This window comes from Pseudomonas sp. B23(2017), from assembly GCF_002113725.1.
Taxonomy (GTDB): domain Bacteria; phylum Pseudomonadota; class Gammaproteobacteria; order Pseudomonadales; family Pseudomonadaceae; genus Aquipseudomonas; species Aquipseudomonas putida_Z.
This window is the reverse complement of sequence record NZ_NEJM01000002.1, coordinates 1-57,671: the sequence shown is the minus strand read 5'-3', so window position 1 is coordinate 57,671 and position 57,671 is coordinate 1. Positions and strand designations below refer to the sequence as shown.

Annotated in this window: 45 protein-coding genes (1 of these 45 running past the window's edge); 18 read left to right on the top strand and 27 right to left on the bottom strand. The window is 63.0% G+C overall.

Going from position 1 to position 57,671, the window contains the following annotated elements:
* Positions 1-1,195, bottom strand: partial view of a DEAD/DEAH box helicase gene (locus CAG46_RS03555; RefSeq protein ID WP_039612590.1) — the 5' portion only. It extends 167 nt beyond the left edge of the window; only the first 1,195 of its 1,362 coding nucleotides appear in the window; the start codon lies at positions 1,193-1,195; its stop codon lies beyond the left edge, outside the window.
* A gap of 103 nt (positions 1,196-1,298) precedes the next feature.
* On the opposite strand from CAG46_RS03555, the gene CAG46_RS03550 reads away from it, so the two are divergent.
* Entirely contained in the window at positions 1,299-2,600 is a 1,302-nt protein-coding gene (locus CAG46_RS03550) for a mechanosensitive ion channel family protein (RefSeq protein WP_075045985.1), read from the top strand.
* A 211-nt stretch (positions 2,601-2,811) separates the two neighbouring features.
* Here CAG46_RS03550 and CAG46_RS03545 read toward each other — a convergent pair whose 3' ends face one another.
* Both CAG46_RS03545 and CAG46_RS03540 read right to left on the bottom strand, forming a co-directional pair.
* Positions 2,812-3,081 carry a DUF3077 domain-containing protein gene (locus CAG46_RS03545; protein WP_085600479.1) on the bottom strand — a complete coding sequence of 90 codons (270 nt, stop codon included), beginning with the start codon at positions 3,079-3,081 and terminating at the stop codon, positions 2,812-2,814.
* A 97-nt stretch (positions 3,082-3,178) separates the two neighbouring features.
* A complete protein-coding gene (locus CAG46_RS03540) occupies positions 3,179-3,421 on the bottom strand; it encodes a hypothetical protein (RefSeq protein ID WP_085618607.1) in 243 nt (80 codons plus the stop codon).
* Positions 3,422-4,396: 975 nt separating this feature from the next.
* Here CAG46_RS03540 and CAG46_RS03535 point away from each other — a divergent pair.
* Positions 4,397-5,731: a hypothetical protein gene (locus CAG46_RS03535; RefSeq protein ID WP_085618609.1), complete on the top strand. Its 1,335-nt coding sequence runs from the start codon at positions 4,397-4,399 to the stop codon at positions 5,729-5,731.
* Positions 5,732-6,038: 307 nt separating this feature from the next.
* Here the strand turns inward: CAG46_RS03535 and CAG46_RS03530 are convergent, their stop codons facing one another.
* The 4 genes from CAG46_RS03530 to CAG46_RS03510 form a co-directional block, all read right to left on the bottom strand.
* Positions 6,039-7,415: a cytosine permease gene (locus CAG46_RS03530; protein ID WP_085618612.1), complete on the bottom strand. Its 1,377-nt coding sequence runs from the start codon at positions 7,413-7,415 to the stop codon at positions 6,039-6,041.
* A 72-nt stretch (positions 7,416-7,487) separates the two neighbouring features.
* Positions 7,488-8,369, bottom strand: coding sequence for a carboxylate/amino acid/amine transporter (locus tag CAG46_RS03525; RefSeq protein ID WP_085618614.1), 882 nt, complete (start codon positions 8,367-8,369; stop codon positions 7,488-7,490).
* A 328-nt stretch (positions 8,370-8,697) separates the two neighbouring features.
* Positions 8,698-9,297: an FMN-dependent NADH-azoreductase gene (locus CAG46_RS03515; protein ID WP_025340170.1), complete on the bottom strand. Its 600-nt coding sequence runs from the start codon at positions 9,295-9,297 to the stop codon at positions 8,698-8,700.
* A gap of 109 nt (positions 9,298-9,406) precedes the next feature.
* Positions 9,407-9,721 (bottom strand): hypothetical protein, encoded by a 315-nt coding sequence (locus tag CAG46_RS03510; protein ID WP_012051530.1) that lies wholly within the window; start codon positions 9,719-9,721, stop codon positions 9,407-9,409.
* Positions 9,722-9,769: 48 nt separating this feature from the next.
* On the opposite strand from CAG46_RS03510, the gene CAG46_RS03505 reads away from it, so the two are divergent.
* From CAG46_RS03505 to CAG46_RS03490, 4 genes are all read left to right on the top strand, one after another.
* Positions 9,770-10,693 carry a LysR family transcriptional regulator gene (locus CAG46_RS03505; RefSeq protein WP_012273620.1) on the top strand — a complete coding sequence of 308 codons (924 nt, stop codon included), beginning with the start codon at positions 9,770-9,772 and terminating at the stop codon, positions 10,691-10,693.
* Between the two features lie 13 nt (positions 10,694-10,706).
* On the top strand, positions 10,707-11,519 hold the full coding sequence (locus CAG46_RS03500) for an alpha/beta fold hydrolase (RefSeq protein ID WP_085618618.1): 813 nt from the start codon (positions 10,707-10,709) through the stop codon (positions 11,517-11,519).
* A complete protein-coding gene (locus tag CAG46_RS03495) occupies positions 11,513-12,070 on the top strand; it encodes a peptidylprolyl isomerase (RefSeq protein WP_085618620.1) in 558 nt (185 codons plus the stop codon). Before CAG46_RS03500 ends, CAG46_RS03495 begins: the two co-directional genes overlap by 7 nt.
* Positions 12,071-12,132: 62 nt before the next feature.
* Complete coding sequence (locus CAG46_RS03490) at positions 12,133-13,965, top strand: ABC transporter ATP-binding protein (RefSeq protein WP_025340173.1); 1,833 nt, start codon at positions 12,133-12,135, stop codon at positions 13,963-13,965.
* 126 nt (positions 13,966-14,091) lie between these two features.
* Here the strand turns inward: CAG46_RS03490 and CAG46_RS03485 are convergent, their stop codons facing one another.
* Complete coding sequence (locus tag CAG46_RS03485; RefSeq protein WP_085618652.1) at positions 14,092-15,219, bottom strand: GNAT family N-acetyltransferase; 1,128 nt, start codon at positions 15,217-15,219, stop codon at positions 14,092-14,094.
* A 263-nt stretch (positions 15,220-15,482) separates the two neighbouring features.
* Between CAG46_RS03485 and CAG46_RS03480 the strand changes: the two genes are divergently transcribed.
* Positions 15,483-16,727, top strand: a complete 1,245-nt coding sequence (locus tag CAG46_RS03480; RefSeq protein WP_025340175.1) for a putative porin — start codon at positions 15,483-15,485, stop codon at positions 16,725-16,727.
* A gap of 199 nt (positions 16,728-16,926) precedes the next feature.
* Here the strand turns inward: CAG46_RS03480 and CAG46_RS03475 are convergent, their stop codons facing one another.
* On the bottom strand, positions 16,927-18,048 hold the full coding sequence (locus tag CAG46_RS03475) for a beta-ketoacyl-ACP synthase III (protein ID WP_085618622.1): 1,122 nt from the start codon (positions 18,046-18,048) through the stop codon (positions 16,927-16,929).
* A 237-nt stretch (positions 18,049-18,285) separates the two neighbouring features.
* Positions 18,286-22,191 (bottom strand): ATP-dependent RNA helicase HrpA, encoded by a 3,906-nt coding sequence (gene hrpA / locus CAG46_RS03470; RefSeq protein ID WP_025340176.1) that lies wholly within the window; start codon positions 22,189-22,191, stop codon positions 18,286-18,288.
* A gap of 533 nt (positions 22,192-22,724) precedes the next feature.
* Here hrpA and CAG46_RS03465 point away from each other — a divergent pair.
* Positions 22,725-24,089 (top strand): glutamine synthetase family protein, encoded by a 1,365-nt coding sequence (locus CAG46_RS03465; RefSeq protein ID WP_085618654.1) that lies wholly within the window; start codon positions 22,725-22,727, stop codon positions 24,087-24,089.
* Positions 24,090-24,114: 25 nt separating this feature from the next.
* Positions 24,115-25,422 carry an FAD-binding oxidoreductase gene (locus CAG46_RS03460; protein ID WP_085618624.1) on the top strand — a complete coding sequence of 436 codons (1,308 nt, stop codon included), beginning with the start codon at positions 24,115-24,117 and terminating at the stop codon, positions 25,420-25,422.
* A 149-nt stretch (positions 25,423-25,571) separates the two neighbouring features.
* On the opposite strand, the gene fadD1 is transcribed toward CAG46_RS03460, so the two are convergent.
* On the bottom strand, positions 25,572-27,269 hold the full coding sequence (gene fadD1, locus CAG46_RS03455; RefSeq protein ID WP_025340179.1) for a long-chain-fatty-acid--CoA ligase FadD1: 1,698 nt from the start codon (positions 27,267-27,269) through the stop codon (positions 25,572-25,574).
* Between the two features lie 360 nt (positions 27,270-27,629).
* Entirely contained in the window at positions 27,630-29,318 is a 1,689-nt protein-coding gene (gene fadD2 / locus CAG46_RS03450; protein ID WP_085618626.1) for a long-chain-fatty-acid--CoA ligase FadD2, read from the bottom strand.
* Between the two features lie 219 nt (positions 29,319-29,537).
* On the opposite strand from fadD2, the gene CAG46_RS03445 reads away from it, so the two are divergent.
* On the top strand, positions 29,538-30,482 hold the full coding sequence (locus CAG46_RS03445) for an alpha/beta hydrolase (RefSeq protein ID WP_085618628.1): 945 nt from the start codon (positions 29,538-29,540) through the stop codon (positions 30,480-30,482).
* A 34-nt stretch (positions 30,483-30,516) separates the two neighbouring features.
* Positions 30,517-30,987: a MaoC family dehydratase gene (locus CAG46_RS03440; RefSeq protein WP_012273633.1), complete on the top strand. Its 471-nt coding sequence runs from the start codon at positions 30,517-30,519 to the stop codon at positions 30,985-30,987.
* 126 nt (positions 30,988-31,113) lie between these two features.
* On the opposite strand, the gene CAG46_RS03435 is transcribed toward CAG46_RS03440, so the two are convergent.
* From CAG46_RS03435 to CAG46_RS03405, 7 genes are all read right to left on the bottom strand, one after another.
* Entirely contained in the window at positions 31,114-32,352 is a 1,239-nt protein-coding gene (locus CAG46_RS03435) for an RNA polymerase sigma factor (protein WP_085618630.1), read from the bottom strand.
* On the bottom strand, positions 32,352-32,837 hold the full coding sequence (locus CAG46_RS03430) for an SRPBCC family protein (RefSeq protein WP_085618632.1): 486 nt from the start codon (positions 32,835-32,837) through the stop codon (positions 32,352-32,354). Before CAG46_RS03430 ends, CAG46_RS03435 begins: the two co-directional genes overlap by 1 nt.
* Before the next feature lie 21 nt (positions 32,838-32,858).
* Entirely contained in the window at positions 32,859-33,203 is a 345-nt protein-coding gene (locus tag CAG46_RS03425; protein ID WP_013973721.1) for a YciI family protein, read from the bottom strand.
* Positions 33,204-33,247: 44 nt separating this feature from the next.
* A complete protein-coding gene (locus CAG46_RS03420) occupies positions 33,248-33,673 on the bottom strand; it encodes a nuclear transport factor 2 family protein (RefSeq protein WP_025340184.1) in 426 nt (141 codons plus the stop codon).
* Positions 33,674-33,831: 158 nt separating this feature from the next.
* Positions 33,832-34,164, bottom strand: coding sequence for a type II toxin-antitoxin system HicB family antitoxin (locus tag CAG46_RS03415; protein ID WP_015271315.1), 333 nt, complete (start codon positions 34,162-34,164; stop codon positions 33,832-33,834).
* Positions 34,161-34,415: a type II toxin-antitoxin system HicA family toxin gene (locus tag CAG46_RS03410; protein WP_075045999.1), complete on the bottom strand. Its 255-nt coding sequence runs from the start codon at positions 34,413-34,415 to the stop codon at positions 34,161-34,163. The genes CAG46_RS03415 and CAG46_RS03410 overlap by 4 nt, the downstream gene beginning before the upstream one ends.
* A 141-nt stretch (positions 34,416-34,556) precedes the next feature.
* On the bottom strand, positions 34,557-34,814 hold the full coding sequence (locus CAG46_RS03405; RefSeq protein WP_085618634.1) for a DUF2790 domain-containing protein: 258 nt from the start codon (positions 34,812-34,814) through the stop codon (positions 34,557-34,559).
* A gap of 318 nt (positions 34,815-35,132) precedes the next feature.
* On the opposite strand from CAG46_RS03405, the gene CAG46_RS03400 reads away from it, so the two are divergent.
* Positions 35,133-35,537, top strand: a complete 405-nt coding sequence (locus tag CAG46_RS03400; protein ID WP_085618656.1) for a GNAT family N-acetyltransferase — start codon at positions 35,133-35,135, stop codon at positions 35,535-35,537.
* On the opposite strand, the gene def is transcribed toward CAG46_RS03400, so the two are convergent.
* The 3 genes from def to CAG46_RS03385 form a co-directional block, all read right to left on the bottom strand.
* Complete coding sequence (gene def, locus CAG46_RS03395) at positions 35,492-36,028, bottom strand: peptide deformylase (RefSeq protein ID WP_013973724.1); 537 nt, start codon at positions 36,026-36,028, stop codon at positions 35,492-35,494. The genes CAG46_RS03400 and def overlap by 46 nt on opposite strands.
* Positions 36,025-36,984 carry a YihY/virulence factor BrkB family protein gene (locus tag CAG46_RS03390; protein ID WP_025340186.1) on the bottom strand — a complete coding sequence of 320 codons (960 nt, stop codon included), beginning with the start codon at positions 36,982-36,984 and terminating at the stop codon, positions 36,025-36,027. The genes def and CAG46_RS03390 overlap by 4 nt, the downstream gene beginning before the upstream one ends.
* Before the next feature lie 220 nt (positions 36,985-37,204).
* On the bottom strand, positions 37,205-37,384 hold the full coding sequence (locus tag CAG46_RS03385) for a CsbD family protein (RefSeq protein ID WP_015271319.1): 180 nt from the start codon (positions 37,382-37,384) through the stop codon (positions 37,205-37,207).
* 186 nt (positions 37,385-37,570) lie between these two features.
* On the opposite strand from CAG46_RS03385, the gene CAG46_RS03380 reads away from it, so the two are divergent.
* The gene (locus CAG46_RS03380) at positions 37,571-37,951 is read left to right on the top strand and encodes a hypothetical protein (RefSeq protein ID WP_013973727.1); all 381 of its coding nucleotides are present in this window, start codon (positions 37,571-37,573) and stop codon (positions 37,949-37,951) included.
* Here the strand turns inward: CAG46_RS03380 and CAG46_RS03375 are convergent, their stop codons facing one another.
* Entirely contained in the window at positions 37,952-38,788 is an 837-nt protein-coding gene (locus CAG46_RS03375; RefSeq protein ID WP_085618636.1) for a S1 RNA-binding domain-containing protein, read from the bottom strand.
* 130 nt (positions 38,789-38,918) lie between these two features.
* Here CAG46_RS03375 and CAG46_RS03370 point away from each other — a divergent pair, with 130 nt between their 5' ends.
* Complete coding sequence (locus tag CAG46_RS03370; protein WP_085618638.1) at positions 38,919-39,779, top strand: DUF6279 family lipoprotein; 861 nt, start codon at positions 38,919-38,921, stop codon at positions 39,777-39,779.
* A 129-nt stretch (positions 39,780-39,908) separates the two neighbouring features.
* On the opposite strand, the gene aceK is transcribed toward CAG46_RS03370, so the two are convergent.
* Positions 39,909-41,624 (bottom strand): bifunctional isocitrate dehydrogenase kinase/phosphatase, encoded by a 1,716-nt coding sequence (aceK, locus tag CAG46_RS03365; RefSeq protein WP_085618640.1) that lies wholly within the window; start codon positions 41,622-41,624, stop codon positions 39,909-39,911.
* Positions 41,625-41,872: 248 nt separating this feature from the next.
* On the opposite strand from aceK, the gene CAG46_RS03355 reads away from it, so the two are divergent.
* Positions 41,873-42,748, top strand: coding sequence for a DMT family transporter (locus CAG46_RS03355; protein ID WP_025340189.1), 876 nt, complete (start codon positions 41,873-41,875; stop codon positions 42,746-42,748).
* Positions 42,749-42,762: 14 nt separating this feature from the next.
* Positions 42,763-43,221 (top strand): DUF4265 domain-containing protein, encoded by a 459-nt coding sequence (locus CAG46_RS03350; protein WP_085589177.1) that lies wholly within the window; start codon positions 42,763-42,765, stop codon positions 43,219-43,221.
* A 3-nt stretch (positions 43,222-43,224) separates the two neighbouring features.
* Here the strand turns inward: CAG46_RS03350 and CAG46_RS03345 are convergent, their stop codons facing one another.
* A complete protein-coding gene (locus CAG46_RS03345; RefSeq protein ID WP_041505660.1) occupies positions 43,225-44,106 on the bottom strand; it encodes a DMT family transporter in 882 nt (293 codons plus the stop codon).
* A 669-nt stretch (positions 44,107-44,775) separates the two neighbouring features.
* On the opposite strand from CAG46_RS03345, the gene CAG46_RS03335 reads away from it, so the two are divergent.
* Together CAG46_RS03335 and CAG46_RS03330 are read left to right on the top strand one after the other, a co-directional pair.
* Positions 44,776-45,636, top strand: a complete 861-nt coding sequence (locus tag CAG46_RS03335) for a formylglycine-generating enzyme family protein (protein WP_085618646.1) — start codon at positions 44,776-44,778, stop codon at positions 45,634-45,636.
* Positions 45,637-45,762: 126 nt separating this feature from the next.
* Positions 45,763-48,225 (top strand): TonB-dependent siderophore receptor, encoded by a 2,463-nt coding sequence (locus CAG46_RS03330; RefSeq protein ID WP_085618648.1) that lies wholly within the window; start codon positions 45,763-45,765, stop codon positions 48,223-48,225.
* Positions 48,226-48,381: 156 nt separating this feature from the next.
* Here CAG46_RS03330 and CAG46_RS03325 read toward each other — a convergent pair whose 3' ends face one another.
* The gene (locus CAG46_RS03325) at positions 48,382-56,979 is read right to left on the bottom strand and encodes a non-ribosomal peptide synthetase (protein WP_085618650.1); all 8,598 of its coding nucleotides are present in this window, start codon (positions 56,977-56,979) and stop codon (positions 48,382-48,384) included.
* Between the two features lie 22 nt (positions 56,980-57,001).
* A partial coding sequence (locus CAG46_RS03320) for a phosphopantetheine-binding protein (protein ID WP_256575046.1) occupies positions 57,002-57,671 on the bottom strand: 670 nt, incomplete at its 5' end.

The window sequence follows — 57,671 nt, the reverse complement described above, 5'->3', positions numbered from 1 at the left end:
CCTTGACCTTCTTAGGCCCGTTGTAGGTGCCCTTCACTTCCTTGATCACCCGGCGCTCGAACTGCTGCTTGAGGTAGCGCTCGATGCTCGACATCAGGTTCCAGTCGTTGTGGGTGATCAGCGAGATCGCCAGGCCTTCGCCACCGGCACGGCCGGTACGGCCCACGCGGTGCACGTACTCGTCACCACTGCGCGGCATGTCGAAGTTGATCACCAGGTCCAGGCCGTCGATGTCCAGGCCACGGGCCGCAACGTCGGTAGCCACCAGCACCTTGGAGCTGCCCTGCTTGAAGCGGTCCAGGGCCAGCTTGCGGTCCTTCTGGTCCTTCTCGCCATGCAGCACGAAGGCCTTCACGTCCTTGGCCACCAGGTGGCCGTAGATGCGGTCGGCCAGGGCGCGGGTGTTGGTGAAGATGATCGCCTTGTCGAAGGTTTCGTTGGCCAGCAGCCACTGCACGATCTGCTCTTTGTGCTGGTCGTGGTCAGCGGTGATGATCTGCTGGCGGGTGCCTTCGGCCAGCTGCGAGACGCTGTTGAGCATCAGGTGCTCTGGGTCTTTCAGCACCTTGCCGATGATGTCGCGCAGGGCCGCACCACCGGTGGTGGCGGAGAACAGCAGGGTCTGCTGGCGGTTCTCGCACTCCTTGCACAGGCGCTCCATGTCTTCGGCGAAGCCCATGTCGAGCATGCGGTCGGCTTCGTCGAGGATCAGCACCTGTACGTGGGACAGGTCGAGGTTGCCCGCATTGAGCTGCTCGAGCAGGCGGCCCGGGGTGCCGATCAGCACATCCGGCACCTTGCGCAGCATGGCGGCCTGTTCCTTGAAGTCTTCACCGCCGGTAACCAGGCCCGACTTGATGTAGGTGAACTGCGAGAACAGCTGTACCTGCTTGAGGGTCTGCTGGGCCAGTTCACGGGTCGGCAGCAGGATCAGCGCACGGATCTCGACGCGGCGTTCGCGCAGGTCGACCAGGCGGTTGAGCAGCGGCAGCACGAAGGCCGCGGTCTTGCCGCTGCCGGTCTGCGCGGTCACGCGCAGGTCACGCCCTTGCAGGGCCAGGGGGATGGCCGCGGCCTGCACCGGGGTTGGCTCGACAAAGTTAAGCTCGGCCACGGCTTTAAGCAGGCGTTCGTGCAGGGCGAATTGGGAGAACACGGAGGTAACCTCAGGCAAGTGCGGAAAATTCAGTTGCATAGGGTAACGTTTTCTGCCGCCTTAGCCGAATTTCTTTTGGCAACTTTGTCGCCATCCGCGCTCTAATGGCGCTTCGTTTGGCAACAAGACTGTACGCAAGCCCATGGATATCCAACGAATCTGGCGTGACTCCCTCGACCTGTGGGGCACCCTTGACCAACATCCGATGCTGCACGCGGCCATTGGCCTGGCGGTGCTGCTGCTCATTTCCCTGGTCATCGGCCGCCTGGCACGCTTCCTGGTGCTGCATGGCGCCCGCCTGCTGGCCCGCCAGCCAGCGCTGAAATGGCTGGACGACCTGCGCAACAACAAGGTGTTCCACCGCCTGGCACAGACCACGCCGTCACTGGTGCTGCAGTTCGGCCTGAAACTGGTGCCCGAGCTGTCCGACACCGCCCAGCACTTCCTCGGCAATGTCGCCCTGGCCTTTACCCTGCTGTTCATGACCATGGCGCTGTCGTGCCTGCTGGATGCCCTGCTCGACATCTATGCCCGCACCGAACACGCCCGCACCCGCTCTATCAAGGGTTACGTGCAACTGGCCAAGATGATGCTGTGGATCTTCGCCTCCATCGTCATCGTCGCCACCCTGATCGACCGCTCGCCGCTGTTGCTGCTGTCGGGCCTGGGTGCCATGTCGGCGGTGCTGCTGTTGGTGTACAAGGACACCCTGCTGTCGTTCGTCGCCAGTGTGCAGCTGACCAGCAATGACATGCTGCACGTGGGCGACTGGATCGAAATGCCCCAGGTGGGTGCCGATGGCGATGTGGTGGACATCACCCTGCACACGGTGAAGGTGCAGAATTTCGATAAGACCATCGTCTCCATCCCCACCTGGCGCCTGATGAGCGAGTCGTTCCGCAACTACCGCGGCATGCAGCAGTCCGGTGGCCGACGCATCAAGCGCAGCCTGTTCATCGATGCGGCTGGCGTGCGGTTCCTGACTCGCGAGGAAGAACAGCGGCTCACCCAGGTCAGCCTTCTGCGCGATTACCTGGCGGGCAAGCGCCAGGAACTGCAAAGCTGGAACGAAGCCCTGGGGCCAGTGGCCGAGCTGTCGGCCAACCGCCGCAAGCTGACCAACATCGGCACCTTCCGGGCGTTTGCCCTGGCCTACCTGAAGAATCACCCCAACGTGCACCCGAACATGACCTGCATGGTGCGGCAGATGCAGACCACCGCCGAGGGCGTGCCGCTGGAGATCTACTGCTTTACCACCACCACGGCGTGGGCTGAGTACGAGCGGATTCAGGGGGATATCTTCGATTATCTGCTTGCGGTGTTGCCGGAGTTTGGCTTGAGCCTGTATCAGCAGCCAAGTGGCAACGACATGCGGGCGGGGTTGAGCGGGCGTGTATCGCAGGAGCCTGTGCCGCGTCGGCTGGAAGACATGAGCGAGGCTTGATATTGCCGGGGCTGCTTCGCAGCCCATCGCCGGCAAGCCAGCTCCCACAGGCACCGCGCAAAATTCGAGAGGTGTGCAGTACCTGGGGGAGCAACTGTCTTGCTTATATTCTAAAAGTTGGTGCGATCCCCTGTGGGAGCTGGCTTGCCGGCGATGGGCCGCAAAGCGGCCCCAAATTGCTTGACTGACTGGCATTACGCCTGAGGGTGGTTCAAGGGTTTTTCATCATGCCCAGTTCAGCATCATCCATGAGCGCCTTGGCCAAGGCACAGAGGTAGTGCGAAGCCCAGATTAGCTGGGGTTTGTCTTCCATCAAGCCGTCCAGGGTCATGTCCCGCGCGTAGCCCATCAGCTCCGAAGCTTGTTCGCGGGCGCTCTGGCAAGGGATGCCGGCTTCGATACGGAACAGCGGATGGGTCTGGTTTTCACCTTGGTAGAAAGTGGTTTTGCCGACGGTGAATTTGGTTTCTTCTGTAGACATCGTTCAATCTCCCCCGAAATCTCTAGTGCCTGGGCTGGCCTTATCGCCGGCAAGCCGGGCTCCCACAGAGGCAGCCCCAGGCGAATCATGATGCGGATTAATGCAGCGTCTGCGGATCCGCTGGTTTTTGGACTTGAGCCAGCGCTGATTCAAGCAACTTGCGGAGGGTCTCCAGCTCGTGCATTGACGCCATCATCAATACCGAGACGGGTGATCTGGGTTGCATCAAAACGGCTTGCTGAGCAACGACTTCGGCGCATAGCGCGTAATCCGCGGCCATCAGCAGCGTGTCTTCCAGGGAGTGGAGGTTGCAGGGTGGATCGGGGACTATGTTCAGCATGGTGTAACCCTCAAATTGAGAAACCCGGCGCACCCGAAGGTGCCCCACGCACAGCCGCCATTGAAGGCAAAGCTATAAATTGCAATTTGAGTCGGCCTGTCAAAGCCGGTCGTTGAATCGCAACGACCAGCCGAGACTAGTGGTCAACCCGGAACACCACAATGGCTGGCAGTATCTTTGGGAAATGCCCTACAAGAAAGAAGCAAAATCCGATTTTTTTAGCCGTTAGGTGTACAGCAGGTGACGCTGGCGATGCATACTGAACGACGGCGTTAGACTCTGTACAAAATCCTGAGAAATCCAATCGCCGCCCCTTGACCGCTGAGATTTAGGGGCCCCGCCATCAATGGAAAGTAACTCTATGATGGCAAAGTGTCGCGATCTCTTCCAGCCTGCGCAATTAGCGAATACGGTTTCTCAGGAGGATGTCATCTCGTCATTACAGCCAGGGATTGTAGCGACTGATTGAGCCGTACCAACCATGGGGATCGGTGCCAGCAATCGCGAAGCTATACTCAGGAAATGTCTGAACGTATGCTCTGATGTGCGGCAAGCGAAAGGCTACACCGTCTGTTTAAGATAACCATCGACAGCCCGACGACACACGTTTGCGGCCAGGTTAGCGAGCCTTGCCTGATGACCGATCCTAGGGCACTTGAATTCACTGAGAGTTAGTTTTCGGTGGCAACGTCAAGCACCAAACCGACTTTGGTCTGAAACGATCCGGCGTCAGATACCTGGACATGGTCTACGAAACGACGCTGTCTCTACGACGCAGTGTTAAAAATCCCATGGGCCTGGATAGCACGGTCACACCGCGATGTTCTTGAGATCTGCCAGCGACTTTTTGCTACGCTGCGATCCGGTACAACGACCAGAAAGTCCACGCCCCTGCCTCAACCAAATTTACCTATGGAAAATAGTTGAGTCGCCAGATAATATCAGACTGACATCTCAGGATGGAGGGGGTGAAAGGTGACGGTAAATCTGGTGAATTTTGATGAGCTGGCTGGCAACCTTAGCAGCCTGTCATTCAACGTTGCGAATATCAATAAACTCTTTACTACTACAACGCTTTATGAACAGCTATTAAAAGAAGATACCATTAATGTAAGCGATGTTTCTCTCGACAAACGGGAGCGTTTTTTCACCACTACCAACCCCATATTTTTACGCCGCATTCACTTTACGGGCGCCAACCAAAAAGGGATTGAACTGGTCATTTATACATCAGAAGGCACCACTCGAACTGTCTCAGTCCCACCAGAAACGAGAGGCGCATCTGTAGCTATCATCAACGAGTTCTGCGTAAAGTTTTCAATCAAGACCAGCAACAAACTCTCGAAACCAACACTTAGAAAAATTGACATTTTCGGCTTTAACTTTATCAATATACAGAAAACAAAAGCCGGCATTCAAAACTATATTACCGCAAACAATAACATTGCAGAATTCATCAAGCAGGCTCGATCGGAGGTCAGCGACCTGCAGGCCAGCCATGATGAACTGACCGCCAAGTCAACCTCTTTAGCTGAATCGATCGAAACTTTAACCACTGAGTCAGCTGAACTTTCAGCCAATGTCAATAAAGAAATGGCTACACTAGGTCAGGTCAAGGCATCGATCAAAGAGTCTGAAAGCGATCTGAACAAGTTCAACGCAGAAATTGAGGCAAAACGTAGCAATGCGCAACAACTCGATCGGGAGCGCAAAATTCTTAACGACGAAATCGCCTCCCTAAAACAAGAACTATCAAGTCTGGTGAACGACCGAAGCGTAATCTCGGATGAGTTCACTGACTACGTAAAGGAAGGCAAGGCACAAGCAAGAATCTATCTCGCACTGATGATATTGCCCTGCCTTACCATTGGCCTATGTGCATTTCTGATTCATAACGGCGCGAGCAACCTAGTATTTACCCATTATGCTGCGCGAGAAGACATGATTGCAGCATTGCTGCTTCGAATCCCGCTTGCAGTCGCACTAGGGGCAGCGATCTACTATTCTTGGCTCATCGGCTCGGCATTCTTGAGAAAGATCTTCAGCATCCAAGAAGAACGTTTGACCTTGGCCAAATTGCTCGTGCTAGCGAAAAATACCGTATTCTCTACCGCAGAAGACTTGGGTATCGATCCGAAAGAGAAGTTTTACCTGCGAACCAGGCTAAAAATCGAACTTCTGAAGTCGCACCTTGCAAAGGATATCGGATCTGAAATGAGATTGATGGAGCTTGAGAAAATGACTACACCACTTGGTAAGGCGCAAGATGCTGAGGATGAGGAGCCCGAGACTGAAGCTAAGTCAACATAGCATTCGGATTGAGCTTTAAGTGCTCTACACCGCCGATGAAGAATGGCGTAGCGGTGCTGATGTGCAAGGTTATGGGAGATCTATCTGCGGATTAAACCCAACCAAACCGCTAATGGCCACCTCCGTAACTTGCCTTAAATCTAGATGACCAACTGGGGGTATCGCTTTTCTCTCGCCCTCACTCGGTTTAAAACGCTGTCCGTGTGCTTTGGAGATGCGGCAGTCCGGCCAGACCATGAGCTTACTGCAGAGATGAGATTGAGATTGCCGGGGCTGCTGTACAGCCCCTTCCCGTCTCAAGGCCGCGTCAGCGCAGCGCACTCCTGGTTGTCGAAAGCGGCTTGCTTTCGCGGCTGTGGAGCATGCAATACAACGCACCCGCCAGGATCAACCCCATCGCCCAACTGATGTCCGCCCCCAGCCACTCGGCCACGAACCCCGTGTAGAACGATAGCTTCATGAACGGGATGGTACCGATGATCGACACGGCGTACACCGCCAGGCTTCGACGATTGAAGCAGCCGTAACGCCCCTTGGAGTCATACAGCGCCCCGACATCATAGTGGCCTCGGCATACCCAGTAGTAATCCACCAGGTTGATAGCGCTCCATGGGATCAACAGGTACAGCTGGCCGATCAGGATGTCGGCAAAGAACGTATCGAAATTGTATTGGGTGGCGATGGCGATCACCGTTGCCGCTGCGGTCAGCCCAGCCATCACCAAGGCCTTGGCAGTCGCGGTCACGCGCCGGATGGTCTTGAAGGCGCCAAAGATCGTGACCGACGACATGTAGGCGCTGTACAGGCACAAGACGTTGTACTGGATCACCCCCAGTGCAATCACTGCCAGCGCCAGCGGCGCCCACGGGCCGAACAACGCGGCAATGGCTGTCGCCGGGTCATGCCCCAGTGCCGAGGGCAGTTCCACCGCCACCAGCGCGCCGAGCGCCATCATGGCGAAGGAGCCCAGCGCACAACCACAATAGGTGGCCCAGAAGGTGGCGCGTGGGTTGACGTTGGCCGGGAGGTAGCGCGAGTAATCGGCTACATAGGGGCCATACCCCAGCGTCCAGGAGGCCGACTGGGCCACGATCAGGTTGAAGGCGGTGAACGAGAAGCCGGTACTCACTGCCGTTGTGGTTGCCATGTCGCCGGGGTGCAGAAGGATCAGCACCAGGGCGCCAGCAAAAACCAGTGTGGACAACAGGCTCATCCACGCGCCCAGGCGGTGGATCAGCTCGTAGCCGACAAAGCCGATGACAAAAGTCAGCAAGCCGACCACCACGATCGCCTGGTCATCGCTCATGGGCACCAGCGCCTGCAGGGCATTGCGCATCAGCACGCCGCTGGCGGCGAGGAACAGGACTGCGGCCGTGACCATCACCAGCAGAGGGAGCGCGGCACCATGGACACCGAACTGGGCCCGGCTCTGGATCATCTGTGGCACGCCCAGGTGAGGCCCCTGGGCAGAATGCGCGGCCATGAACACTGTGCCGATCAGGTTGCCGACCAACAGGCCCAGCAAGGTCCAGCCCAGACTCAGCCCCGAGGCAGCGCCCAGGGTGCCGACCATCAGGGCGGTTATCTGGAAATTGGAGCTGAACCAGATGGTGAACAATCGTTTAGGCGTGCCATAACGCTCGGCGTGTGGGACAAATTCGATACTTCGCGTTTCTAGCTTCACGCCGGTCTCCCGATTTTGTTTTCATGATTATCGGGTAGGTACCGGCGGGATTTGGGTTCAGTAACGAACGCGTCATAGCTGGCTGCGCCATGGCTTGCTTGATAACGTCAGGGTACCCAGGCGGCTCATCCACACCGACGCCAGGATCACTGCCCCGCCGATGAACAGCCTGCCCAATGGCTCGTCCTGGTTCCAGATCAGTAGATTGAGCAGCAACCCTACCGGCACATGCAGGTTGTTCATCACCGCCAGCGTCCCGCCCGAAACCATGCAGGCGCCCTTGTTCCACCAGTACAGGCCCAGCGCCGTCGGGCACAGGCCCAGGAACAGCAGCACCAGCCACTGCACATCGGTGGTCGGCAAGTGCTGGGCGTTGCCAAACAGCAGGAAGGCCGGCAACACCACGATCAACGCGCCCAGGTAGAAGTAGCCAAAGCGCTTGTAGTGCGGCAAGTCGCTGGGGTGGCGTGCAACCAGGTGGCGGTACAGCACCTGGCCGGCGGCGTAGGTGAAGTTGGCCAGTTGCAGCAGCAGGAAGCCGATGAAGAACTCGCCGCTGATGGTGTCGAAGCGGATCACCGCCGCGCCGGCCACCGCCACCAGCGCTGCGAGCAGCGCCCAAGGGTTGAAACGCCGGTTCATGGCGTCTTCGATCAGCGTCACGTGCAACGGCGTGAGAATGGTGAACAGCAGCACCTCCGGCACGGTGAGCACGCGAAAGCTCAGGTACAGGCAGACGTAGGTGATGCCGTACTGCAGCGCGCCGATCAGCAGCATCGCGCGCATGAAGCGCGGCTCGACCTGGCGCCAGCGGGTCAGCGGCAGGAACACCAGGCCAGCCAGCACCACGCGCGCGAGAACGGCAAAGTAGCTGTCGACGTGCCCGGCCAGGTACTCGCCGATCAGGCTGAAGGAAAACGCCTGGATCAGCGCGACAATTATCAGGTAGCCCATGGTTGCCTCTCGTGGATCAAGGCCGCGACCTTAGCGGGTTGCGGCAAATGAGTTCAACCATGAGGAAAGTAAGGACGGCAGCGCACGCGGTCTATGTAGGAGCGGCCTTGTGTCGCGAAAGGGGTGCGAAGCGCCCCTGGGATCTCTGCACAGCAGCACATACTGCCGGGGCTGCTTTGCAGCCCTTTCGCGACACAAGGCCGCTCCTACACAGAGCAAAAGCAGACCGCATGTGCACAAATATAAAAAAAAAAGCCCGGCCATGCAGGCCGGGCAGGTACACCCAAAGGAGCAACAACAGGTGTCAGGGTTGGGAATTCGCTAAGCCTCAGGCCACCGCCGCCAGCTTGGCCTTGGCCTGGTTGACGCCCTTCTCGTGGAAGTCAGGGCTCATGTTCAGGCCTTCGGCATGGATGAAGTCGACATCGTGAATGCCGATGAAGGCCATTACCTGGCGCAGGTACGGTTCCTGGTGGTCGCTGGTGGCGCCGGCGTGGATGCCGCCACGGGCAGTCAGGACGATGGCGCGCTTGCCGGTCAGCAAGCCCTGCGGGCCGGTGGGGGTGTACTTGAAGGTGATGCCGGCACGCAGCACGTGGTCCAGCCAGGCCTTGAGGGTGCTGGGGATGGTGAAGTTGTACATCGGCGCAGCCATCACCAGCACGTCGGCGGCGAGCAGCTCATCGGTCAGTTCGTTGGAGCGGGCCAAGGCGTCCAGCTCGGCAGCACTGCGCTGTTCTTCGGGCTTCATCCAGCCACCCAGCAGGTTGGCGTCCAGATGCGGCACCGGGTTCACGGCCAGGTCGCGCACACTGATCTGATCGGCCGGGTGGGCGGCCTGCCACTGCTGGATGAAATCACGGGTCAGCTGACGGGAAACGGAATCCTGCTGGCGGGCGCTGCTTTCGATGATCAGTACGCGGGACATGGGGGGCCTCCATCGGCAAAAAGGGTTGCGATTCGATGGAGGTGAGATTACGGCTTGACCTATCGATAAAAAAGCGTAAAAAGTGGGTTCAATCTATCGATTTATCAGTTTATTCTGCACTGCAGTTCAAGGCGATCCGTAATTTGATGATCTGCCGGTTGAACTTGGCAGTGACATCGACGCTTTTACCGGCCGGTACGTTCACCCGGCGCACCCGTGGTGCCTCGGGGCCATTGCGGAAAGTCACCTTGCACGCGGCCGGTACCTGCCCATAGTTGTTGAGGGTGATGGCGCCAATGTCATAGGCCGTGTCATAGGCGGTGTAGTCGAGCTTTACCCCGGTCAGTTCCTTCTCAACGTCGATGGGATAAGCCATGGCCCCGAGGGGCAGGCACATCAGTATTGCCGCACAACATTTCTTCATGGGCCGCTCTCCTTGAAAGAGCGCAGCTTAGGACAACAGGAGCGAAAGATGAAAGCGCCGCGCGTAACCCTTGACCAGTGGCGAACCCTGCAGGCAGTGGTCGATCACGGTGGGTTTGCCCAGGCCGCCGAGGCACTGCACCGCTCGCAGTCATCGGTCAGCTACACCGTGGCCCGCATGCAGGAGCAACTGGGCGTGCCGCTGCTGCGCATCGACGGCCGCAAGGCGGTGCTCACCGAGGCCGGCAATGTCCTGCTGCGCCGTTCGCGCCACCTGGTCAAGCAGGCCAGCCAGCTCGAGGACCTTGCCCACCACATGGAACAGGGCTGGGAGGCCGAGGTACGCCTGGTGGTCGATGCCGCCTACCCCAGTGCCCGCCTGGTACGCGCCCTGGCCGCGTTCATGCCGCAGAGCCGTGGCTGCCGGGTACGCCTGCGTGAAGAAGTGCTGTCTGGCGTCGAGGAAGTGATGCACGAAGGCATCGCCGACCTGGCCATCAGCAGCTACAGCATCGGCGGCTACCTGGGCGCCGAACTGAGCGCGGTGGAGTTCGTCGCCGTCGCCCACCCCGAACACAGCCTGCACCGCCTGGGCCGCGAACTGACCTTCCAGGACCTGGAAAGCCAGTTGCAGGTGGTAATCCGCGACTCCGGCCGCGCCCAGCCGCGCGATGTCGGCTGGCTGGGTGCCGAGCAACGCTGGACCGTCGGTAGCCTGGGCACCGCCGCTACCTTCGTCAGCAGTGGTCTGGGCTTTGCCTGGCTGCCCCGCCACATGATCGAGCGCGAGCTGCGCGAAGGCGTGCTCAAGCCGTTGCCGCTGGATCAGGGTGGCAGCCGCCACCCACTGTTCTACCTTTATTCGAGCAAAGAGAAGACCTTGGGCCCGGCTACGCAGATTCTCATCGACCTGCTGCGCAATTTCGACACCGCGCCACTGGACGTGCCCTTCGCAGCCCCCCCACAAGCCTGAGAGGACCGCGCCCATGGCCTATTTCGAACACGAAGGATGCGCACTGCATTACGAGGAATATGGCCAGGGCGAACCCCTGGTATTGCTGCATGGCCTGGGCTCCAGCTGCCAGGACTGGGAGCTGCAGGTACCGGTGCTCAGCCACCACTACCGGGTAATCCTCATGGACATCCGCGGCCACGGCCGCTCCGATAAGCCACGCGACGGCTACCAGATCGCCACCTTCAGTGCCGACCTGCTGGCCCTGCTCGAACACCTGCACACCGGCCCGGTGCACTTCGTCGGCCTGTCCATGGGTGGCATGGTCGGCTTCCAGTTCGCCGTCGATCACCCGCAGTGGCTGCGCAGCCTGTGCATCGTCAACAGCGCCCCCGAGGTCAAGCGCCGCACCCGCAGTGACTGGGCATGGTGGCTCAAGCGCTGGGGCCTGGCGCGCCTGCTCAGTGTCGAAACCGTCGGCAAGGGCCTGGCCGAGCGGCTGTTCCCCAAACCGCAGCAGGCCGAACTGCGGCACAAGATGGCCCAGCGCTGGGCACGCAACGACAAGCGCGCCTACCTCAAGAGTTTCGACGCCATCGTCGACTGGGGCGTGCAGGAACGCATCGGCCAGATCCACTGTCCTACCCTGGTGATCGCCGCCGACCACGATTACACCCCGATACAACTGAAAGAACGCTACGTCGCCCTGATGCCCCACGCCAGGCTGGTGGTCATCGACGATTCCCGGCACGCTACACCCCTCGACCAACCCGAGGTCTTCAACCAGACCCTGCTGCAGTTCCTTGCAGCCGCTTCCACCTCTCAAGGATCTTTGAGCCCATGCTGAAAAAACTCCTGCTCACCGCCTGCTCGGTCGCCTTCGCCACCAGCGTCATGGCCTCCGACAAGACCCCGCACGTACTGCTGGACACCAGCTTCGGCCAGGTCGAAATCGAACTGAATGCCGAGAAGGCGCCGGTCAGTACCAAGAACTTCCTCGAGTACGTCGACAGCGGCTTCTACAACAACACCATCTTCCACCGGGTGATCCCGGGCTTCATGGTCCAGGGCGGCGGTTTCACCGACCAGATGGTCCAGAAAGACACCAAGGACCCGATCAAGAACGAGGCCAGCAACGGCCTGCAGAACACCCGTGGCACGCTGTCGATGGCGCGTACCTCCAACCCGAACTCGGCCACCAGCCAGTTCTTCATCAACGTCGCCGACAACGATTTTCTCAATCCGGGCCGCGACGCCGGTTACGCCGTGTTCGGCAAAGTGACCAAGGGCATGGAGGTGGTAGACCAGATCGTCAATTCACCGACCACCGTCAAGAAAGGCATGCGCGATGTGCCGGCCGATCCGGTCTACATCAAGTCCGCCAAACGCATCGACTGACCGCAGGTTTCACAGGGATGTGAAACCTTCCGGGGTCGGGTAGCACAGGAGTCTTGTCACCCATGCTGTACCGCCGTTTCGAGCAACTGATCGACATCTTCCGCGACGCGCCCAGCGAGTCGCCACCCGGCCAGGTGTGGCCGTTCTACCTCTACTACCTGCGCCAGGTGTGGCCGAGCTTTGTCGCCCTGCTGGTGGTGGGCCTGGTCGCCTCGCTGATCGAGGTGGCGATGTTCAGCTACCTCAGCCGCATCATCGACCTGGCCCAGGGTACGCCCAATGCCAATTTCTTCAGCGAACACAGCGGCGAGCTGATCTGGATGCTGGTGGTGATCCTGCTGCTGCGGCCGGTATTCTTCGGCCTGCACGACCTGCTGGTGCACCAGACCATCAACCCCGGCATGACCAGTCTGATCCGCTGGCAGAACCACACCTATGTGCTCAAGCAGAGCCTGAACTTCTTCCAGAGCGACTTCGCCGGGCGCATCGCCCAGCGCATCATGCAGACCGGCAACTCGCTGCGCGACTCTGCGGTGCAGGCGGTGGATGCGCTATGGCATGTGCTGATCTACGCCATCACCTCGCTGGTGCTGTTCGCCGAGGCCGACTGGCGCCTGATGCTGCCGCTGTTGCTGTGGATCGCCGGCTACATCGCCGCGCTGTTCTACTTCGTCCCCCGGGTGAAGGAGCGTTCGGTGATCTCCTCCGACGCCCGCTCCAAGCTGATGGGGCGCATCGTCGACGGCTACACCAACATCGCCACCCTCAAGCTTTTCGCCCACACCGACTTCGAGCAGCAGTACGCCCGCGAAGCGATCCGCGAACAGACAGAGAAAACCCAGCTGGCCGCACGCGTGGTCACCAGCATGGACGTGGTCATCACCACCCTCAATGGCCTGCTGGTGGTCGCCACCACCGGCCTGGCGCTGTGGCTGTGGAGCCAGTCGCTGATCACCGTCGGCGCCATCGCCCTGGCCACCGGCCTGGTGATCCGCATCGTCAACATGTCGGGCTGGATCATGTGGGTGGTCAACGGCATCTTCGAGAACATCGGCATGGTCCAGGACGGCCTGCAGACCATCGCCCAGCCGGTCACCGTCACCGACCGGCCCAACGCACCGGCGCTCAAGGTAAGCCGCGGTGCGGTGCGTTTCGATGACGTGGACTTCCATTACGGCAAGGCCGCCAACGTGATCGAAGGGCTCGACCTGGACATCCGCCCGGGCGAGAAGATCGGCCTGATCGGCCCGTCCGGGGCAGGCAAGTCGACCCTGGTCAACCTGCTGCTACGGCTGTATGACGTGCAGGGCGGGCGCATCCTCATCGACGGCCAGGACATTGCCGAAGTGAGCCAGGCCAGCCTGCGCGCGCAGATCGGCATGATCACCCAGGACACCTCGCTGCTGCACCGCTCGATCCGCGACAACCTGCTGTATGGTCGCCCCGGTGCCAGCGAGGCGGCGCTGCATGAAGCGGTGCGCCGGGCCCGCGCCGACGAGTTCATCCCGCAGTTGTCGGACGCCCAGGGGCGCACCGGTTTCGATGCCCATGTGGGCGAGCGCGGGGTCAAGCTGTCGGGTGGCCAGCGCCAGCGCATCGCGATTGCCCGGGTGTTGTTGAAGAATGCACCGATCCTGATCATGGACGAGGCCACTTCGGCGCTGGATTCGGAGGTGGAGGCAGCGATCCAGGAAAGCCTGGAGACGCTGATGCAGGGCAAGACAGTGATCGCCATTGCCCACCGGCTTTCCACCATTGCGCGGATGGACCGGCTGGTGGTGCTGGACAAGGGGCGGATTGTCGAGAGTGGCAGCCACAGTGAACTGCTGGAGCAGCAAGGCTTGTATGCCCGGTTGTGGCATCACCAGACCGGGGGGTTTGTCGGGGTCGACTGATTTCCTGTGCCGGCCTCTTCGCGGGTAAACCCGCTCCCACAGGATTACCGCAGATATCGAGAACTGTGCGATCCCTGTGGGAGCGGGTTTACCCGCGAAGAGGCCAGTACAGGCACTACGATTGGATCAGTCCCGGCGATAGGGCAGCATCCCCCTGGCCTCCTCGGCATAGGCCCGTACCCCTTCCCGCTCCTGCGCCAGAAAATCCTCCACCGCCCGCCGCAGCCCCGGGTGCAGCAGGTAGTGCCACGACCGCGTCAGCACCGGCTCGAAGCCGCGAATCAGCTTGTGCTCCCCCTGCGCCCCGGCATCGAAACGCTGCAGCCCTTCGGCGATGGCAAAGTCCATGCCCTGGTAGAAACAGGTTTCGAAATGCAGCCGGTCGAATTCGTCCAGGCACCCCCAGTAGCGGCCAAACAGGCTGTCGCCCCCCACCAGGCTCAGGGCCATGGCCACATCACGGCCACCCTGCCGCGCCATCACCACGCGCAAGGCCTCGGGCATGCGCTCGGCCAGCAGGCTGAAGAACTCGCGTGTCAGGTAGGGCGCACGGCGGCGCACCGCGTAGGTATTGGCGTAGCAGCGGTAGACGAAATCCCACTGCGCCTCATCCAGTTCACCCCCACGGTACCAGCGGAATTCAATACCGTGCCCGGCCACCTGTTCACGCTCCTTGCGCATCTGCTTGCGCTTGCGCGAACTCAGGCTGTCGAGAAAATCTTGGAAGTCACGGTAGCCGTGGTTGCGCCAATGAAACTGGCAGCCCAGGCGCTCCATCCAGCCCGGCTGGCCGGCCAGCTGGTCGTCCAGCGCCGGCTCGGTGAAATTGATGTGCGCACCAGACAGCCCGCCCTTGCCCAGGTACTCCGGTAACGCCTGCAGTACCAGCAGGCCATCAGCTGGGTCGGCGGCGAGCAGGCGCGGGCCGCTGACCGGGCTGAACGGCACGGCACCGAGCAGCTTGGGGTAGTAGGCAATGCCGGCCCGCTCACAGGCATCGGCCCAGCCATGGTCGAACACGTACTCGCCAAACGAGTGCCATTTGCGGTACGCCGGCAGCAGCGCCCGTACCTGCCCGTCACGTTCCAGCACCAGGTGCTCGGCGGCCCAGCCGGTGTTGCGCGCGACGCTGCCGCTGTCCTCCATGGCGCTGAGAAACGCATGGCGCAGGAACGGTTGGCCGGCCGGCACCAGGGCATCCCAGGTGGCCGCCGGTAAATCACGCAGATGGGCAAGGCTGTACAGGCTGGTCACGGTTTCGGCTCGCTGTTTCAAGGTACCCAGTATCCCCAAGGAAGGCCCGCCACTCAAATCACGATAGCCGGGACAGATCCTTTTATTCTCAATTACTTAACCGCAGTGCCACTAATTCGACATTAATCTGTCATTCGCCCCCGCAATACTTGCGCCTGTTTTCCGGAACCCCAGAACCTGTCTATTCAGGCCCTTTCCGAAGACATGCCAACACAGGGGCGGGCGCTTGAGCCTCCCCCATCTTATTCAACAGGGAGAACCTTATGCGTCTTGTTTCTACACTTACCGGAGTGAGCCTCACCGGCATGATGCTGGCTCTGAGTACTCCGGCCAGTGCAGCTGTCGACGCCAAGCTGCTCGAAATGCTCCGCGCCAATGGCTCGATCAACCAGGCGCAGTACAACGAACTGCAGGCGGACCTGGCTCAAGAAACCAAGGAAAAGGCCGCTCAGAAAGCTCAGTCCGAACGGATGAGCTCCTTTGAACAGAAAGTGGCATGGGCAGCCAAGACCCAGATCAAGGGTGATGTGCGCCTGCGTTACGAAGACGTCAACGTCGACGACCCGATCGCTCGCAGCGGCAACCAGGACCGTGAACGTGTACGTGCCCGTGTCGGCTTCTACAGCGAGATCAACCCGCAGGTCGACGCCGGCGTGCGTGTGGCCACCGGCAGCAGCGCCGATGCCCGCTCGACCAACCAGAGCCTGGACAACTACTTCGAGAAGAAATCGCTGTGGGTCGACCTGGCCTACCTCGACTGGCACCCGACTGCCGTCCCGAACCTGCACCTGATCGGCGGCAAGATGCTGCAGCCATGGGTGAGCATGGGCGACATCATCTGGGACAGCGACATCAACCCGGAAGGCCTGGCCGCTACCTACAAGACCAACCTCGGCCCGGCCGAAGTGTTCGGCAGCATCGGCCACTACAACCTGAAGGACAACGTCGACGGCGACGGCGTGCAGTTCAAGCACGACGCACAGCTGTACGCGGCCCAGCTGGGTACCAAGTTCAACGCGGCTGACACCGTCAAGGTCACCGTCGGCGGCAGTATCTACGGCTACGACAACGACAAGGAATCTGCTGCCCTGCGTTCGCTGGGCAACACCACCAACGAGTTCCAGCTGGTGGAAGGTTTCGGCCAGGTCGACTTCACCGGCTTCGCCATCCCGCTGTCGGCCTACGGCCAGTTCGTCAAGAACACCGAAAGCACCGATGGCAAGGACAAGGCCTGGCTGGCTGGTTTGAAGAGCAAGATCGGTGCCTGGAGCCTGGACTACAACTACCGCGACGTGCAGCGTAACGGTGTAGTCAGCCTGTTCACCGACTCTGACTTCGGTAACGGCTTCACCGGTTCCCGTGGCCACAAGTTCAAGGTGGGTTACGAAATCGACAAGAACTTCGCCCTCGGCGCGGCCTACATGATGGCCAAGACCGACTTCTCCAACCTGCCGAACAGCGATGCTGACGTAGACACGCTGCAGGTAGACCTGGAAGCCAAGTTCTAAGCGACACCCTGCACTGCTTCACCTGAAGCGGGAAATGCCGACCCCATCCGGCATTTCCCGCTTTTTTTTGCCTGTGAAAAATGCACCGGCCTCTTCGCGGGTAAACCCGCTCCCACAGGGATATCACAGTTTCGAATGCTGTGGTGTCCCTGTGGGAGCGGGTTCACCCGCGAAGAGGCCGGTACTGGCTTGCGCTCAATCAGCGCTTGCGCAGGATCACGCTACCAATCGAATACCCCGCACCAAACGAGCTCAACACGCCCAGCGAGCCCTTGGCCAGGTCGTCCTGGTAAAGGTGGAAGGCAATCACCGACCCCGCCGAACTGGTGTTGGCATAACGGTCGAGAATCACCGGTGCATCTTCCTCGGCCACTTCACGCCCCAGCAGCTTCTTGACGATCAGGTGGTTCATGCTGAGGTTGGCCTGGTGCAGCCAGAAGCGTTTCACATCGCTTGGTTGCAGCCCGTTTTCCTGCAGGTGCTCACCGATCAGCTCGGCCACCTTCGGGCACACCTCGCGGAACACCTTGCGGCCTTCCTGGATGAACAGCTTGTCCGCCGCGCCCTCGCCCTCTTCCGCCGCGCGGTTGAGGAAACCGAAGTTGTTACGGATGTTGTTGGAGAACTCGGTCCACAGCTTGCTGCTGACGATGTCGAACTGGTGCGTCGAGGTGGCCTTGTCGGCACGCTCGAGCAGCACCGCAGTGGCAGCATCACCAAAGATGAAGTGGCTGTCGCGGTCACGGAAGTTCAGGTGGCCGGTGCACACCTCCGGGTTGACCATCAGCACCGCGCGCGCCTGCCCCAGGGCCACGCTGTTGGCGGCGGTCTGGATGCCGAAAGTGGCCGACGAGCAGGCCACGTTCATGTCGAAGGCAAAGCCCTGGATGCCCAGCGCCTGCTGCACTTCGATGGCGATGGCCGGGTACGGGCGCTGCAGGTTGGAGCAGGCGACGATCACCCCGTCGACATCGGCCGCCGTGCGACCGGCGCGCTCCAGGGCCTGGCGGGCAGCGGCCACGGCCATTTCGCAGAGCACCGACGGTTCGTCGTTGGAGCGCTCGGGCAGGCGCGGTTTCATGCGCTGCGGGTCGAGGATGCCGGCCTTGTCCATGACGAAGCGGCTCTTGATGCCCGAGGCCTTTTCGATGAACGCGGCATCGGACAGCGGCGCCGCCTCGACTTCACCGCGCTCGATGGCGGCGGCGTTGTCCTGGTTGAACTGCTGCGACCAGGTGTTGAAGGACGCCACCAGTTCTTCGTTGGAAATGCTCTGGGCCGGGGTGTACAGGCCGGTGCCGCTGATCACGACGTTATGCACGGTCGTTCCTCTGGTCAAAGGCCATCGCCACGGGGCGCTGGCTGGAAACATGACAGGTTAATGGCACTTTAGTACCAATTTATAGGCGAGGGCTGCGCCCTCGTTCGCGGGCTCGCCCGCTCCCACAGGGGTTGCGCCGCTCCCGAGGACACTGCTGTACCTGTGGGAGCGGGTTTACCCGCGAAGGGGCCGCCAGGCGACCCCAAATTGCATCAATATTGCCACAACTGTGGAAGTTTAGCCCTCCACCTGGCTCCATTGCTTGCTCAATCGCTTGTCGGAAATCGGCACCTTGGTCCCCAACTGCTGGGCAAACAGCGAAACCCGATATTCCTCCAGCCACCAGCGGTACACCGTCAGTTGCTCATCACGCTTGCCCTCCTGGGCATGCTTGTCGGCACGGGCCTTGTACTGCGCCCACAGGTTGGCCAGCTCACCGCTCCACACCCGGTCCTTCTGCACCTGCGAACCCAGCTTCTCCAGGCGCAGTTCCACCGCCTTGAGGTAACGCGGCAGCTCCTTGAACCAGCCCCCAGGGGTTTCGCGCACGAAGCCTGGGTACACCAGGTTGCCGAGCTGTTGCTTGATGTCGTTCAGCGCCACCGCCTGGCTCAGGTCGATCTTGCCCTTGAAGCGCTTCTGCAGCCCATGCCACAGCTTCAGCACTTCCAACGTCTGCCGTGCCAGGCGCTCGGCATGCTCGGCCCAGCTGCCGCGCTTGCGCTCGGCCAGGCCAGCCAGGGCCGCACCATCGCGTGGCAGCGGCTGTTCACCTTCGAGGATGCAACTGTCCAGGCTGGCCAGCAGAATGTCCTCGACCAGCGCCTCGACCCGGCCCATTTCACGGTACAGCAGGCCCAACTCGGTCAGCCCCGGCAGCTTGCCGCGCAGGTACTTGGCCGGCTCGGCCAGCTGCTGCAGCAACAGGCGCTGCAACGCGCGGCGGTGCTGGAACTCGGCCTCGGCCTGGGTCGAGAAGCGCCCTTCGCGCACGGTGCCGCCCTCTTCCACCAGCGCCGGGTACACGGTCATCGACAGGCCGGCGATCTTCTGCTGCGCGGTCTGCTTCACCTCGCTGAAAGCCTTGGCCTGCACCGGCTGCTCGCTCTTGGCGTCACGCGGCACGGCCAACGCTGCCTGGCTGGCTGCTGCAAAGCGCGCGGTCAGCTCGGCCAGGTCGCGGCCTTCACCCAGGAACTTGCCCTGGCCATCGACCACTTCGATGTTCATGCGCAGGTGGCCTTCAACCAGGTTGACCGACTCGTCCCATGCCTCGTCGGGCACACGGGCGCCAGTCATGCGCAGCAGCTCCTGGCCCAGGGCCTGCGGCAATGCGCCCTGGCCGAAGGTCATGCGTGCCAGCGAGGCCTTGACGAAGTCCGGCACCGGCACGAAGTTCTTGCGCAGGGCCTTGGGCAGGTTGCGCACCAGCGCCACGCACTTGGCTTCCAGCAGGCCGGGCACCAGCCACTCCAGGCGCTCGCCCGGCAGGCTCGGCAACAGCGGTGCTGGCACCCGCACGGTCACGCCATCGCGGGGGTGGCCGGGCTCGAAGTGGTAACTCAGCGGCAGGCGCAGCTCGCCCACCTGCATGCTGTCGGGGTACTGCGCGGCAGTAACTTCGCTGGCCTCGCGGGCCAGCACGTCTTCCTCGCGCATGATCAGCAGGTTGGCGTCCTTCTGGCTGCCCATGCGGTACCAGCTGTCGAAGGTCGCGGTCTGGTGGATTTCCGCCGGCAGACGCGCTTCGTAGAAGGCGTACAGCGTCTCTTCGTCGGCAAGGATGTCACGGCGGCGGGCCTTGGCCTCCAGCTCGTCGAGCTCTTCCAGCAGGCGCTTGTTGGCCGCCAGGCACTTGGCCCGCGACTGGATTTCGCCACCCACCAGGCCTTCGCGGATGAACAGCTCGCGCGAGGTGACCGGGTCGATCGGGCCGAAATGCACCGGCCGACGGCCGACCAGGATCAGGCCGTACAGGGTGATCTGCTCGTAGGCCACCACCTGCCCGCGCTTCTTCTCCCAGTGCGGCTCGAAGTGGTTCTTCTTGACCAGGTGGCCGGCCAGCGGCTCGATCCAGTCCGGCTCGATCCTGGCCACCATGCGTGCGTACAGCTTGGTGGTTTCGACCAGTTCGGCCGCCATCACCCACTGCGGGCGCTTGCGCCCCAGGCCCGACGACGGGTGCACCCAGAAGCGCCGTTGACGGGCGCCCTGGTAGTCGCCCTCTTCGGTCTTCTGGCCGATCTGGCTGAGCAGGCCACTGAGAATGGCCTTGTGCATTTTCGGGTAGTCGGACGGGTCCTTGTTCACTGTCAGCTGCAGGTCACGGCAGATCAGCGCCAGCTGGCGATGGGCATCGCGCCATTCGCGCAGGCGCAGGTAGTTCAGGAAGTTCTTGCGGCACCAGTTGCGCAGCGGGTTGGCAGTCAACGCCTGGCGCTGTTCCTCGAAGCCACGCCACAGGTTGACCAGCGCGGCGAAGTCGGAATCCACGTCCTTCCATTGCGCGTGCGCCTGGTCGGCGGCCTGCTGGCGCTCCGGCGGGCGTTCGCGCGGGTCTTGCACCGACAGCGCACTGGTGACGATCAGCACTTCCTGCAGGCTGCCCAGGCGGGCGCCTTCGAGCAGCATGCGGCCCAGCCGCGGGTCGATCGGCAGGCGCGCCAGCTGGCGGCCGATCGGCGTCAGCTGGTTTTCGCGGTTGACCGCCGACAGCTCCTGCAGCAGGTTGAAACCATCGCTGATGGCCTTGCCATCCGGCGGCTCGATGAACGGGAAGGCGTCGATTGCGCCCAGGCGCAGGTGCAGCATCTGCAGGATCACTGCCGCCAGGTTGGTGCGCAGGATCTCCGGGTCGGTGAACGCCGGCCGGCTGTTGAAATCCTCTTCGCTGTACAGGCGCACGCAGATGCCCGGCTCGACCCGGCCGCAGCGGCCCTTGCGCTGATTGGCACTGGCCTGCGACACGGCCTCGATGGGCAGGCGCTGGACCTTGGCGCGGTAGCTGTAGCGGCTGATGCGCGCGGTACCGGTGTCGATCACATAGCGGATGCCCGGCACGGTCAGCGAGGTTTCCGCAACGTTGGTGGCCAGCACCACACGGCGTCCGGTGTGTGGCTGGAAGATGCGCTGCTGCTCGGCCGGCGACAGGCGCGCATACAACGGCAGGATCTCGGTGTGGCGCAGTTGCGCCTTGCGCAGGATCTCGGCGGCATCACGGATCTCGCGCTCGCCCGGCAGGAAGATCAGCACATCGCCGGGGCCCTTGCCCTCACTCCGCTCGTGGTGCGCCAACTCATCCAGCGTGGCGAGGATGGCCTGGTCGACGGTGAGGTCGTCCTCGATCTGGTTGCCCTCCTCGTCCTGCTCGCTGGTCAGTGGGCGATACCAGGTTTCCACCGGGAAGGTACGCCCGGACACCTCGATGATCGGCGCGCCGTCGAAGTGTTTGGAGAAGCGCTCCAGGTCAATGGTCGCCGAGGTGATGATCAGCTTCAGGTCCGGGCGGCGGTGCAGCAGGGTCTTCAGGTAGCCGAGCAGGAAGTCGATGTTCAGGCTGCGTTCGTGGGCTTCGTCGACGATGATCGTGTCGTAGCGCTCGAGGAAGCGGTCATGCTGGGTTTCAGCCAGCAGGATACCGTCGGTCATCAGCTTGACCAGGGTGTTGGCGTCGCTCTGGTCCTCGAAGCGCACCTGGTAGCCGACCAGCCCGCCCAGGGGCGTGCCCAGCTCTTCGGCAACCCGCGCGGCAACGCTGCGGGCGGCGATCCGGCGTGGCTGGGTGTGGGCGATCAGGCCATGGCTGCCACGGCCCAGTTCGAGACAGATCTTCGGCAACTGTGTGGTCTTGCCCGAGCCGGTTTCGCCGGCGATCACCAGCACCTGGTGCTCGGCCAGGGCCTTCTTGATTTCGTCACGCTTGGCAGCGATGGGCAGGCTGTCGTCGTAGCGCACGGTCGGCACGCTCTGCTGGCGCGCGGTGACCTGGGCGCAGGACGCCTGGACCTTTTCCACCCACTGCGCCAGCTTCGCCTCGTCGGGGCGCTTGCGCAGTTCGTGCAATTGCCGACGCAGGCGATGGCGGTCGGCGATCATGGCGTGGTCGAGGTTTTGCAGCAGTTTGTCGATGGCGTGGTCAGTCATGGGGCTTTTTAGTGATGCAGGTGAGCCTGCTTTTTCATGATCGGCATTCGAAGGATGCGCGATTGTCGCAGATTTGCCGGTTCTCTGCTGCCTGTGCCGGCCTCTTCGCGGGTAAACCCGCTCCCACAGGGACCGCACAACACCCAGCCTTGATGCAATCCTGTGGGAGCGGGTTTACCCGCGAAGAGGCCAGGTGCAACGGCACAAATGTTTAGCCAGGTGCGATGTAAAGGTTGCCATTCACTGCTTTAATCAACCTTACGCCGCATGTGAGTATCAAAGGCATGACTCCCGTCCAGCCCATCGCCCCACCGTCGTCCCGCCCTTCGCAAGCGAAGGCCCGGCGCCGTGCCGGTGAGAATCCGCTGGTCCATATCATCCTCGCCTTCTGGGCCCTGTGGCACTGCCGTCACGCACGCCCACCGGATTTCTCGTTCACGCCGTTGTGACCAGACCCGGCCGTCTTCCGGCCGTTTGACTCAGCCGGGCCGCCTGCATGCGCGGTGGCCCGTGCGCCCGTGAGCGAATCCATCATGCACTTTGCACCTGTAGAGCAGGCCAGCCGTTTTCTGGCCGACAACCCCGATATCGAACTGTTCGAACTGTTCATCCTCGACGCCAACGGCGTACCGCGCGGCAAGCTGCTGCACCGCGAGGAACTGCTGGCCGTGTACCAGACCGGCCGGCCGCTGCCCAGCACCATTCTCGGCCTGACCCTGAACGGCGACGACGTGGAAAACTCCGGCCTGGTGTGGGACGTGGGCGATATCGACTGCCGCGCCTACCCGCTTGAAGGCAGCCTGGTGCGCCTGCCCTGGCGCCGGGTGCCAACCGCCGCGGTGCAGGTGAGCATGCACCCGAACGAGGGCCTGCCGGCCAGCATCGCCGACCCGCGCCATGTGCTGCTGCGTACCATCGAAGCGTTGAAGGCCGACGGCTACCATCCGGTGATGGCCTGCGAGCTGGAGTTCTACCTGCTCGACCAGCAACGTGATGCCCAGGGCCGCCCGCAACCGGCGCTGGACAACGATGGCGGCCGCCCACGCACCACCCAGGTGTATGGCCTGCGCGAACTGGAGCAGATCGAGCCGTTCCTCGCCGACCTCTACGCCGCCTGCAAGGCCCAGGGCATCCCGGCCCGCACGGCGATTTCGGAATACGCCCCCGGCCAGGTGGAAATCACCCTCGAGCACGGCGACGCCCTGCAGGCGATGGACCAGGCCGTGCGCTACAAGCGCCTGGTCAAAGGCATTGCCCACGCCCATGGCATGCAAGCCTGCTTCATGGCCAAGCCGTTCGCGCAACTGGCCGGTACCGGCATGCACATGCACCTGAGCCTGGCCGACAGCGCCGGCAACAACCTGTTCGCCAGTGAGAACAAGGCCGGCACCCCGCTGCTGCGCCAGGCCGTGGCCGGCATGCTGCGCCACCTGCGCGACTCGCTGTTGCTGTTCTGCCCCAATGCCAACTCGTTCCGCCGCTTCCAGGCCAACAGCTATGCCCCGCTGGCGCCAACCTGGGGCGTCGACAACCGCACCGTGAGCCTGCGCATACCGGGCGGCCCGGCCAACAGCCGGCATGTGGAGCACCGCATCTGCGGCGCCGACGCCAACCCCTACCTGGCCGCTGCGGCGATCCTTGCCGCCAGCCACCGGGGCATCCGCGAACAGCTGGACCCGGGGGCACCGGTGGAAGGCAACGGCTATGCCCAGGCCACCGAACACTTGCCCACCGACTGGCTGACTGCCCTCGACGCCCTGCAGCATTCCAGCTGGGCTCGCGAAGCACTGGGCGAAGACTTCCTTGGCGTGTACCTGAAGGTCAAGCGCGCCGAGTACCGCCAGTTCATGGCCGAAGTCAGCGAACAGGACTGGCGCTGGTACCTGCACCAGGCCTGAGCCCCCCAGATAACAAGGAACCCCCATGAACGCAGCATTGAACAAGGGCCCGGCGCAGCGCGCGCCGTCCTATTACAGCGCCACCCTCAACGACCACACCGAGTACCCGCAGCTCAAGGGCACGGTACAGGTGGATGTGGCGATCATCGGCGGCGGCTTCACCGGTGTGGCCACGGCGGTGGAACTGGCCGAGCGTGGCCTGAAGGTGGCCATCGTCGAAACCAACCGCATCGGCTGGGGTGCCAGCGGGCGCAACGGCGGCCAGGTCACCGGCAGCCTGTCGGGTGACGAAGCCATGCGCACGCAGATGCGCAACCGCCTGGGTGCCGAGGTCGATGACTTCATCTGGCACTTGCGCTGGCGCGGCCACCAGGTGATCGAGCAGCGCGTGGCGCGCTACGGTATCGACTGCGACCTCAAGCGCGGCCACCTGCACGCGGCCATGAAGCCCTCGCACATGGGCGAGCTGCGCGCATTCGAAGCCGAGGCCCGGCGGCGCGGCATGGGCGAGCAGGTGCAATTGCTGGACCGCGAAGCCATGGCCGAGCACCTGCAAAGCCCGCTGTACCTGGGCGCGCTGAAGAACCTGCGCAACCTGCACCTGCACCCGCTCAACCTGTGCCTGGGCGAGGCCCGTGCCGCCCATGGCCTGGGGGCGCTGATTTTCGAAAACTCCGAAGTGCTGGACATCGTCCACGGCCCGCGCCCGGCGGTAGTCACCGCCCACGGGCGGGTCGAGGCGCGCCAGGTGATGCTGGCCGGCGATGTGTACCACAAACTGGAAAAGCGCCAGCTCAAGGGCAAGATCTTCCCGGCCATGGGCGGCATCGTCACCACCGCACCGCTGGGGGAACTGGCCGAACAGATCAACCCGCAGGACCTTGCGGTGTACGACTGCCGCTTCGTCCTCGACTACTACCGCCTGACCGCCGACAAGCGCCTGCTGTTCGGCGGTGGCGCCAACTATTCCGGCCGTGATTCACGGGATATCGAAGGCGAACTGCGCCCGTGCATCGAGCGCACCTTCCCGGCGTTGAAAGGCGTGCCGATCGAGTTCCAGTGGAGCTGCGCCATGGGCATCGTGGTCAACCGCATCCCGCAGCTGGGCAAGCTGTCGGACAACGTGTGGTATTGCCAGGGTTATTCGGGGCACGGCATTGCCACCAGCCACATCATGGGCGAGATCATGGCCGAGGCGTTGACCGGGACGCTGGAGAAGTTCGACACCTTTGCCCAGTGCAGGCATGTGCGGGTGCCGATGGGGGACTTGCTGGGCAACCCGCTGCTGGCGGCGGGGATGTGGTACTACCAGATGCTGGAGAAACTGCGCTGATTACGCGGTCTCTGTGGGAGCGGCCTTGTGTCGCGAAAGGGCCGCAAAGCGGCCCCAGGGTCTCAGCTGTGATGCTGAAATTGCTGGGGCCGCTTCGCGGCCCTTTCGCGACACGAGGCCGCTCCCACACTGAGCGTGCAGGGCTCTGATCAGGCGATCTTCTTCAAACCCTGTTTCTTCAGCTCTTCATCGCGCAGTTCGCGGCGCAGGATCTTGCCCACGTTGGTGGTCGGCAGCGCGTCGCGGAACTCGATCTGGCGCGGGACCTTGTAGCCGGTGACGTTGGCGCGCATGTGCTCCATCACCTGTTCCTTGGTCACGGTCATGCCCGGCTTGACCACGATGAACACCTTGATCACTTCACCGGACTTCTCGTCCGGCACACCGATGGCCGCGCACTGCAGCACGCCCGGCAGGGCCGCCAGCACATCTTCCAGCTCGTTGGGGTACACGTTGAAGCCCGAGACCAGGATCATGTCCTTCTTGCGGTCGACAATGCGCATGTAGCCGTCCGGCTGGATCACGGCGATGTCACCGGTCTTCAGCCAGCCATTGCTGTCGAGGATCTCGGCAGTGGCCTCTTCGCGCTGCCAGTAGCCCTTCATCACCTGCGGGCCCTTGACGCACAACTCGCCCACCTCGCCCAACGGCAGCTCGTTGCCATTGTCGTCGATGACCTTGCACAGGGTGGACGGCACCGGAATACCGATGGTGCCGACCTGGTTGGCCTCCGCCGGGTTCACCGCAGCCACCGGGCTGGTCTCGGTCATGCCATAGCCTTCACAGATGGCGCAGCCGGTCACGGCCTTCCAGCGCTCGGCCACGCTCAGTTGCAGGGCCATGCCGCCGGACAGGGTGATCTTCAGCGCCGAGAAGTCCAGGGCACGGAACGCCTCGTTGTTGCACAAGGCAACGAACAGGGTGTTGAGGCCGACGAAGCCGCTGAACTTCCACTTGCCCAGCTCCTTGACCATGGCCGGCAGGTCACGCGGGTTGCTGATCAGCACGTTGTGGTTGCCGATCAGCATCATTGCCATGCAATGGAAGGTAAAGGCGTAGATGTGATACAGCGGCAGCGGGGTGATGAGGATTTCGCAGCCTTCATGCAGGTTGGAGCCCATCAGCGCCCGGCACTGCAGCATGTTGGCCACCAGGTTGCGGTGGGTCAGCATCGCGCCCTTGGCCACGCCGGTGGTACCACCGGTGTATTGCAGCACCGCCACATCGTTGGCCTGCGGGTTGGCCTCGGTCACCGGCTGGCCCTTGCCCAGCGCCAGTGCGTCGTTGAAGCGTACGGCACGCGGCAGGTTGTAGGCCGGCACCATCTTCTTCACGTACTTGATCACGCTGTTGATCAGCAGGCGCTTGAGCGGCGGCAGCAGGTCGGCCACTTCGGTGACGATGACGTGCCTGACCTGAGTCTTGGGCACCACCTTCTCGGCCAGGTGGGCCATGTTGGCCAGGCACACCAGGGCCTTGGCGCCGGAGTCGTTGAACTGGTGTTCCATTTCCCGTGCGGTGTACAGCGGGTTGGTGTTGACCACGATCAGCCCGGCACGCATGGCACCGAATACCGCTACCGGGTATTGCAGTACGTTAGGCAGCTGCACGGCAATGCGGTCACCCGGCTTGAGGTCGGTATGCTGCTGCAACCAGGCGGCAAACGCCCCCGACAGCGCATACAGCTCGCCATAAGTGATAGTCTTGCCCAGGTTGCTAAAGGCCGGTTTGTCGGCAAAGCGTTGGCAGGATTGCTTGAGTACCGCCTGGATATTGGGGAATTCGTCAGGATTGATTTCCGCCGTAATCCCGGCTGGGTACTTATCCTTCCAAAAATGTTCGATCATGGAAGCCCACTCCTTCAGCAACAGCGAAGTTCGATTCACGCGTCGATGCGCTTATTATTGATATGAGATGACGGCTCGTTGCAAACCGGATCATCTGAAAGCGGGCCGAGAGTAACAGCTTTGCCTGGGGTCGCCTAGAGGCCAAAACAGGCCTCACGGTCACAAAAATGACTCAATGAACAATACAGGTCATTTTTAGAGTAATTATCCAAAATGTCGCAGATCGTGCTGTAAACAGCCTGCTAGAGCGGTTTGAAAGCATTCGCGGGTGAACCCGCTCCCACACAGGTACTGCACAGGCCTTGAGAACTGCAAGACCCCTGTGGGAGCGGGTTCACCCGCGAAGAATCCAACTCGGTCTCAAGCGATATCCCGCAGCTCCCGCCGCAGGATCTTGCCCACCGGCGTCATCGGCAACGACTCGCGCAGCACGATGTGCTTGGGCACCTTGTAGCCGGTGAAATTGGCCTTGCAGTAGGCCTTCAGCTCATCCACGCTCAGCCCACCCTCGCGCGGCACCACGAACAGCTTCACCGCCTCGCCGGAGCGCTCGTCCGGCACGCCGATGGCCGCGCAGTTGGCAACCTTGGGATGGCCCATCACCACATCCTCGATCTCGTTGGGGTACACGTTGAAACCCGAGACGATGATCATGTCCTTCTTGCGGTCGACGATGCGGGTGAAGCCGTCCGGGTCGATCACCGCGATGTCGCCGGTCTTGAACCAGCCTTCCGCGTCCAGGGCCTGGGCCGTGGCCTCGGGCTGCTGCCAGTAGCCTTTCATCACCTGCGGGCCCTTGATGCACAGCTCGCCCCGCTCGCCCAGCGGCAACTCGTTGCCGTCATCGTCGATCACCTTGAAGGCGGTGCCGGCCACCGGGATGCCCACCGTGCCCAGGCGCGCCAGCTGGCCATAGGGGTTGGTGCTGGCCACTGGCGAGGTTTCGGTCAGGCCGTAGCCTTCGACGATGCGGCAACCGGTAAGCGCCTCCCAGCGCTCGGCCGTGGCCTTGACCAGTGCGGTGCCGCCGGAGTTGGTGACCTTCAGCGCCGAAAAGTCGAGCTGGCGGAAGCCCGGGTGGTCCATCAGTGCGACGAACAGCGTGTTCAGGCCCAGCAAGGCGGAGAAACGCCATTTGCCCAGCTCCTTGATGAAGCCGGAAATATCCCGCGGGTTGGTGATCAGCACGTTGTGGTTGCCGGTGACCATCATGCACATGCAGTTCGCGGTAAAGGCATAGATGTGGTACAGCGGCAGCGGCGCGATCATCACCTCCTGGCCGTCCTTGATCAGCTTCTGCCCGTCCGGCCCGTGCTGCGAGAAGCAGGCCAGCACCTGCAGCATGTTGGCCACCAGGTTGCCGTGGGTGAGCATGGCGCCCTTGGCCAGGCCGGTGGTGCCACCGGTGTATTGCAGCACGGCAGTATCGTCCAGGCTGAGCGGCACCGGCTTGTGCGACAGCTCGCGGCCCTGGCGCAGCACCTGCTTGAACGACACCGCCTGGGGCAGCTGATAGGCCGGCACCATCTTCTTCACTTTGTCGACCACGGTGTTGACCAGCCAGCCCTTGGCGGTGGGCAGCATGTCGCCCATCCTGGCCTCGATCAGGTACTCGATGCCGGTATCGGGCAACACCTCCTGCACGCGCCTGCCGAACATGTTCAGGTACACCAGCGCACGCGCGCCGCTGTCCTTGAACTGGTGGCGCATCTCGCGCTCGGTGTACAGCGGGTTGGTGTTGACCACGATCAGGCCTGCGCGCAGGGCACCGAACACAGCGATGGGGTATTGCAGCACGTTGGGCATCTGCACCGCGATGCGGTCGCCCGGCTTGAGGTCGGTGTGCTGCTGCAGCCAGGCGGCGAAGGCCGCCGAGTGGCGCTCCAGCTCCGCGTAGGTCAGGGTCACGCCCAGGTTGCTGAAGGCCGGGCGGTCGGCGAAACGTTTGCAGGAGCGCTCGAACACCTCGACGACCGAGGTGTAGGCATTGATGTCGATGGTGGAAGGCACGCCCGCCGGGCGCTTGTCATTCCAGAAGTCGGCTTGCATTTATTATTGTTCCTCTGTCTGGACCTGCTGTAAGTCCTGTAGTCCTTTCACCTGCCCGCTTGAAAGCGAAAAGGCGTTGATCCGACGTTAGCAGGTAAGCCCAAGGCGGCATATACGCCAAGTGCCGCCATTAACATTGTGAATCTTATTTGTGCCCTTCCTGCAATCCGGTCGGTTGTGCATACACTGTTCGGGTACCTGTGCGCACAAGGACCCGCCATGCCTCACGACGCCTTCTGGCTGCCCGCCAGCGAGCACTGCAGCCTGTACGTGCACCAATGGTTGCCGGCCACACCGGTAAAAGCCGTGGTGTTGCTGGCCCATGGCATGGCCGAGCATGCCGGGCGCTACCAGCACCTGGGCCATGCCTTGAGCGAGGCCGGCTTCGCCCTGTTCGCCGCCGACCAGCGCGGCCATGGGCGCACCGCCGAACTGGGCAGCCTCGGCCTGTTCGCCCGCCATCATGGCTGGAATGCCGTGGTCAACGACATCGGGCTGCTGGCCCAGCACATCGGCCAGCAATACCCGTGCACGCCGCTGTTCCTGTTCGGCCACAGCATGGGCAGCTACATCGCCCAGGCCTACCTGCTGCACCACAGTGGCAGCCTGCATGGGGCGATCCTCAGCGGCTCCAACTACCAGCCGGCGGCGCTGTACCACGTGGCGCGGCTGATTGCCCGGCTGGAAGCCTGGCGCCAGGGGCCGCTGGGCAAGAGTGCACTGATCGAGTGGTTGTCGTTCGGCTCGTTCAACAAGGCCTTCAAGCCCAACCGCACGGCGTTCGACTGGCTCAGCCGCGACCCGGCGCAGGTCGACCTGTACGTCAACGACCCGCTTTGCGGCTTTCGCTGCAGCAACCAGTTGTGGCTCGACCTGCTGCAAGGCTTGGCGCAGATCAGCCAGCCGAGTAACCTCGCGCAGATCGATCCGAACCTGCCGCTGCTGGTAATCGGTGGTGAATGTGATCCGGTCAGTGCCGGCAAGCGTCTCACCCACCTGGCCGACGCCCTGCGCGCGACCGGCAATCGACATGTACAGCTGCGCGTCTATCCTGAGGCGCGGCACGAAGTACTCAACGAAACCAACCGTGACGAGGTCACCGCCGATATTCTCGGCTGGCTTGAACAGGCGCTGGCTCTTGGCCGTCCTGTGCGCAGTGAATGACAGCCGCCCTCGCCTACCGCTTAAGGAAGCCCCGATGTCCCAGGTCACCAACACGCCTTACGAAGCCCTCGAAGTCGGCCAGAAGGCCGAGTACAAGAAGTCCGTCGAAGAACGCGACATCCAGTTGTTCGCCGCGATGTCCGGTGACCACAACCCAGTACACCTGGACGCCGAGTTCGCTGCCAAGAGCATGTTCCGCGAGCGCATTGCCCACGGCATGTTCAGCGGCGCGCTGATCAGTGCTGCAGTGGCCTGCACCTTGCCTGGCCCTGGCACCATCTACCTGGGCCAGCAGATGAGCTTCCAGAAGCCGGTGAAAATTGGCGATACCCTGACCGTGCGCCTGGAAATCCTGGAGAAGCTGCCCAAGTTCAAGGTGCGCATCGCCACCAATGTGTACAACCAGAATGATGAGCTGGTGGTCCAGGGCGAGGCCGAGATCCTCGCACCGCGCAAGCAGCAGACCGTCGAGCTGGTGTCGCCGCCGAATTTTGTGGCTAGCTGAAGATTGATGCAGGCAGTACCGGCCCTTTCGCGGGTAAACCCGCTCCCACATGGACCTCACAGCATCAAGCCGTGACGCAATCCTGTGGGAGCGGGTTTACCCGCGAAGAGGCCGGCGCAGCCAACATCATTCGATAGCCTGCAACCGCCGCTCGATATGCCTGCGCTCCGGCTCCTGCCGGGTCAGCGCCAGCGCCTGCCGCCAGGCCGCCCGGGCCTCTTCCATATGCCCCAGCTGGTAATGCAGCTCACCCCGCGTCGCATGCGCCAGGTGATAGTCCAGCAACTCTCCCCTCGCCAGAATCCCTTCGACTTCCCGCAGCCCAGCCTCCGGTCCATCCCGCTTCGCCAGCGCCACGGCCCTGTTCAGCTCTACCACTGCTGACGGCCAATGCCGCTGCAGCACGTCATACAGCCCGACGATCTCCGCCCAGTCGGTCGCTTCGGCTGTCGCCGCTTCGGCATGCACCGCCGCAATCGCCGCCTGCACGGTATAGGCACCGAACGCCCGGCTTTGCAGGGCCTGGCGCACCAGTTCGCAGCCTTCGGCAATGCGTTGCCGGTCCCACAGGCTGCGGTCCTGCTGCTCGAGCAATACCAGGTTGCCCCGGCCATCGGTACGCGCGCGCTGCCGGGACGCCTGCAGCAACATCAGGGCCAGCAGGCCGACCGCCTCCGGGTCGGGCAGCAACTGCACCAGCAGGCGCGCCAGGCGAATGGCTTCATCGCTCAGCTCCTGCTGCAACAGCGCCTCGCCCGACGACGCCGAATAGCCCTCGTTGAACACCAGGTAGATCACCCGCAGCACACTCTCCAGGCGTTCGGGCAGTTCGTTCAGCTCCGGCACCTGATAAGGGATGCCGGCATCGCGGATCTTGGCCTTGGCGCGCACGATACGCTGGGCAATGGTGGCCGGGCTCTGCAGGAAAGCACGGGCGATCTGCTCGGTGGTCAGGTCGCAGACTTCACGCAGGGTCAGCGGCACCTGGGCATCGGCGGACAAGGCCGGGTGGCAGCAGGTGAAGATCAGCCGCAGGCGGTCGTCGGCCAGCAGTTCTTCCTCGCTGGGGTCCTGAGCCTGGCCGTCGAGCAGCATGCTCAGGTCCGCCTGGGAACGGTCGAAACGGGCGCGCCGGCGCAGCGCATCGATGGCCTTGAAGCGGCCGGTGGACACCAGCCACGCCCGCGGGTTATCGGGGATACCGTCGCGCTGCCAGCGCTCGACGGCGATGAAGAAGGCATCATGCATGGCCTCCTCGGCCAGGTCGAAATCACCCAGCAGGCGGATCAGCGTCGCCAGGATGCGCCGTGACTCGCTCCGGTAGACCGCCTCGACCTCGGCGCGCACCTGCGCCAGTGCCGTCATCAGTCGGGCATCCGCTGGGTCACCACCTCCACCAGGCGGTCCAGGCTTTCTCCCCACCCCTGGTGGAAGCCCATTTCCTCATGGGCGCGGCAATCGGCGGCATTCCAGTGCAAGGCGCGGGCGGTGTAGCGGGTTTTGCCCTGCTCCTCGTCAAAACTGATCACGGCAGTCATGAAGGCCTTGTCCGAAGGCACCCAGCCTGGGCCGAAGGCATCGGTGAACACCAGCCGCCGCGGCGCGGCGATTTCCAGGAACACGCCCTGGTTCGGGTACTCGCTGCCATCCGGCGCCCGCATCAGGGTGCGGAACAGGCCACCGGTCCACAACTGCATCTCGCACTCCGGAGTGGTCATGCCGTGCGGCCCCCACCACTGCATCAGCCACTGGGGCTCGGTCCAGGCGCGGAACACCTTGGCCGGTGGCGCGTCGATCAGGCGGCTGATGGACAACTCGTGTTGCGCTTGCGCGGGGTGTGCAAGGCTCATGCTGGTAGGTCTCCATTGCTGTCAGGGTTGCAGTTCGCGCACCGGCCGCACCTCGACACTGCCGACCCGCGCGGCGGGGATGCCCTTGGCGATGTTCAGCGCCTCGTTCAGGTCGCGGGCTTCCACCAGGTAGAAGCCCGCCAGTTGCTCCTTGGTCTCGGCGAACGGGCCGTCGGTCAGGCTCATGTGCCCGTTGCGCATGCGCACTGTGGTGGCGGTCTGCACCGGCTTCAGCGCCTCGGCCGCCAGCATTCGCCCGGAGCCTTGGATGGATTCGGCATACGCCATGCATTCGGCGTCTTCCGGGCTGTCGGGCAGGCTGTGCAACAGCCCCTCGTCACAATAGACCAGGCACAGGTATTTCATGGTCGCCTCCAGGGCATTGGCAAAGTGCGTTTGGCGATAACGGCTCAGGGCTTGAGATCGAACAGGGCTTTCTGGGTTTCCATGTCGAATGGCGCCGACCAGTGTTCGTGGATTACCTGCCACTGGCCACCTTGACGACGATAGCCCACGGTGGCGCGCATGAAGCCGCACTGGCTTTCGTTGTCCGCGGGACCACAGCGGTTAAGCCAGTGGGCCAAGGCCAAGTCGCCAGCGGCATGCACGGTAAGTTCGGCGAATTCGAAAACCATCGGGCCGGGGCACATGCCCATGCACATTTCCCAGTGCGCCTGGTAGGTTGCCTTGCCTTTGAATTGCAGGGCCTGGATGGCATCGAAGGCGACGATGTCGTCGGCATAGGGAGCGACGATGTTGGGGATGTCGCGGTCGCGCACGGCCTGCATCCAGCGCTCGATCAATTGGCGGATCTCGGTTTCGGCTGCGGTGCTCATCGGGGGTTCCTCCGACAGGTCATGGGTGATTGGGCACGGGGGTGCAACGTGCTCTCACCTATTGGTCGAACGGGAACTGGAGGAATCGACAGGCAACGGAAACTATTCTGCATGGGTAATTGCAGAATACCCGCGAGAAACAACGAAAGCAGGCTTGTTCAGGCCATTGCGGCTTGTTCGAAGACCTCGTCGGCCCACTGGTTGAGGCTCTTGCCGGCAGCACGGGCAGCAACACTCGCGGCAGCATGAACTTCGGGCCGAATACGCAGCATTACTTTGCCCGAGGCAGGCTTTTCCGGCGCAATGCCCTGCTCTGCACAATCGGCCAGGTAGTCTTCCAGCGCATCGCGAAACGCCTCATGCAGCTCGGGCACCGAGCTTGCGTGAAAACTGATGATGTCACGCATACCAAGCACACGGCCGACGAAGATATCGTCACGCGCGTCGTACTCGATACGGGCGGCGTAGCCTTTGTAGCGCATGCAACTCATATCCTGACTCCTGCCCGCAAGAGGAATTCACGGGCTTCTTCAATCTGATACCGCTTGGCTTCCTTGCCTGGATGAGGCCGATGACATCTCCAGCATTGGCCACCCAGCACCAGCTTGACCCTGGAGCCTTGCCGCTCCAGCACCTCACCACCCAGATGGAGTACCAATGCCTCGATCTCGGAGAAAGCCAACGACGCCGTGGTCGGCGTTCGGAAAATTGCGTCGAGGACTTTGCGGTATCGAGTGTTCATCAAAAAATGCTATCAAATTAAGATAGCACTTTTTCCTCGATATTCATTCAGGATTTTTCTGTTGCTCGAACTGCAAGACGGTTGATGGCCCCGTCACCCGCAGGCCGGCGAAAGGGCCATCAACACCAGGCAAGAGCCTGATCAACCCTGCTGGCACCCCTCACCCATGGCCCGATACTGGATGGTGTGCACCTGGCCCTGGTGGTCTTCGTAGGTCATGGTCGCAGGTACCACTTCGCAGACGTTGGGGATGGTCGACAGGTTGATCACCCGCTTGATGTCCAGGTTCATGGAGTAGTCGTACTGCTGGGCGACGGACTCGCTGGAGACGGGTCTGGCCTCATCGGCGAGGGCGAACGAGGACATACCGACCAATGCAAGAATCAGTAATGGTTTCATGTGAGTTTGCCTTTTGAGCATTCAAGCTGATCGATTGACTTCTATTGCCGTGCCCGGCGCGGAGAAGTTGCCATCTGCGGTGAAGATGGCACGAAGTACCGATCCCGCTTCGTACTGCCAGTGGGGATGGCTAAAAGTCTACTCCCGGCCTGGAATAGTTGAACCCCGAACTCGGACATTCACCCTTGCCAGATATGCAACAATCTGCGACAAGTTCACCGCAAAACATCAGGCCAGAGCCTCTGGCCACCTTTCAGGGCAGGGCGCGCAATTTCTGAAAATTTGTACTGTTCAAAACTTTCGGCCACGGAACGCCGGCTGCTGGACAACTTTTACCGCCAGCACGGCTCACGCCTGCGTGCTGCGGGCGATGCTGAGCTGTGGGTGGCGCGGGGCCCCGGCATCATCGCAGGCTTGAGCCTGAGCCCGGTGGGCGATGGCTTCTGGCTGACCGGGTTGTTCGTCGACCCGCAGCGGCGCAGCCAAGGTGTGGCCGGGCGGTTGGTCGAGGCGGCGCTGGCGCAGGCTGGCGGGCCCACCTGGCTGTTCTGCCACCCGGACCTTGCGCCCTTCTACCAGCGCCTGGGCTTCGACATGGCCCAGCAGCTGCCGGAAGCCCTGGCTGGCCGCCTGCAGCGCTACCAGCGCAGCAAGCGGCTGGTGGCACTGCAACGGGGTCAGTCGTCGCTGGCGTCGAGCCCGGGGAACAGCACCTCGGTGTAACCGAACCGGGAAAAGTCCTGGATGCGTGACGGGTACAGCCGACCGATCAGGTGGTCACATTCATGCTGCACCACCCGCGCATGGAAGCCGTCGGCAAAGCGATTGATCGGGTTGCCCTGGGGGTCGATGCCTTCATAGCAGATGTGCTTGAAACGCGGCACCACGCCGCGCAGGCCGGGTACCGACAGGCAGCCTTCCCAACCGTCCTCGATCTCGCTGGACGTCGGCGTGATGACCGGGTTGAGCAGGATGGTCTGTGGCACCGGTTCGGCATCCGGGTAACGCTCGCTGCGCTCGAAGCCGAAGATCACCAGCTGCAGGTCGATGCCGATCTGTGGTGCGGCCAGGCCCACGCCGCCCACATGGCGCATGGTTTCGAACATGTCGTCGATCAATTGCTGCAGTTCGGCACTGCCGAGCATGTGCTCGGGCACTGGCGGGGCGATGCGCAGCAGGCGTTCGTCGCCCATCTTGAGAATGTCACGGATCATCGGGGGTTCGGCTCGGAAGATTGCTGCTCGCTCGGTACAGGGTGCTCATGGCCCAGCACGGTAATGGTTTCGCGGGCCTTGTGCTCATCGGCGTCCTTCTCGCCAGGGTTCTTGCCCTCGCTCGACATGTGCTCGATCACTGCGTTCATCTCCGCGCCCAGCAGCAAAACGGCGGCGGAGATATAGAAATACAGCAATAGCACGATGATTGCACCGATACTGCCGTACATGGCGTTGTAGTCGGCAAAGGTCTTCACATAGTAGGCAAAGCCCAGCGAGGCCAAGATCCACACCACCACCGCCAGCACCGAGCCCGGGGTGATGAAGCGGAACTGCTGCTTCACATCGGGCATCACGTAGTAGATCAGCGCCACCGCCACCATCATCAGGATGATGATCGCCGGCCAGCGCAGGATGGTCCACACCGTGACGATCACCTCCTGCATGCCGACCTGGGCGGCAATCCACTCCATCACCTGCGGCCCCAGCACCATCAGCGCCGCAGCCACCAGCAACATACCGGCAATGCCCACGGTGTAGATGATCGACAACGGAATGCGCTTCCACACCGGGCGGCCCTCGGGCACATCGTAGGCAGCGTTCATCGCGCTCATCATCAGGCGCACACCGGCCGATGCGGTCCACAAGGCAATCACGATACCCACCGACAACAGCCCGCCCTTGGACTGCTGCAACTGGTCGATCACCGGGTTCACCTGCTCCAGCGCCTGGGGTGGCAGCACCAGTTCCGATTGCAGGCGCAGCCAGGAGAAGAAGTCCGGCAGGTGCAGGAAACCGATCAGGGCGATCAGGAACAGCAGGAACGGGAACAACGAGAACAGCATCTGGTAGGCCAGTGCGGAAGCGTAGGTCGACATCTCGTCGTCGAGGAATTCCTTGACGGTGCGTACCAGCACGCGGTGCAGGGGCAGGCCGCGCAGGTCGGGGAAAATCATAGCGTCTCCTTTCGCCGCTTGATTCGTGTGTACCACGGTAAGTCTAATAGACCATGCCGCTGCTGTGCTGATCCCGGCCATGCTGCAAGAATTTGCTTACGCCAGTAGCGGCCTCTTCGCGGGCACGCCCGCTCCCACAGGTACTGCACAGTGCTTGAAATCTGTTCGGTACCTGTAGGAGCGGGCGAGCCCGCGAAAAGGCCGGGACAGGCCACTCACATCAAGGCTTTTTCACCGCGTCCTTCACGTTGCCCTTGATCTGTTGCCCCTCGCCCTTGAGCTCCTGCGCTTCACCCTCGGCCCGCAGCCGCTCGTTGTCGGTCACTTTGCCGACACCCTGCTTGACGTTGCCGATCGCTTCGTTGGCCAGGCCTTTCGCTTTGTCTTTGGTACCGCTCATGGCAAAACTCCTGCAATTGGGGGCACGTGGACCGTGCCGACAGTCGGTGGACCCGACGCCTTCGCCAAGCGTTCCAACAGTTTTTTCGCCCTCGAGCCGAACGGCAAGGCGGTTGGCAAACCTTGCCCCGCTACCCGCCACCCCTCACAATGCAGGCCTTCATAGCGTCAACCCGCAGGAACCTGCATGAAACTCGACAAACCCGCCGCCATCGCCCGGCGTAACGAAGCACTGGCCCGCCCGGTACTGACCAGCAGCAACACCCTGTTCGCCATCCTCGACCGCAAGCGCAACCTGTGGTGGTTCGAGGTGCCGGTGGCGCTGCTGCGCAAGGGCCAGCCCGACTGGGTCAATCTGCTGCTGCACACCCCGGAAAGCGACGAGCTGCAGCACCTGAAGGTGCCGACCAACTTCCTGCGCGCTCACCAGGAACAGATGGAGGTGCGCAACCCCGGCAAGCGCCGCTCGACCATCAGCCTGGCCCTCAGCGCCGACCGCGACTCGCTGCTGCGCGACACCCGCCCGGGTGGCGAGCAGCTGGACTTCCGTACCTTCGTGCAGGCCTGATCAGGCCTTCTCGATGCGATCGTCATGGATGACGATGCGGCCCTGCTTGAACAACCCGCCAATGGCCTTCTTGAAGTTGCCCTTGCTGACGTTGAACAGCTTGCTGATCAGCGCCGGGTCGCTCTTGTCGCACACCCCCAGCACCCCGCCTTCGGCCTCCAGGCGCGCCATGATCTGCTCCTGCAGGCTGTCGGCCAGTGCAGCACCCACCGGTTGCAGGCTCAAGGCGATCTTGCCGTCCGCGCGCACTTCCTTGATGAAGCCCTTCTCGTGCATGCCCGAGCGCAGGAACTTGAACACCTCGTTCTTGTGGATCAGGCCCCAGTGGCGGTTGTTGATGATCGCCTTGAAGCCCATCGGCGTCTCGCCGGCCACCAGCAGCTCGACCGGCTGGCCTACCTGGTAGTCCACCGGGGTGCGGTCCAGGTAACGGTCCAGGCGTGAGGTGGCGGTGATGCGGCGGGTGCGCTTGTCGAGGTACACGTGCACCACGCAGTAGTCGCCGATCTTCAGCGGCCGCGCCTCTTCCGAGTACGGCATCAGCAGGTCCTTGGACAGGCCCCAGTCGAGGAAGATGCCGGCACCGTTGATGTCCTTGACCTTGAGGCTGGCGAACTCGCCAACCTGCACCTTGGGCTTCTCGGTGGTGGCGATCAGCTGGTCTTCGCTGTCCAGGTAGATGAACACGTTCAGCCAGTCATCCACTTCGGTTTCGGCGTTTTTCGGGATGTAGCGCCCGGGCAGCAGGATCTCGCCGTCGGCGCCGCCGTCCAGGTACAGGCCGAAGTCCACGTGTTTCACGATTTGCAAACTGTTGTAACGCCCAAGCAGAGCCATTTCCGATGTTCCTCAAGACAAGGCGGCTATTCTACACCTGAAGCCAGCGCGCCGCCCGACCGCTGATGCAGTGGAACCGTCAGCGTCCCTCTTGCGTCTACCGTCTGGCCAGCACCGCAAGGAACAGCCCATGCCGCTACGCCTGTCCAAAGCCCTGCTCGTCGCCATCGGCTGCGCCCTGGCCCTGGCCGCCTGCAGCCGTATCGACCTGGCCTACCGCAACCTCGACCGCCTGGTGCCGTGGTCGCTGGGCGACTACCTGGCCATGAACAGCGAGCAGAAGACCATGCTTGACGACCGCCTGCGGGAGCACCTGGCCTGGCATTGCAAGACCCAGCTGCCTGGTTACCTCGACTGGCTGGACCGGGTACGCGGCATGGTCGCCGACGACCAGGTGACCGACCAGGCCCTGCAGCAGCGTACCCGCGAAGCCCGCGAGGCGATTGGCCGGGTAGCCGAGGAAATCACCCCTTCGGCCACCGAGTTGCTGCGCGGCATGAGCGATAGCCAGGTGGCGGAGATGCGCGAGGCGTTCCGCGAGGACATCAGCGAACGGCAGAAGAAGTATGTGGATACGCCGCTGGACAAGCAGATCGCCCGCCGTACCGAACGCATGGAGAAACGCCTGACGCCGTGGTTTGGCGAGCTGACCGCAGTACAGAAGCAGCGCGTGCAGGCCTGGTCCCAGGCGCTGGGCGACCAGAACCGCGAATGGATCGCCAACCGCGCGCACTGGCAGCAGCAATTGCTGCTGGCGATGAACCAGCGCAACGACGCCAGCTTCGAGCCACGCCTGGCGACGTTGTTGCAGCGCAAGGAGAGTTTGTGGACGCCGGAGTACCGGGCGGCGTATCAGAATACCGAGCAGCAGGCGCGCAGCTTGCTGGTGGACCTGGTGCACCAGAGTACCCCGCAGCAGCGGCGGTACCTGCAGGAGCGGTTGGGCAAGGTGCGTACCGATTTCAGTGAGTTGAAGTGTTTGAAGGGGTAATTGGGAAAAGCAGGCCCGGCCTCTTCGCGGGTAAACCCGCTCCCACAGGGACCTCACTGGTTTCGAATCCTGTGCAGTACCTGTGGGAGCGGGTTTACCCGCGAAGAGGCCAGGCCTGCCAAAGCACAGTCACCGCCCCTTGCGCCGATACGGAAACACATCGATCACCTTCCCTTCACGAATCGCCGCCTGCAGCCCCTTCCAGTAATCCGCGTCGTACAACTCCCCATGCAGCCGGCTGAACAAGCGCCGCTGGCCGATATCGGCAAACAGGAACGGCGGAAACTCCTCGGGGAACACGTCATGCGGCCCGATCGAGTACCACGGCTCGCCCGACATCTCGTCCTCCGGGTAACGCGGCGGCGGGATATGGCGGAAGTTCACCTCGGTCAGGAAGCTGATCTCGTCATAGTCATAGAACACCACCCGGCCATGGCGGGTAACGCCAAAGTTCTTCAGCAGCATGTCGCCAGGGAAGATATTCGCCGCCGCCAGCTGCTTGATGGCCAGGCCGTAATCCTCCAGGGCCTCCAGCACCTGGCCCTCGCTGGCGTGTTCCAGGTACAGGTTCAGCGGCGTCATGCGCCGCTCGGTCCAGCAGTGGCGGATCAGCACCGTGTCACCCTCCAGCGCCACGGTCGAAGGCGCCACCTCCAGCAGTTCGGCCAGGCATTCCGGCTCGAACTTGCTACGCGGGAAGCGAAAATCGGCGAACTCCTGGGTATCGGCCATGCGCCCGACGCGGTCGACGCTTTTCACCAGCCGGTACTTGTCGATCACCGTGGCCCGGTCGACCGTCTTCGACGGTGAAAAGCGGTCCTTGATGATCTTGAACACGGTGTTGAAGCCCGGCAGGGTGAACACGCTCATGACCATGCCGCGTACCCCGGGCGCCATGACGAAGCGGTCGTCGCTGCTGGCCAGGTGGTTGATCAGCGCCCGATAGAACTCCGACTTGCCGTGCTTGTAGAAACCGATGGAGGTGTACAGCTCGGCCACGTGCTTGCCCGGCAAGATGCGCTTGAGGAAGTTGACGAACTCCGCCGGCACCGGCACATCGACCATGAAGTACGAGCGGGTGAAGGAAAAGATGATCGACACCTCGGCCTCGTCGGTGATCAGCGCATCGGCCTCGATACCGTGCCCTTCGCGGTGCAGCAGCGGGATTACCAGCGGCCACTGCTCGTCGCTGTTGAACAGTCGGCCGACCAGGTAGGCGCCCTTGTTGCGGTACAGCACCGGCACAAACAGCTCCAACGCCAGTTTCGGATCCTTGCATACCCAGTCCGGCAGGCACTCGCGCAGTTGATCCTCCAGACGCGCCAGGTCGCCTTCCAGGTCGCCGTACGGCACTTCGAACGGGTAATCGCTGAACACTGCCCGCAGCAGGCTCTTGAGCCCAGCGCCAGGTCGATAGGTACGGGTTTGTGCGGCGCGCTCACGGCTGCGCATGGACGGTCGGGTGGTGTGGATGAACATGCAGCCGTCGCTGATCAGGTCGTGGCTGAACAGGCTGCAGAACAGCGAGTTGTACCAGGTCTCGGACAGCTCGTCGTCCAGCCTTGGGTCGATCAGGTGGATATAGGCGTTCTTCACCAACGGCCATTGTTCCACATCCAGCAGCATGTCCTCGGCAAAACCATTACGCAGCCAGCCGTTGACCTCGGCGACCTTCTCTTCATAGAGATTGATGCGGGCGGCAGAGGCACGCTGGATATCCTGCCAGCGCGCCTGCTCGAAGCGCTTGCGGGCACCGAGGGTTATGCGCTGGAAGTGGTCGCGGTAGTCGTCGAAGCCGGCGAGGATCATTCGGGCGATTTCGACAGCGGGCCAGGGCTGGGGCATGCGAGGACCTCGGTGCGGTGTTGAGTTACAGAGCTTAGTCGCCTCTTGGTTTTTGCGGAGCCTGTGCCGGCCTCTTCGCGGGCTCGCCCGCTCCCACAGGTTCTGTGCAATGCTCGGCCCTGTGGTAATCCTGTGGGAGCGGGTTTACCCGCGAAGAGGCCGGCACAGGTTTACACCGCAAGAAAGCACAAGAATCCCCAGCCCCCCTGGCGTACACTCGCGCCCCTGCCCTGCCTCCGGAGACCGTTGTGAGCCCCATCGCCCTAGCCCGCCTGCTGACCCTTGCCGCCGTCTGGGGGGCGAGCTTCCTGTTCATGCGCATCATCGCCCCCGAGCTGGGCACGGTGCCGACGGCGTTCTTCCGTGTCTCCATCGCCTGCCTGGGCCTGGTTGCACTGCTCGCCGCCGCCCGCGTGCGCTGGGACTTCCAGGGCAAGCTCGGCGCCTGCCTGGTGCTAGGCATGATCAACTCCGGCATCCCCGCAACGTTCTACTCCGTGGCCGCCCAGGTGCTGCCCGCCGGCTACTCGGCAATCTTCAACGCCACCACGCCGCTGATGGGTGTGCTGATCGGCGTGCTGTTCTTCCGCGAACCGATGACCCTGGCCAAGCTCTGCGGCATCTTCCTGGGCCTGTTCGGCGTCGGCATCCTCAGCGGCGCCGGCCCGGTGGCCCTGGACCTGGCCCTGCTGCAAGGCGCCCTCGCCTGCCTGGCGGCCACCACCTGCTACGGCTTTGCCGGCTTCCTTGCCCGCCGCTGGGTCAGCGGCCTGGACAGCCGCCTGTCGGCACTGGGCAGCATGCTCGGCGCCACCCTGATGCTGAGCCCGCTGTTCGCCTGGAGCGCGCTGAGCCAGCCACCTGCCAGCTGGGGCGGCTGGCAGGTGTGGCTGTCGCTGCTGGGCCTGGGCCTGCTGTGCACAGCGTTCGCCTACATCCTGTACTTCCGCCTGCTGGAGGAGATCGGCCCGGTCAAGGCCAGCACCGTGACCTTCCTGATCCCGGTATTCGGCGTATTGTGGGGGGCGTGGCTGCTGGACGAACCGTTGTCGATGGCGCACCTGTACGGCGGCCTGCTGATTGGCCTGGCATTGTGGCTGGTGCTGCGCCCGGCACGCAGCTGAAGCGGGGGTACAGGATGAACGACGCGTACAAGAAGGTCCTGTTCCGCCTGGAGCAGGACGAAAACGGCTACCCGCCCGCCTCGGTCGAGGGCCTGTGGGCCAAGGCCGTGGAAGGCGGCTATGCCGTCGACAACATTCCCTTCCATGTCTACGGCATCGCCCCGGGCGACGTGATCGACACCCGTGAGGAAGCCGGCGAAACCTGGTTCGCCGAACTGCGCCACAGCAGCGGCAGCTCGGTGTTCCGGGTTATCGTCAAGCCCCCGGAAACCCTGGACCAGGTACGCGCGGCCTTGCACGACTTCGGCTGCAACTGCGAAACCGAGCAGGCGGTGAAGATGCTGGCGGTCGAGGTCCCGCCGCAGCGCTCGCTCGACACCTTGCTCTACTACCTGCTCACCCAGCGCGAAGCCGGCCTGCTGGACTTCGAGGAAGGCGTATTGCGCCACGCCATCCCCGAAGAATTCCGCTAGGGCCTACGCCTCGGCCAGGCGCGCGGCGGGCTTGCGGAACACGAACAGCAAGCCCACCACGATCAGCCCCATGCCCAGCAGGCTGAGCGGCGCCAGGCGGTTGCCGAAGATCAGCAGGTCCATCACCGCGGTCACTGCCGGCACCAGGTAGAACAGGCTGGTGACATTGACCAGGTTACCCTTGGCGATCAGCCGATACAGCAGCAGGGTCGCCAGTAGCGAGACCACCAGCCCCATCCACAGCAGCGCGCCGACGAAACCGCCAGTCCACTCCACATGCAGCGGCTGCAGCGGCGCGAACAACGCGCACATGGCAAAGCCGGCCAGGTACTGCAGCGGCAGCGTGCCCATGGGGTTGTCGGTGATGCGCTTCTGCAGGATCGAGCCGAAGGTCATGCTGGCCAGCGCCAGCAAGGCGAACAGCATCCCCGCCAGCGACACCCCGCCCAGGTTGATGCCCTGGTAGACCACCATGATCAACCCGCCAAGCCCCAACCCCAGGCCGAACAAGCGGCTCCAGGAGCGCTGGCGCTCCATCAGCACCACGGTCAGGATTGGTTGTACCCCCATCACCGTGGCCATGATGCCGGGGGTGACATGGGTATCGAGCGCCAGCAGGTAGAAGATCTGGTAGGCGCCGAGCAGCACACAGCCGGTGCCCAGAGCCCGCAGGATGGCCCCGCGACTGCGCGGCCAGCGCAGCCCCAGCAACGGGCCGATCAGCAGCAGGCCGGCCAGGGCCAGCGCCGAGCGCAACAGCAGGAAGGCAAACGGGCTGGCATGCGCCAGGCCGAGCTTGGAGACGATCGCCCCGCTGCTCCACAGCAGGACGAACAGGCTGGTAGTGGCCGCCGAGGCCACGGATGCTTTGCTAAAGACAGACATGTATTGCCACCTGATATAAGGCGAATAAGCCAGACGGACGGCGTGCGCTTCAGCGTGGGAAGTCGCCGACCGTGTTCAGTAGGTTGCGTGTGCGAAGGGATGCGGCCAGAAGCCGATCAGCCCAGCACGACCACGCAAGGAGGCGGAGCTACGCCGCCTACGACGCCACTGACAGGTGGTGGTGGATAGTGACTGATCATCGCCGGCTGCTGGCAGCCACGCACGACCATGCCCGCGACTGGCGCGATGGCAAAGCTTGTGGTGGATGGGCTGGCTGGCATGAACAGGTCTTCGGGAAGAGAACAGTGGCCTGGACTATAGCCCGGTGTTTCCTGGCTGGCAACTACCCCGCCGGCCACAATCCCGTGTAGGAGCGGCCTTGTGTCGCGAGGGGGCGCGAAGCGGCCCAAGCTCTTTGCATCCAGGCCGATATTGCCGGGGCCGCTTTGCGGCCCATCGCCGGCAAGCCGGGCTCCCACAAGTACGGCGCAGAACTCAAGATTTTCGCGGTCCCTGTGGGAGCCTGGCTTGCCGGCGATGGGCTGCGCAGCAGCCCCAGTGACGTTAACTGGCTGGTAAGGGGTCGCGTGTGTATTGGTTAATTTCTCACCACCCCGATTCGTCTGAATGCGAAACGCAGCCCGCATTCACCTGTTTCGAGGACCACCGATGAACGTATCCGCCTGGCTCTACCGGCCAGCCCAGATCACCTGCCTGCTGCTGGTCAGCGCCTACGCCCATGCCGCCAAGCCCGGCGTCGTGTTCAAAGACTGCAAGGACTGCCCCGAGATGGTCGTGCTGCCCGCCGGCAGCTACGTGATGGGGGCCCCTGACGACGAAGTCGGCCGCCAGCCCGACGAGGGCCCGCTGCACACCGTGACCTTCGCCAAGCCCTTCGCCATGAGCCGCTACCAGGTCACCGCCGGCGAACTGGATGCCTACATCAAGGCCACCGCCACCGTCATCAAGAGCGGCGACGACCGCCCCGGCCGCTGGTGCGAAGCCAGCAAGCCCAGCTACAAGCAAGGCCCCCGCCAGCCGGCGGTGTGCGTCGACTACGACGAAGTGCAGGCCTACACCCGATGGCTGGCGAAAACCACCGGCAAGCCATACCGCATGGTCAGCGAAGCCGAACGCGAATATGCCGCCCGTGGCGGCTCCAGCGGCCCGTTCCCCTTCCCCTTCGACGAACCGGGCAAGTACGAGATCAGCAAGCACGCCAACACCTATGGCCCCAAGGACGGGCATACCTTCACCGCCCCGGTAGGCAGCTACCCGCCCAATGCCTTCGGCATGTATGACATGCACGGCAACGTCTACGAATGGGTCGCCGACTGCTACCACGACAGCTACGAAGGCGCCCCCACCGACGGCAGCGCCTGGATCCAGGACCCCAAGTGCATCCGCGCGCACATGCGCGGCAACGACTGGGGCGAGCCGCCGATCTTCTCCCGCTCGGCCAACCGCAACGACCGCCTCAAGACCACCCGCGGGGATTTCCTCGGCTTTCGCGTAGCACGCGAACTGTGAAGTTGTGACGCGGTTAACGCAGCACTGGCCAAAAAAATCGCCAATAAGAATCGTTCCGGTTTTTCACAGGTGCTGCGTCCTATAGCTGACATAGAAAAAAACCCTCTGCCAACGAGACCGCAATAGATGTCCAAGTCCCTCCCCGGCCCGCTCAACCCGCTTGCCAAAGCATTACTGATCCGTCATTCCCTTCGCCCCCAGCGCGCGTTCACACGCATCGGCCTGGGCCTGGCGATATCCGCTGCGATGGTTGCCCAGGTGCAGGCACAGGAGTGGACCCTGGATATTCCTGCGCAGTCGATGAATTCGGCGTTGCAGGCACTGGCCAGGCAGACCGATACCCAGTTGCTGTACAGCCCGGAGGACATCAGTGGGCTGCGCTCCACGGCCCTCAAGGGCCGGCATGACCTGCAGTCTTCGTTGCGGACATTGCTGCAAGGCACCGGGCTGCGTTACCAGATCGATGGCAACACCGTGACGGTGACGGCCAGTTCGGGCGCACAGACCGGCCAGGTCGAGCTTTCGGCGACCAACGTCAATAGCGTGGGCCTTGGTACCACTACCGAAGGCACGGGCTCCTACACCACCGGTGTGACCAACACCGCGACCAAGATGAACCTGTCGATCCGTGAAACGCCCCAGTCGATCAGTGTGATCACTCGCCAGCGCATGGACGACCAGCAGCTCAACAGCGTGACCCAGGTGCTCAACCAGACACCCGGCATCACCATGTCCCAGGACGGTGGCCTGCGCTACAACATCTATTCCCGCGGCAGTGCCATCAACACCTACCAGCTTGACGGCGTGACCACCACCCAGGAAAACCAGACCCGCAACATGCCCAGCACGTTGCTGGACATGACCCTTTACGACCGCGTCGAAATCGTCCGCGGCGCCACCGGTCTGATGACCGGCGCGGGTGAACCCGGCGGCGTGGTCAACCTCATTCGCAAACGCCCGACCCGCGAATTCCAGTCGCATATCCAGGGCACTGTCGGCTCCTGGGACTCCTACCGCAGCGAAGTCGATGTTTCCGGCCCCTTGACCGAGGGTGGCAACCTGCGCGGGCGCATGGTGGCGGCCAAGCAGAAAAGCGGCAGCTTTCGCGACTGGTACAAGGAAGACAAGGACATCCTCTACGGCGTTCTCGAAGCGGACCTGAACGACGACACCCTGGTACGTTTCGGCGTCGACTACCAGAAGTTCAAAGCCACCGGTTCACCGGGTGTGCCGTTGTTGTTCACCAACGGCAAGCAGACCAACTTCTCCCGCTCGACCAGTTCCGGCGCCCGCTGGATGTACGACGAGCTGGAAACCACCAACTATTTCATGGCCGCCGAGCATTCCTTCGCCAATGACTGGCAAATCAAGCTGGCCGCGAACTACATGGATTCCAATCGCGATAACTACAACGGCTCTTATCAGACCTCTTCGGGCCGAGCGTGGATCAATGAAGAAACCGGCGCTGCGCGAATGCTGCGTTACAACGCTGAAGCCGACCAGACCCAGCGTGGCCTGGACCTGACACTGCAAGGGCCTTTTTCCCTGTTCGGGCGCACTCACGAGTTCATCACCGGCTTCAACTACCAGGATTACAAGAACGATCACACCGGTTATGACGTCGGCACCACAACCGTCAACTTCTATGACTGGGACAACTACCTGCCTCGGCCAACCGAGACTGGCGCACTTGGGGAAATTCTCAACATCAAGAGCAGCCAGCGCGGCACCTATGCGGCATTCAAGTTCAACCTGATGGATGACCTGAACGTAATCGTGGGCGCGCGCACCTCCGACTATGACTACGACTATTACTACTGGCCTACCTCATTCGGATCGCCGGACGTCAAGATGCACGAGCGGGGTGAAGTAACACCGTACGCGGGCATCATCTATGACCTGACCCCCGAGCAATCGGTGTATGCCAGCTATACCGATATCTTCAAGCCACAATCCAACCTCGATCGTAACGGTTCGGTCATTGGCCCTGTCATAGGCAGCAACTACGAAGTGGGCTGGAAAGGGGCGTTCTACGACGGGCGTCTGAACGCCAGTACGGCACTGTTCCTGGTCAAGCGTGACAACCTGGCGGTGGAGGACAGCGGTGAGATCGTGCAAGGCACGCTCGACCAACAAGCCTACAAGGGCGCAAAGGGTACCGAAACCAAGGGTATCGACCTGGAACTGTCGGGTGAGGTTTTGCCTGGTTGGCAAGTCATGACCAGCTACAGCCATGCCCGCACGGAAGACGCCGATGGCGTGCGCCAGCTGACGCAATATTCCATGGACACCTTCCGCTTCTGGAACACCTATCGCTTCCAGGGTGACTGGAACAGGCTGACCGTGGGTGGCGGGGTGTCCTGGAACTCCAGCATGTCGCTCTACTACAACAGCCTCAAAGCCCGAGCCACCCAGGATGACTACACGGTTGCCAGCCTGATGGCGCGCTATCAGGTCACCGACCATCTGGCCGCCACTCTGAACCTGAACAACATCTTCGACGAGAAGTATTACTCGGGTATCGGCGGCAGCGTTGGCCATTACGGTGACCCGCGTAACGCCACCATGAGCCTGCGCTACGACTTCTAGGCCGACAGCCACCTGTACCGTTGTAATCGAAGCGGCGTCATCCACACAGGATGACGCCGCTTTTTTCGTCTCGGTGGCGACACTGCCGACATGAAAAAACCTGTGGGGCCCACGTTGAACGCGGGCCCCACAGGTCATTCAGCCGGCCTTGCCGGGTCAACCCATGACCGGCTCCGCCACCAGCCTGGCCGCAAGCCCCTCGATCACGTCCGGATGCTTGAGGATGTCATAGTGACCCGCTGCAACCGCGTGGTTCTCACCGCTCCCCTGAACCGCGAAGCGTTGGCCATGGTCACCCGCCCACCAGCACAAGGCCGCGGCGCGGGTTGCCGGCAATGCCGGCAACCGTTCCGACAACGCCTTGAGCCGCATCGCCACGGCAAAGGTGTGGGCCAGTTCGGCGCTTTCGACACTGGCGAAGGCCGACGCTACCTGCAGCCCCGAGCGTGCCTCTTCGATCAGCCGCTCAAGCAGCGGCACACCACTGCCCGCCGCGATGGCAGGCAGCACCAGCTGCTCCTTGGCCAGCCCCAGCAGCACACTCAGGAAGCTGCCAAGGTCGGCACTCCAGTCCGCTGCCGGCGTCGCCGGCGCACCGGTTGGGATAAAACTGTCGACCAGGCCAAGCAACGATACTTGCTGGCCCTGGGCTTCCAGCTCCTGGGCCACCAGCACCGCCAGCGTGCCACCCAGCGACCAGCCGGCAAGCTGGTATGGCCCTTCGGGCTGCTTCTGGCGAATGTACTGGGCATAGTCGATCGCCATGGCCTGCAACGAATCATCCTGCCAGTTGCGATCGAGCAGCATGCGGCATTGCACGCCGTAGACGCTGCAATGCCCTTCCAGCCGGCGCGCCAGCGGCTCGTAGTCGAACACCGTGCCAAAGCCTGCATGCAGGCAGAACAGAGGCCTGGCCCCGGCTACCCGGCTGTTGAGCAGCAGCAGCGGATCAAGGGCGACGTCGGCATCGGTATAGCCGGAAAGCTCGCCAATGGTGGGCCTGGCCATGACATCGCGCAGTTTCAGTTCGATCGACAGGTCGGGCCGTGCTCGTACCTTCGACAGCATCTTCAGCACGCGCAGCGAATCGCCCCCCAACTCGAAGAAGTTGTCATCGACACCAACTTCATCCACCTCCAGCACTTCCTGCCAGATGGCCGCCAGCGCCTTTTCCGTGTCATCGCGCGGAGCCACCCGCACCGGGCGCCCGGCCAACTCCGGGGCCGGCAGCGCATTGCGATCGATCTTGCCATTGGGCGTGAGTGGAAACGCCGGCAGCAATACCCACTGGGTCGGCACCATGTAGTCCGGCAGGTCGGCACGCAAGGCGTCACGCAATTGCGTAGCGGAAGTCACTCCATTGCCGGTGACCAGATACGCCACCAGTTGCTTGCCGGTAGCGCCCTCCCGGGCCACCACCACAGCATCCCGCACATCCGCCAGATTCCGCAGCCGTGCTTCGACTTCCCCGGGTTCGATGCGGAAACCGCGAACCTTCAACTGGTTGTCCAGGCGGCCGATGAAATCGATCACGCCATCCGCCCGACGACGCACCCGGTCACCGGTGCGGTACAGCCGCCCGCCCTGGGCAAACGGGTCGGCGACAAAGCGCTCGGCGGTCAGGGACGGACGCTGGTGATACCCGCGCGCCACACCCTCGCCACCAATGTAGAGTTCCCCGGCCACGCCATCGGGCACCGGGTTCAGGCCCTGGTCCAGCACATGCAGCGTGCGCTGGCCAACCCGCTCACCGATCGGCGCATACACCGCCTGGCATGACTGCTGCGCCGATACTTTCCACAACAGGGGGGTCACGACCGTTTCGGTAGGCCCGTAGCCATTGGTCAGGAACTGCGGGCGCAAGGTCCGCTTGACCAGTTCGAACAGTGCATCGGGCACCGCGTCACCGCCAAAGCAATAGATGCGCACCGGCGGTGCGGCCTCCTGCCGGGTTTGCGCGAACTCGGCCAGTTGCTGCAGATACGCCGGCGGGAAGCAGGCAATGTCGATGCGCTCGGCATGCAGTACCTGCCAGGTTTGCTCGGCAGTCCACAGCTGGCTACCGCGCACCACCAGGCAGCCGCCTGACGACAAGGTCGACAGCCAACGCTCCTGGGCACCGTCGAAAGCGAACGACATGAACAACAGCTCGCGAGTGCTTTCATCCATTTCGTAAAGGCGGGCGATTGCCTGGCAGTGCATGCCGATCTGCCCATGGCTGACCGCCACGCCCTTGGGCTTGCCGGTGGAGCCAGAGGTATAGATCAGGTACGCCAGGTTGGTGTCGTGCACCATCACCTGAGGGGCATCGGACGGCAAGCTGGTGATAGCCAGAAGGTCCAGCTCCACGCAGTGCTCCACCCCGGCAAAACGCTGGCGCAAGCCGCTGCTGGTCACCAGCAGGTGCATGGCCGAATCTTCGACAATCCACTGCAAGCGGTCCTGCGGGTAGTCGATATCCAGCGGCACATAGGCGGCGCCGGTTTTCATCACCGCCAGAAATGCCACGATCACCTCCACCGAGCGTTCCAGGGCGATGCCGACCGTAACCTCCGGGCGCGCACCCAAGGCAATCAGGTGGTGTGCCAGGCGGTTGGCACGCTCATCCAGTTGGGCGTAGCTCAACTGTCGCTCGCCACAGGCCATCGCAATTGCCTCTGGCCGCACCTGGGCATGCCGGGCAATCAGCTCGGCCAGCCTTGGCATGGCCTGCTCGCATGGCTGCAAGCCATTGCGAGCCTGGGCCTGCTGCGCTTGCGCCGGGGTCAGCATGTCCAGGCTGCCCACGGTGGCGTGAGGGTTGTCGAGCATGCCCTCGAGCAGCCGTTCGAAACTGCCGCGAATGCTGTCAGTGGCTTGCTCCGTGAAGCGGTTGCGCAAGTAGAGGAACTCGACCGAGAGCGTCTCGCCCAGATGCACCGCCAGGTCCATGGCGTAGTTGGTCACGTCGCGGTTGCTCACCTCACCGAACTGCAGCGAGCCACCACCACCTTCCTGCAGGCGTTCGTCCACCGGGTAGTTCTCGAACACCACGATGCTGTCGAACAACGCTTGCCCGGCCTGCCCTGCCCAGCGTTGCACATCGGCCAAGGCTGCATGTTCGTGGTCGCGCAGTTCCAGGTTGCAGGCCTGCAGTTGCTGCAGCCAGTCGACAATCCGCTGCTGCGGTTGGGGCGTCTGCACCACCGGCAAGGTGTTGATGAACAACCCCAGCATTTCGTCGGCACCGGGCAAGCCGGCTGGCCGGCCCGCCACGGTGGCGCCGAAGCACACCGTGGCTTGCCCGGTATAGCGCTGCAGCAGCAGCAGCCAGGTCGCTTGGATCAAGGTGTTTGGGGTGATGCGCAAGCGCTGGGCCTGCTCGCGCAGTTGCCGGGTACGCGAGGCATCCCAACGCAGGTACAGCGCGGCGTGCCCCTGCAGGTCTGCCGCCGGGCGAGCCGCCAGGCTGTCCGCCAGCCAGGTGGGGCTTTCCAGCTCTTGCAGCTTGCCTCGCCAGAACTGCTCCAGCGCCGCCTTGGGCTGCCCGGCAAGCCAGCGGATGTAATCGCCAAACCGCCCTGCCGGCGCTCGCGCAGGGTGGCCATGGTAAGTCTGCAACACCTCGCCAAGCAGCCGCGAGGTACTCCAGCCGTCCATCAGTATGTGATGACGGGTCCACAGCAGGTGCAAACGTTCGTCGTCCAGCCGCACCAGGGTCAGGCGCATCAACGGTGCGACACTCAGGTCCAGGCCTTGTGCGGCATCGGCCTCGGCCAGCGCCTGCAGCATCTGCGCGCTTACCGAGCGGTCGCGCCAGTCATGCACGACCACCGGCAATTCGACCTTGCGGTAGACAAGCTGCAAAGGTTCGGCCAAGTGGGGCGCCGACCAGAAGGCACTGCGCAGGATATCGTGACAGTCGATCACCTGCTGCCAGGCTGCCACGAACCGTTCGATTTCCAGGCCTTTGACTTCCACCGAAGTCTGGTTGATGTAAAGCGCGCCTTCAGGCCCCTGCAGCGAATGGAACAGCATGCCCTGCTGCATCGGCGACAGCGGGTAGATATCGGCCACCTGCCGTGCAACTGCCGGCAGCTCATCCAGCTGTTGTTGGCGCAGCGCGGCCAGTGGGAAGTCCGAAGGCGTTACACCACGGTTGCCAGGCTCGCAGCAATGAGCGATCAGCGCGCCAAGCTCTGCGGCATAGTCATCTGCCAACTCTTGCATGACCGCGGTGTCGTAGCGCTGCGCACTGAAGGTCCAGCCAAGTTTCAGCTCGCCGCCGTATACCTGGCCGTTCAGGGCGATCTGGCTATCGAGCGGCGCATCGGCTGGTTTGGCCGCACCGCCGTATTCCCGCGCGGGTGCGAACAAGCCCGACTGCTCGTCGAAGCTACCGTCGAACTGCCCGAGGTAGTTGAACACGATCTCGCCCTGAGGCAACGCAGCCAGGGCCTCACGCGCACCAGCCGGCCCCATGTACTTCAGCGCGCCATAGCCCAGGCCTTTGTTCGGCACGGCCCGCAGCTGCTCCTTGACCGCCTTGATCGATTCGGCGATCCCGCCCTGCGGGCTCAGCTTCACTGGGTACATGCTGGTGAACCAGCCCACCGTGCGGCTCAGGTCAATGTCATCGAACAGGTCTTCCCGGCCATGGCCTTCCAGCCTGACCAGCACCTCCGGCCGCTCGGTCCAGCGGGCGATCACCCGAGCCAGGGCTGTCAGCAACAGGTCATTGATCTGCGTGCGATAGGCCGCAGGGGCATCGTGCAACAACTGTCGGGTGGCTTCGCGGCCCAGCCGCGTACTGACCGACGCAGCGTGCTGCTGCTGGTTGCCGCCCTGCGCATTGGCGCACGGCAGGTGGTCGCTGGTGCCCTGCAACTGCGCTTGCCAGTAGGCAAGTTCCGCTTGCAGCGCCTCGCTCTGGGCATAGGCCTGCAGGTGCTGCGCCCAGGTCTTGTAGGCGCTGGTCTTGGCTGGCAATTGCACCGGCTGTCGGTTGCCCAGGGCCTGGTAGGCCTGTTGCAGGTCCTCCAGCAACAGGCGCCACGACACACCATCTACCGCCAGGTGATGAATGACCAGCAGCAGACGCTGGCTGCCATCGGGCAGGCTGGCCAGCAGCGCACGGACCAGCAAGCCTTGTTGCAGGTTCAGGCTGCGTTGGGCCTGGTCAGCGAGTGCGGACAACGCCTCCTCGTCCGCGCACGCATGCTCCCAGAGTATCCGCGCCTGCTGCTGTGGCTTGTACTCGGCTTGCCAGGCCCCCGCCTGCTGCTCGAAGCCCAGGCGCAGTGCATCATGATGGGCGACCAGTGCCAGCAATGCATCGTGCAGGCGGTCCGCTTGCAGGGGTTCGCTGGGTGTCAGCAGAATCGACTGGTTCCAATGCCCACGCTCACCAATGTCGGCCTCGAAGAACCATTGCTGAATCGGGGTCAGCGGTGTGCTGCCCGTGATCGGCCCTTGCTCGCCAATACCTTCGACAACACGCCGCGCCACCGTGGCCAGGCCTTGTACGGTCTGATGCTGGAACAGTTGCTTGGGGGTGAACTGCACGCCGGCCTGGCGGGCCTTGCCCACCAGCTGAAGGGAAACGATGGAGTCGCCACCCAGTTCGAAGAAGTTGTCGCCAAGGCCTACTCGCTCCAGTTTCAGCACATCGGCCCAGATCGCCGCGATCTGTTGTTCCAGTTCACTCTGCGGGGCCACATATTCCGCTTGCAGCAGGCTGGCGTCCGGTTGCGGCAATGCACGGCGGTCCAGCTTGCCGTTGGCGGTCAACGGCAGTTTGGCCAGGAACAGCAGGTGGGCCGGCACCATGTAGTCCGGCAGGCTTGCCTTCAGCGCAGTGCGCAGCGCCTCGCGCTCGGCAGCCTGGGCCTCGGTGCTGGCCATCACGGCCGCATCGACAGGCACCACATAACCCACCAGCTGCTTGCCGCCCGGGCCGTCCTGGGCCAGCACCACGCCCTGGGCCACGCTGGCCTGCGCCTGCAGCCGCGCCTCGATCTCGCCCAGTTCGATGCGAAAACCTCGAATCTTCACCTGATGGTCGATCCGCCCCAGGTACTCCACCACCCCCGCGCCGCCGTAGCGGGCCAGGTCGCCCGAGCGGTACAGGCGGCCACCCTGGCTGTCGAACGGGTTCGGCACGAAGCGCTCGGCGGTCAGCCCCGGGCGCCCGTGATACCCCCGCGCCAGGCCCGCCTGGCCGATCACCAGCTCGCCGTGGCTGCCTGGGGCCACCGGGTTCAGCGCGGCATCCAGCAGGTACCACGACAGGTCCGGGATCACCTCGCCGATCGGGCTGCTCGCGCCCTTGGCCAGGTCGGCCTGGGTGATCGGCCGGTAGGTCACGTGCACCGTGGTTTCGGTGATGCCGTACATATTGATCAGCCGTGGCTGCTGGTCGCCGAACACCTCGAACCAGGGTTCGAGGCTGCTCACGTCCAGCGCTTCGCCGCCGAACACCACATGTCGCAAGGCCAGGCCCTGCCCCTGGCGCGCTGCCGCGCAGGCCACCGGGATCAACTGGCGGAACGCCGACGGCGTCTGGTTCAGCACCGTCACCTGCTCGCGCTGCAGCAGCGCATGGAAGTCCTCGGTGGAACGCGCCACGTCCTTGGCCACCATCACCGTCCGGCCGCCGTACAGCAACGCGCCGAACAGCTCCCATACCGAGAAGTCGAAGGCGTAGGAGTGGAACACCGTCCACACGTCACTGGCATCGAAACGGAACCAGTCCTGGGTCGCCGCGAACAACCGGACCACGTTCTGGTGCGGCAGCAGCGTGCCCTTGGGCTTGCCGGTGGAGCCGGAGGTGTAGATCACGTAGGCCAGGTTCTGCGGGGCTACCGTAACCCCGGGATTGGCGCCGCTGTAGCTGGCCAGAGCCAGCTCATCCAGCTCCAGGCACTCGATGGCGGCGGGAATTGGCAGCACCTCACGCAGGTGTGCCTGGGTCAGCAATAAAGTGATGCTGCTGTCGGCGAACATGTAGCTGAGGCGATCTTCCGGGTACTCCGGGTCCAGCGGCACATAGGCACCACCGGCCTTGAGAATGCCCAGAAGGCCAACCACCATGTCCAGGCTGCGCTCCATGGCGATGCCCACCAGCACATCCGGGCCAACGCCGCGCTCGATGAGCTTGTGCGCCAGCTGGTTGGCCCGGCGGTTCAGCTCGCCGTAGCTCAGGGTCTGCTCGCCGAAGGTGACTGCCGGGGCTTCGGGGGCGGTGGCCACCTGGGCCTCGATCAGCTCATGAATGGTTCGCTCATCCGGGAAGGCGACGGTGTTGCGGTTCCAGTCACGCAGCACGGCCTGCTGCTCGTCCTCGCCCAGCAACGGCAGCTCGCTGATGCGCTGGCCCGGTTGGCGCACGATGGCTTCCAGCAGGTTGAGCCAATGCCGCGCCATGCGCTCGATGGTGCTGGTGTCGAACAGGTCGGTGGCATAGGTCAGCGAAGCACCGATGCCCTTTTCATGCTCGGAGGTGTCCAAAGCCAGGTCGAACTTGGCGGTGTGGTTGTCCCAGGCCAACTCCTCCATCTCCAGCCCCGCTATACGTCGGGGCTCGCCCTTGGCCTGGGTCTGGTGGTTGTACAACACCTGGAACAGCGGATTGTGGCTCAGGTTGCGCTCCGGCTGCAGCGCATCGACCAGCTGCTCGAACGGCAGGTCCTGGTGGGCCTGGGCACCCAGGGCACGTTGCCTGACCTGTTGCAGCAGCTCGCTGAACGTCAGTTGCACATCGAACTCGGCACGCAGCACCTGGGTGTTGACGAAGAAGCCGATCAAGCGCTCGGTCTCGACCCGGTTACGGTTGGCAATCGGTACCCCAACGCGGATATCAGCCTGGCCCGAGTAGCGATGCAGCAGGGTCTGGAAGCTGGCCAGCAGCAGCATGAACGGCGTCACGCCCTGCTGCTGGGCAACCCGTTTCAGGTTGGTGGCCAGCTCATCGCCCAGCACGATCGGCAACCGTGCCCCTCTGTGGCTCGGCATGGCCGGGCGCGGATGGTCCAGCGGCAGCTCCAGCACCGGTTGCTCATCGCCCAACTGTTCGGTCCAGTAGGCCAGTTGCCGTGCCTGCTCGCCGGCTTCCATCCAGCTACGCTGCCAAATGGCATAGTCGGCATACTGGATCGGCAGGGTCGGCAGTTGCGTTACCTGGCCCTGGCTGAAACCTTGATAGAACTGCACCAGCTCATTGACCATCACCGGCATCGACCAGCCGTCGGCGACGATATGGTGCAGGGTCAGCACCAGCACGTGCTGGTCCGCCGCCAGGCGCAGCAGCCGGGCCCGCAACAGCGGCCCCTGCTCCAGGTCGAACGGTTGCCCTGCTTCGGTCTCGACCCAGGCCCGCACAGCGGCCTCGTCGGCGTTTGCCTGCTCTTCGATGACCAGCTCGAACGGCACTTGAGCATGAATGACCTGCACCGCCTGCTCACCGTCGCGACGGAACGTGGTACGCAGCGTTTCATGTCGCTCGATCAAGGCCGCGAAGGCCAGTTGCAGAGCTGTGGTATCCAGATTCCCCTTGAATTTCAAGGCAGCCGGGATGTTGTAGGTGGCACTGGCAGGCTCCCATTGCCACAGGAACCACTGCCGTTGCTGGGCGTATGAAAGCGCCGGCAACGGATGCTCGCCGCGCACCTCGGGGATCGGCAACTGGGCCAGGCTCATGCCCTTCGCCGCCAGTTTCTCGAGGAAGATTTTGCGCTGTGGCAGCGGCAGGCCGATGAAGCGCTGCATCAGGGCCATGTTTCTGTTATCCGTTTGCATTTCAGACTGCCTCAAGCTCGCTCATGAAGTCCTGGAGTTCATCCAGGTCTGCATCGCTATGGGTATTCAAGCCATTGATCATTGCTGCGTAGTCCTGCAGCGTTTGCGCCTGGAACAACAACGCCAGGGGCAGGCTCGTGCCAAGCTCGACCTGTAGCCGCGCCATGACCTGGGTAGCCAGCAAGGAGTGCCCACCCAGTTCGAAGAAGTTGTCGCCCAGGCCTACCCGCTCCAGCTTCAGCACATCGGCCCAGATCGCCGCGATCCGTTGCTCCAGTTCGCTTTGCGGCGCGAGGTACTCGCGCTGCAACTGGCTGGCATCCGGTTGCGGCAGCGCACGGCGGTCCAGCTTGCCGTTGGCGGTCAACGGCAGTTTGGCCAGGAACAGCAGGTGGGCCGGCACCATGTAGTCCGGCAGGCTCGCCTTCAGCGCAGTGCGCAGCGCCTCACGCTCGGCAGCCTGGGCCTCGGTGCTGGCCATCACGGCCGCATCGGCAGGCACCACATAACCCACCAGCTGCTTGCCGCCCGGGCCGTCCTGGGCCAGTACCACGCCCTGGGCCACGCTGGCTTGCGCCTGCAGCCGCGCCTCGATCTCGCCCAGTTCGATGCGAAAACCTCGAATCTTCACCTGATGGTCGATCCGCCCCAGGTACTCCACCACCCCCGCG

What these genes read in the sequence shown, in the direction of transcription:
- CAG46_RS03550 (WP_075045985.1), top strand. Translation starts at nt 1,299, where the DNA reads ATGGATATCCAACGAATCTGGCGTGACTCCCTCGACCTGTGGGGCACC.
- CAG46_RS03545 (WP_085600479.1), bottom strand. Translation starts at nt 3,081, where the DNA reads ATGTCTACAGAAGAAACCAAATTCACCGTCGGCAAAACCACTTTCTAC.
- CAG46_RS03540 (WP_085618607.1), bottom strand. Translation starts at nt 3,421, where the DNA reads ATGCTGAACATAGTCCCCGATCCACCCTGCAACCTCCACTCCCTGGAA.
- CAG46_RS03525 (WP_085618614.1), bottom strand. Translation starts at nt 8,369, where the DNA reads ATGGGCTACCTGATAATTGTCGCGCTGATCCAGGCGTTTTCCTTCAGC.
- CAG46_RS03515 (WP_025340170.1), bottom strand. Translation starts at nt 9,297, where the DNA reads ATGTCCCGCGTACTGATCATCGAAAGCAGCGCCCGCCAGCAGGATTCC.
- CAG46_RS03510 (WP_012051530.1), bottom strand. Translation starts at nt 9,721, where the DNA reads ATGAAGAAATGTTGTGCGGCAATACTGATGTGCCTGCCCCTCGGGGCC.
- CAG46_RS03505 (WP_012273620.1), top strand. Translation starts at nt 9,770, where the DNA reads ATGAAAGCGCCGCGCGTAACCCTTGACCAGTGGCGAACCCTGCAGGCA.
- CAG46_RS03500 (WP_085618618.1), top strand. Translation starts at nt 10,707, where the DNA reads ATGGCCTATTTCGAACACGAAGGATGCGCACTGCATTACGAGGAATAT.
- CAG46_RS03495 (WP_085618620.1), top strand. Translation starts at nt 11,513, where the DNA reads ATGCTGAAAAAACTCCTGCTCACCGCCTGCTCGGTCGCCTTCGCCACC.
- CAG46_RS03490 (WP_025340173.1), top strand. Translation starts at nt 12,133, where the DNA reads ATGCTGTACCGCCGTTTCGAGCAACTGATCGACATCTTCCGCGACGCG.
- CAG46_RS03480 (WP_025340175.1), top strand. Translation starts at nt 15,483, where the DNA reads ATGCGTCTTGTTTCTACACTTACCGGAGTGAGCCTCACCGGCATGATG.
- hrpA (WP_025340176.1), bottom strand. Translation starts at nt 22,191, where the DNA reads ATGACTGACCACGCCATCGACAAACTGCTGCAAAACCTCGACCACGCC.
- CAG46_RS03465 (WP_085618654.1), top strand. Translation starts at nt 22,725, where the DNA reads ATGCACTTTGCACCTGTAGAGCAGGCCAGCCGTTTTCTGGCCGACAAC.
- CAG46_RS03460 (WP_085618624.1), top strand. Translation starts at nt 24,115, where the DNA reads ATGAACGCAGCATTGAACAAGGGCCCGGCGCAGCGCGCGCCGTCCTAT.
- fadD1 (WP_025340179.1), bottom strand. Translation starts at nt 27,269, where the DNA reads ATGATCGAACATTTTTGGAAGGATAAGTACCCAGCCGGGATTACGGCG.
- fadD2 (WP_085618626.1), bottom strand. Translation starts at nt 29,318, where the DNA reads ATGCAAGCCGACTTCTGGAATGACAAGCGCCCGGCGGGCGTGCCTTCC.
- CAG46_RS03445 (WP_085618628.1), top strand. Translation starts at nt 29,538, where the DNA reads ATGCCTCACGACGCCTTCTGGCTGCCCGCCAGCGAGCACTGCAGCCTG.
- CAG46_RS03440 (WP_012273633.1), top strand. Translation starts at nt 30,517, where the DNA reads ATGTCCCAGGTCACCAACACGCCTTACGAAGCCCTCGAAGTCGGCCAG.
- CAG46_RS03435 (WP_085618630.1), bottom strand. Translation starts at nt 32,352, where the DNA reads ATGACGGCACTGGCGCAGGTGCGCGCCGAGGTCGAGGCGGTCTACCGG.
- CAG46_RS03430 (WP_085618632.1), bottom strand. Translation starts at nt 32,837, where the DNA reads ATGAGCCTTGCACACCCCGCGCAAGCGCAACACGAGTTGTCCATCAGC.
- CAG46_RS03425 (WP_013973721.1), bottom strand. Translation starts at nt 33,203, where the DNA reads ATGAAATACCTGTGCCTGGTCTATTGTGACGAGGGGCTGTTGCACAGC.
- CAG46_RS03420 (WP_025340184.1), bottom strand. Translation starts at nt 33,673, where the DNA reads ATGAGCACCGCAGCCGAAACCGAGATCCGCCAATTGATCGAGCGCTGG.
- CAG46_RS03415 (WP_015271315.1), bottom strand. Translation starts at nt 34,164, where the DNA reads ATGAGTTGCATGCGCTACAAAGGCTACGCCGCCCGTATCGAGTACGAC.
- CAG46_RS03410 (WP_075045999.1), bottom strand. Translation starts at nt 34,415, where the DNA reads ATGAACACTCGATACCGCAAAGTCCTCGACGCAATTTTCCGAACGCCG.
- CAG46_RS03405 (WP_085618634.1), bottom strand. Translation starts at nt 34,814, where the DNA reads ATGAAACCATTACTGATTCTTGCATTGGTCGGTATGTCCTCGTTCGCC.
- def (WP_013973724.1), bottom strand. Translation starts at nt 36,028, where the DNA reads ATGATCCGTGACATTCTCAAGATGGGCGACGAACGCCTGCTGCGCATC.
- CAG46_RS03390 (WP_025340186.1), bottom strand. Translation starts at nt 36,984, where the DNA reads ATGATTTTCCCCGACCTGCGCGGCCTGCCCCTGCACCGCGTGCTGGTA.
- CAG46_RS03385 (WP_015271319.1), bottom strand. Translation starts at nt 37,384, where the DNA reads ATGAGCGGTACCAAAGACAAAGCGAAAGGCCTGGCCAACGAAGCGATC.
- CAG46_RS03380 (WP_013973727.1), top strand. Translation starts at nt 37,571, where the DNA reads ATGAAACTCGACAAACCCGCCGCCATCGCCCGGCGTAACGAAGCACTG.
- CAG46_RS03375 (WP_085618636.1), bottom strand. Translation starts at nt 38,788, where the DNA reads ATGGCTCTGCTTGGGCGTTACAACAGTTTGCAAATCGTGAAACACGTG.
- CAG46_RS03370 (WP_085618638.1), top strand. Translation starts at nt 38,919, where the DNA reads ATGCCGCTACGCCTGTCCAAAGCCCTGCTCGTCGCCATCGGCTGCGCC.
- aceK (WP_085618640.1), bottom strand. Translation starts at nt 41,624, where the DNA reads ATGCCCCAGCCCTGGCCCGCTGTCGAAATCGCCCGAATGATCCTCGCC.
- CAG46_RS03350 (WP_085589177.1), top strand. Translation starts at nt 42,763, where the DNA reads ATGAACGACGCGTACAAGAAGGTCCTGTTCCGCCTGGAGCAGGACGAA.
- CAG46_RS03345 (WP_041505660.1), bottom strand. Translation starts at nt 44,106, where the DNA reads ATGTCTGTCTTTAGCAAAGCATCCGTGGCCTCGGCGGCCACTACCAGC.
- CAG46_RS03335 (WP_085618646.1), top strand. Translation starts at nt 44,776, where the DNA reads ATGAACGTATCCGCCTGGCTCTACCGGCCAGCCCAGATCACCTGCCTG.
- CAG46_RS03330 (WP_085618648.1), top strand. Translation starts at nt 45,763, where the DNA reads ATGTCCAAGTCCCTCCCCGGCCCGCTCAACCCGCTTGCCAAAGCATTA.
- CAG46_RS03325 (WP_085618650.1), bottom strand. Translation starts at nt 56,979, where the DNA reads ATGGCCCTGATGCAGCGCTTCATCGGCCTGCCGCTGCCACAGCGCAAA.